The 55,521-nt window shown below is 75.3% G+C and carries 52 protein-coding genes (1 of these 52 only partly in view); 30 read left to right on the top strand and 22 right to left on the bottom strand.

Features of this window, described 5'->3' with window-relative positions; all coding sequences use genetic code 11:
- From CLV72_RS17465 to amiA, 3 genes are all read right to left on the bottom strand, one after another.
- A protein-coding gene (locus CLV72_RS17465; protein WP_245930313.1) for a CocE/NonD family hydrolase crosses the window boundary here: on the bottom strand, positions 1–1,280 show its 5' portion. Its footprint begins 883 nt before the window's first position; only the first 1,280 of its 2,163 coding nucleotides appear in the window; it begins with the start codon at positions 1,278–1,280; the stop codon falls past the left edge of the window.
- A complete protein-coding gene (locus CLV72_RS17460) occupies positions 1,277–2,170 on the bottom strand; it encodes a hypothetical protein (protein WP_211302924.1) in 894 nt (297 codons plus the stop codon). The genes CLV72_RS17465 and CLV72_RS17460 overlap by 4 nt, the downstream gene beginning before the upstream one ends.
- Before the next feature lie 722 nt (positions 2,171–2,892).
- Positions 2,893–3,009 (bottom strand): streptamidine family RiPP, encoded by a 117-nt coding sequence (gene amiA / locus CLV72_RS33335; protein WP_245930278.1) that lies wholly within the window; start codon positions 3,007–3,009, stop codon positions 2,893–2,895.
- 163 nt (positions 3,010–3,172) lie between these two features.
- Here amiA and CLV72_RS17455 point away from each other — a divergent pair, with 163 nt between their 5' ends.
- Entirely contained in the window at positions 3,173–4,471 is a 1,299-nt protein-coding gene (locus CLV72_RS17455) for an MFS transporter (RefSeq protein ID WP_106247380.1), read from the top strand.
- Between the two features lie 70 nt (positions 4,472–4,541).
- On the opposite strand, the gene CLV72_RS17450 is transcribed toward CLV72_RS17455, so the two are convergent.
- Positions 4,542–5,327, bottom strand: a complete 786-nt coding sequence (locus CLV72_RS17450) for a sugar phosphate isomerase/epimerase family protein (RefSeq protein ID WP_106248378.1) — start codon at positions 5,325–5,327, stop codon at positions 4,542–4,544.
- A gap of 167 nt (positions 5,328–5,494) precedes the next feature.
- Between CLV72_RS17450 and CLV72_RS17445 the strand changes: the two genes are divergently transcribed.
- Positions 5,495–6,325, top strand: coding sequence for a class I SAM-dependent methyltransferase (locus CLV72_RS17445; protein WP_106247378.1), 831 nt, complete (start codon positions 5,495–5,497; stop codon positions 6,323–6,325).
- Positions 6,326–6,403: 78 nt separating this feature from the next.
- On the opposite strand, the gene CLV72_RS17440 is transcribed toward CLV72_RS17445, so the two are convergent.
- Positions 6,404–7,501 (bottom strand): oxygenase MpaB family protein, encoded by a 1,098-nt coding sequence (locus tag CLV72_RS17440; protein WP_170141012.1) that lies wholly within the window; start codon positions 7,499–7,501, stop codon positions 6,404–6,406.
- Between the two features lie 344 nt (positions 7,502–7,845).
- On the opposite strand from CLV72_RS17440, the gene CLV72_RS17435 reads away from it, so the two are divergent.
- The 3 genes from CLV72_RS17435 (at position 7,846) to CLV72_RS17425 (ending at position 11,174) form a co-directional block, all read left to right on the top strand.
- A complete protein-coding gene (locus CLV72_RS17435) occupies positions 7,846–8,460 on the top strand; it encodes a TetR/AcrR family transcriptional regulator (RefSeq protein WP_106247373.1) in 615 nt (204 codons plus the stop codon).
- Between the two features lie 78 nt (positions 8,461–8,538).
- Entirely contained in the window at positions 8,539–9,489 is a 951-nt protein-coding gene (locus tag CLV72_RS17430; protein ID WP_211302923.1) for a cyclase family protein, read from the top strand.
- Positions 9,490–9,554: 65 nt separating this feature from the next.
- Positions 9,555–11,174, top strand: a complete 1,620-nt coding sequence (locus CLV72_RS17425; protein ID WP_106247371.1) for an FAD-dependent monooxygenase — start codon at positions 9,555–9,557, stop codon at positions 11,172–11,174.
- Between the two features lie 10 nt (positions 11,175–11,184).
- Here CLV72_RS17425 and CLV72_RS17420 read toward each other — a convergent pair whose 3' ends face one another.
- Entirely contained in the window at positions 11,185–11,703 is a 519-nt protein-coding gene (locus tag CLV72_RS17420) for a MarR family winged helix-turn-helix transcriptional regulator (protein ID WP_245930277.1), read from the bottom strand.
- Positions 11,704–11,776: 73 nt separating this feature from the next.
- Between CLV72_RS17420 and CLV72_RS17415 the strand changes: the two genes are divergently transcribed.
- Entirely contained in the window at positions 11,777–12,073 is a 297-nt protein-coding gene (locus tag CLV72_RS17415; protein ID WP_106247368.1) for an antibiotic biosynthesis monooxygenase, read from the top strand.
- A 10-nt stretch (positions 12,074–12,083) separates the two neighbouring features.
- On the opposite strand, the gene CLV72_RS17410 is transcribed toward CLV72_RS17415, so the two are convergent.
- Complete coding sequence (locus CLV72_RS17410) at positions 12,084–13,175, bottom strand: TetR/AcrR family transcriptional regulator (RefSeq protein ID WP_106247366.1); 1,092 nt, start codon at positions 13,173–13,175, stop codon at positions 12,084–12,086.
- Between the two features lie 102 nt (positions 13,176–13,277).
- Between CLV72_RS17410 and CLV72_RS17405 the strand changes: the two genes are divergently transcribed.
- Complete coding sequence (locus tag CLV72_RS17405) at positions 13,278–14,498, top strand: cytochrome P450 family protein (protein ID WP_106247364.1); 1,221 nt, start codon at positions 13,278–13,280, stop codon at positions 14,496–14,498.
- Here the strand turns inward: CLV72_RS17405 and CLV72_RS17400 are convergent.
- Positions 14,495–15,784, bottom strand: coding sequence for a pyroglutamyl-peptidase I (locus CLV72_RS17400; protein ID WP_211302922.1), 1,290 nt, complete (start codon positions 15,782–15,784; stop codon positions 14,495–14,497). The genes CLV72_RS17405 and CLV72_RS17400 overlap by 4 nt on opposite strands.
- A 787-nt stretch (positions 15,785–16,571) precedes the next feature.
- On the opposite strand from CLV72_RS17400, the gene CLV72_RS17395 reads away from it, so the two are divergent.
- From CLV72_RS17395 to CLV72_RS17375, 5 genes are all read left to right on the top strand, one after another.
- On the top strand, positions 16,572–17,270 hold the full coding sequence (locus CLV72_RS17395) for a DUF5710 domain-containing protein (protein WP_106247362.1): 699 nt from the start codon (positions 16,572–16,574) through the stop codon (positions 17,268–17,270).
- Between the two features lie 189 nt (positions 17,271–17,459).
- Positions 17,460–18,131 carry a ClpP family protease gene (locus tag CLV72_RS17390; RefSeq protein ID WP_106247360.1) on the top strand — a complete coding sequence of 224 codons (672 nt, stop codon included), beginning with the start codon at positions 17,460–17,462 and terminating at the stop codon, positions 18,129–18,131.
- On the top strand, positions 18,128–18,736 hold the full coding sequence (locus tag CLV72_RS17385; protein ID WP_106247357.1) for an ATP-dependent Clp protease proteolytic subunit: 609 nt from the start codon (positions 18,128–18,130) through the stop codon (positions 18,734–18,736). The genes CLV72_RS17390 and CLV72_RS17385 overlap by 4 nt, the downstream gene beginning before the upstream one ends.
- Before the next feature lie 191 nt (positions 18,737–18,927).
- A complete protein-coding gene (locus CLV72_RS17380) occupies positions 18,928–19,332 on the top strand; it encodes a VOC family protein (RefSeq protein WP_211302921.1) in 405 nt (134 codons plus the stop codon).
- 13 nt (positions 19,333–19,345) lie between these two features.
- Positions 19,346–19,918: a PadR family transcriptional regulator gene (locus CLV72_RS17375; protein WP_106247355.1), complete on the top strand. Its 573-nt coding sequence runs from the start codon at positions 19,346–19,348 to the stop codon at positions 19,916–19,918.
- 115 nt (positions 19,919–20,033) lie between these two features.
- On the opposite strand, the gene CLV72_RS17370 is transcribed toward CLV72_RS17375, so the two are convergent.
- Complete coding sequence (locus CLV72_RS17370; protein WP_106247352.1) at positions 20,034–20,378, bottom strand: helix-turn-helix domain-containing protein; 345 nt, start codon at positions 20,376–20,378, stop codon at positions 20,034–20,036.
- A 667-nt stretch (positions 20,379–21,045) separates the two neighbouring features.
- Here CLV72_RS17370 and CLV72_RS17365 point away from each other — a divergent pair.
- Entirely contained in the window at positions 21,046–22,227 is a 1,182-nt protein-coding gene (locus tag CLV72_RS17365) for a hypothetical protein (protein WP_106247349.1), read from the top strand.
- Here the strand turns inward: CLV72_RS17365 and CLV72_RS17360 are convergent.
- Positions 22,224–24,395, bottom strand: coding sequence for a prolyl oligopeptidase family serine peptidase (locus tag CLV72_RS17360; protein ID WP_106247346.1), 2,172 nt, complete (start codon positions 24,393–24,395; stop codon positions 22,224–22,226). The genes CLV72_RS17365 and CLV72_RS17360 overlap by 4 nt on opposite strands.
- Before the next feature lie 656 nt (positions 24,396–25,051).
- Here CLV72_RS17360 and CLV72_RS17355 point away from each other — a divergent pair.
- Both CLV72_RS17355 and CLV72_RS17350 read left to right on the top strand, forming a co-directional pair.
- Entirely contained in the window at positions 25,052–25,474 is a 423-nt protein-coding gene (locus CLV72_RS17355; protein WP_106247343.1) for a YciI family protein, read from the top strand.
- An 8-nt stretch (positions 25,475–25,482) separates the two neighbouring features.
- A complete protein-coding gene (locus CLV72_RS17350) occupies positions 25,483–26,739 on the top strand; it encodes an RNA polymerase sigma factor (protein ID WP_106247340.1) in 1,257 nt (418 codons plus the stop codon).
- Here the strand turns inward: CLV72_RS17350 and CLV72_RS17345 are convergent.
- Entirely contained in the window at positions 26,736–28,307 is a 1,572-nt protein-coding gene (locus CLV72_RS17345) for a sensor histidine kinase (RefSeq protein ID WP_245930276.1), read from the bottom strand. The genes CLV72_RS17350 and CLV72_RS17345 overlap by 4 nt on opposite strands.
- Positions 28,308–28,312: 5 nt before the next feature.
- On the bottom strand, positions 28,313–29,029 hold the full coding sequence (locus tag CLV72_RS17340) for a response regulator transcription factor (RefSeq protein WP_106247337.1): 717 nt from the start codon (positions 29,027–29,029) through the stop codon (positions 28,313–28,315).
- Between the two features lie 165 nt (positions 29,030–29,194).
- Between CLV72_RS17340 and CLV72_RS17335 the strand changes: the two genes are divergently transcribed.
- The 3 genes from CLV72_RS17335 to CLV72_RS17325 all read left to right on the top strand — a co-directional run bounded on the left by CLV72_RS17335 (position 29,195) and on the right by CLV72_RS17325 (position 32,939).
- Positions 29,195–30,496, top strand: coding sequence for a bifunctional glycosyltransferase family 2/GtrA family protein (locus tag CLV72_RS17335; RefSeq protein WP_106247335.1), 1,302 nt, complete (start codon positions 29,195–29,197; stop codon positions 30,494–30,496).
- Positions 30,493–32,598, top strand: coding sequence for a glycosyltransferase family 39 protein (locus CLV72_RS17330; RefSeq protein ID WP_106247332.1), 2,106 nt, complete (start codon positions 30,493–30,495; stop codon positions 32,596–32,598). The genes CLV72_RS17335 and CLV72_RS17330 overlap by 4 nt, the downstream gene beginning before the upstream one ends.
- A gap of 92 nt (positions 32,599–32,690) precedes the next feature.
- Positions 32,691–32,939: a hypothetical protein gene (locus tag CLV72_RS17325; RefSeq protein WP_106247330.1), complete on the top strand. Its 249-nt coding sequence runs from the start codon at positions 32,691–32,693 to the stop codon at positions 32,937–32,939.
- Between the two features lie 6 nt (positions 32,940–32,945).
- Here CLV72_RS17325 and CLV72_RS17320 read toward each other — a convergent pair whose 3' ends face one another.
- Entirely contained in the window at positions 32,946–33,395 is a 450-nt protein-coding gene (locus CLV72_RS17320; RefSeq protein WP_106247328.1) for an SRPBCC family protein, read from the bottom strand.
- A 160-nt stretch (positions 33,396–33,555) separates the two neighbouring features.
- On the opposite strand from CLV72_RS17320, the gene CLV72_RS17315 reads away from it, so the two are divergent.
- The 5 genes from CLV72_RS17315 (at position 33,556) to CLV72_RS17295 (ending at position 38,727) form a co-directional block, all read left to right on the top strand.
- On the top strand, positions 33,556–34,155 hold the full coding sequence (locus CLV72_RS17315; RefSeq protein ID WP_106247325.1) for a TetR/AcrR family transcriptional regulator: 600 nt from the start codon (positions 33,556–33,558) through the stop codon (positions 34,153–34,155).
- An 85-nt stretch (positions 34,156–34,240) separates the two neighbouring features.
- Positions 34,241–35,881 (top strand): FAD-dependent monooxygenase, encoded by a 1,641-nt coding sequence (locus tag CLV72_RS17310; RefSeq protein ID WP_106247322.1) that lies wholly within the window; start codon positions 34,241–34,243, stop codon positions 35,879–35,881.
- Between the two features lie 136 nt (positions 35,882–36,017).
- Positions 36,018–36,956: an ABC transporter ATP-binding protein gene (locus CLV72_RS17305; protein ID WP_106247320.1), complete on the top strand. Its 939-nt coding sequence runs from the start codon at positions 36,018–36,020 to the stop codon at positions 36,954–36,956.
- Between the two features lie 323 nt (positions 36,957–37,279).
- Positions 37,280–38,098 (top strand): hypothetical protein, encoded by an 819-nt coding sequence (locus tag CLV72_RS17300; protein ID WP_106247317.1) that lies wholly within the window; start codon positions 37,280–37,282, stop codon positions 38,096–38,098.
- 2 nt (positions 38,099–38,100) lie between these two features.
- A complete protein-coding gene (locus CLV72_RS17295) occupies positions 38,101–38,727 on the top strand; it encodes a TetR/AcrR family transcriptional regulator (protein ID WP_106247314.1) in 627 nt (208 codons plus the stop codon).
- Between the two features lie 58 nt (positions 38,728–38,785).
- On the opposite strand, the gene CLV72_RS17290 is transcribed toward CLV72_RS17295, so the two are convergent.
- The gene (locus CLV72_RS17290; protein WP_170141011.1) at positions 38,786–39,094 is read right to left on the bottom strand and encodes an ANTAR domain-containing protein; all 309 of its coding nucleotides are present in this window, start codon (positions 39,092–39,094) and stop codon (positions 38,786–38,788) included.
- A gap of 471 nt (positions 39,095–39,565) precedes the next feature.
- Here CLV72_RS17290 and CLV72_RS17285 point away from each other — a divergent pair, with 471 nt between their 5' ends.
- Together CLV72_RS17285 and CLV72_RS17280 are read left to right on the top strand one after the other, a co-directional pair.
- A complete protein-coding gene (locus CLV72_RS17285) occupies positions 39,566–40,213 on the top strand; it encodes a class I SAM-dependent methyltransferase (protein WP_106247308.1) in 648 nt (215 codons plus the stop codon).
- A 468-nt stretch (positions 40,214–40,681) separates the two neighbouring features.
- The gene (locus tag CLV72_RS17280; protein ID WP_106247305.1) at positions 40,682–41,413 is read left to right on the top strand and encodes a hypothetical protein; all 732 of its coding nucleotides are present in this window, start codon (positions 40,682–40,684) and stop codon (positions 41,411–41,413) included.
- A gap of 144 nt (positions 41,414–41,557) precedes the next feature.
- On the opposite strand, the gene CLV72_RS17275 is transcribed toward CLV72_RS17280, so the two are convergent.
- Positions 41,558–42,421 (bottom strand): oxidoreductase, encoded by an 864-nt coding sequence (locus CLV72_RS17275; RefSeq protein WP_106247303.1) that lies wholly within the window; start codon positions 42,419–42,421, stop codon positions 41,558–41,560.
- Between the two features lie 138 nt (positions 42,422–42,559).
- Between CLV72_RS17275 and CLV72_RS17270 the strand changes: the two genes are divergently transcribed.
- Entirely contained in the window at positions 42,560–43,423 is an 864-nt protein-coding gene (locus CLV72_RS17270; protein ID WP_245930274.1) for a helix-turn-helix transcriptional regulator, read from the top strand.
- A gap of 75 nt (positions 43,424–43,498) precedes the next feature.
- On the opposite strand, the gene CLV72_RS17265 is transcribed toward CLV72_RS17270, so the two are convergent.
- Genes CLV72_RS17265 through CLV72_RS17255 form a run of 3 tightly spaced genes read right to left on the bottom strand, consistent with a single transcriptional unit; the run spans position 43,499 to position 47,178 of the window.
- On the bottom strand, positions 43,499–44,587 hold the full coding sequence (locus CLV72_RS17265; protein ID WP_106247300.1) for a hypothetical protein: 1,089 nt from the start codon (positions 44,585–44,587) through the stop codon (positions 43,499–43,501).
- Positions 44,588–44,647: 60 nt separating this feature from the next.
- On the bottom strand, positions 44,648–45,421 hold the full coding sequence (locus CLV72_RS17260; RefSeq protein ID WP_106247297.1) for a VOC family protein: 774 nt from the start codon (positions 45,419–45,421) through the stop codon (positions 44,648–44,650).
- A 2-nt stretch (positions 45,422–45,423) separates the two neighbouring features.
- Positions 45,424–47,178 carry a right-handed parallel beta-helix repeat-containing protein gene (locus tag CLV72_RS17255; RefSeq protein WP_106247295.1) on the bottom strand — a complete coding sequence of 585 codons (1,755 nt, stop codon included), beginning with the start codon at positions 47,176–47,178 and terminating at the stop codon, positions 45,424–45,426.
- 70 nt (positions 47,179–47,248) lie between these two features.
- Here CLV72_RS17255 and CLV72_RS17250 point away from each other — a divergent pair, with 70 nt between their 5' ends.
- Positions 47,249–48,070 carry a TetR/AcrR family transcriptional regulator gene (locus CLV72_RS17250; protein ID WP_106247292.1) on the top strand — a complete coding sequence of 274 codons (822 nt, stop codon included), beginning with the start codon at positions 47,249–47,251 and terminating at the stop codon, positions 48,068–48,070.
- Positions 48,071–48,173: 103 nt separating this feature from the next.
- Here CLV72_RS17250 and CLV72_RS17245 read toward each other — a convergent pair whose 3' ends face one another.
- From CLV72_RS17245 to CLV72_RS17235, 3 genes are all read right to left on the bottom strand, one after another.
- Positions 48,174–49,514, bottom strand: coding sequence for an enolase C-terminal domain-like protein (locus CLV72_RS17245; RefSeq protein ID WP_211302919.1), 1,341 nt, complete (start codon positions 49,512–49,514; stop codon positions 48,174–48,176).
- A 50-nt stretch (positions 49,515–49,564) separates the two neighbouring features.
- Complete coding sequence (kdgD, locus tag CLV72_RS17240; protein ID WP_245930312.1) at positions 49,565–50,470, bottom strand: 5-dehydro-4-deoxyglucarate dehydratase; 906 nt, start codon at positions 50,468–50,470, stop codon at positions 49,565–49,567.
- 136 nt (positions 50,471–50,606) lie between these two features.
- The gene (locus CLV72_RS17235) at positions 50,607–51,500 is read right to left on the bottom strand and encodes a LysR family transcriptional regulator (protein WP_106247288.1); all 894 of its coding nucleotides are present in this window, start codon (positions 51,498–51,500) and stop codon (positions 50,607–50,609) included.
- Positions 51,501–51,636: 136 nt separating this feature from the next.
- Between CLV72_RS17235 and CLV72_RS17230 the strand changes: the two genes are divergently transcribed.
- From CLV72_RS17230 to CLV72_RS17220, 3 genes are read left to right on the top strand one after another with little or no spacing between them, the layout of a single operon-like run.
- A complete protein-coding gene (locus CLV72_RS17230) occupies positions 51,637–52,647 on the top strand; it encodes a tripartite tricarboxylate transporter substrate binding protein (protein ID WP_106247285.1) in 1,011 nt (336 codons plus the stop codon).
- Entirely contained in the window at positions 52,644–53,159 is a 516-nt protein-coding gene (locus tag CLV72_RS17225; protein ID WP_106247282.1) for a tripartite tricarboxylate transporter TctB family protein, read from the top strand. Before CLV72_RS17230 ends, CLV72_RS17225 begins: the two co-directional genes overlap by 4 nt.
- A gap of 8 nt (positions 53,160–53,167) precedes the next feature.
- Positions 53,168–54,685, top strand: coding sequence for a tripartite tricarboxylate transporter permease (locus CLV72_RS17220; protein ID WP_245930273.1), 1,518 nt, complete (start codon positions 53,168–53,170; stop codon positions 54,683–54,685).
- Between the two features lie 142 nt (positions 54,686–54,827).
- Here CLV72_RS17220 and CLV72_RS17210 read toward each other — a convergent pair whose 3' ends face one another.
- Entirely contained in the window at positions 54,828–55,451 is a 624-nt protein-coding gene (locus tag CLV72_RS17210) for a TetR/AcrR family transcriptional regulator (RefSeq protein WP_146159467.1), read from the bottom strand.
- Positions 55,452–55,521: the final 70 nt, after the last annotated feature.

Raw genomic sequence — 55,521 nt, 5'->3', positions numbered from 1 at the left:
GTGGCGTCGGCTGAGCGAGTGGTCGGCTCGCTGATGTGCGTTGGGTCCGCGGATCCCGGTGGGTCCGGGTGCTTGCTCGATCGGTGCTCCAGGGCTTCGCCGACCGGGGTCGGGCGCGTCTGGAGGCCGTGGGCGCGCATGTCCGCCGGTGTCCGGCGGGCGTGATCGGCCGCCCTCGTGACCACGGCGCCGGCCTGCGAACGGTCCGTGGGCTCCGGTGAGGCCAGATGCTCCCACGGTTCGCGCGCCGGGGCCGCGTTGATCGTCCGGCCGTCGGTGCGGTGCGCGTCGCCGGAAGGGGCGTCCGTCTGCGCGGTCTCGGCTGGGAGCGGGGTGAGCGGTACGGACCGCGCCGGGACCGGGTGCGTGAACGTGCGCCAGGCGCCGTTCGGGGCGGTGGCGATCGCGGCGCGGTCGCCGCTGACGCCCTCGCCGCAGACCGCGCGGGCCCACGCCGCGTAGAGGGAGCCCAGGCGGCGGCCGCCGAGGGCGGCGCCGGGGCGGCGGGTGTCGAGCTCGTGGCCCCACGGTCCCAGCACCAGTCGGCGGGGGCCGCCCCAGCGGCGGGCCAGTTCGAGGGTGTCGGCGGCGAAGGGGTCATCGGTGCCGCCGATGGCCAGCAGCGGAACGCCGATGCCGGCCAGGCCGGCCCACAGCGCGCCTCGGCGCGGCGCCGACCACAGCTCGCGCCAGCCGGGGGGCGCCGCGCCGAGAACCCGTTCCGGCAGCTCGACCACTGGCAGCTCGGCCAGCAGCTCCTCGTCGGCCGCCACACCGATGCGCGGACGGCGGGTGCCGCCGTGCTCGGTCCACCAACCCACCCGGCAGGCCAGCCGGGCGGCTCCGCCCGGTTCCCTGGCGGTCTCGCCCGGGCCGAGCGCGGGCACGGCGGCGAGCACCCCGCGCACGCCGGCGGGTGCGGTCAGCGCCGCCGCGACCGCGCAGTAGGCGGCGTAGGAGGCGCCGGCCAGCACCACCCGGCCGTCGTGGCAGTTCTGGCCGGCGAGCCAGTCCAGCACGGCCGCACCGTCGGCCGGCTCGTTGGCGTACGGCAGGAAGGCGCCGCCGGAGTCGAACCGGCCCCGCACGTCCCCGACGACGCAGGTGAAGCCGTGCCGCGCCCAGCCGTGCGCCTCCGCCAGGTGCGAACGGCGCCCGTACGGGGTGCGGATCACCACGGCCGGCCCCGTTCGACCGGCCGTGGGCCGCACCACCGTGGCGGCCAGCCGCACCCCGTCATGTGCGGTGACGAGGTGCTCGGTGACCGACGGCGGCGTCATGGTGCGCACGGCGGCACCGGGAGGACCGGATGGTCGGCGATGGCGCCGCTGTCGAGGTCGAGCACGCGCAGCCGCCGCGTGGGCGGCAGTGCACCGGGGCTCAGTTCGGTGTCGCGCGGCGTCGCCGAGGTCGCCCACAGGCGCAGATCGAACGCGGCCAACTGGGCGACCAGCACCGCCTCGAAGGCGCTCAGCCGCTCGTCGCCGCGCGCCATGGCGCCCGTGTGCGCGTCCGAACTGCGCTCCCAGTAAGCCGTGAGGTGGACGTGGCCCGAGCCGGCCGCGGCGAGCCGGCGGCGCCGCACGTCGGTGTGCGAGACATCGTCGGGGCGCGACGCCACCGGTTCCAGCAGCACATGCCGCCCCTCGCGACTCACCCGCTGCCAGGCGACGCCGGCGGCCGGCAGTGCGTCCAGCGCAGACCAGCCCGGCGGTGCGGGGCCGTCCGCGATGGCGCAGACCGCGGTCCAGCCGCCCTCGGCCAGCTCACGGGGGGTGGTGGCGTCGTCGACGGGGGAGGGGCGCGCGCCTGCCCGTTCCAGCGCCTCGGCGAGCGCGTCGTGCAGCGAAGCGCTCGTGGTGAGCACCGCGACGGAGGCGCGTCCGCTCGGCCAGACCGGACGGTTCCCGAGGTGCCCGGCGGAGGCGAACGCGGCCAGCGGCTCCCGCAGGACCCGCACGTCGCCGTCGGCCCCGGCGAGCGCGTCGAGGGTGGCTCTGGCCGTCGCCTCGGGCAGTGCCAGGTCGAACATCTCCCCTGTCGCGCTGCGCAGCGCGGTACCGCGCCCGTCGACGGTGAACAGCGCGGCCCCGGGGCGCAGGGCGGGGCGGGCCGGCACCGGACCGACCGCGCCGTCGGTGTGGGGGTTCGCGGTGGGCGTCGGCTCCATGGGGTCGCTCCCGTTCTGAGGGCGTCGCGGGTGTGTCGGCGCCGGGACCGCCGGGCGCCGACGCGGCCGGCGGGCCGGATGCGGTGCGGGGCCGAGCGGGTGTGGAGGCGGACGGGCTTCGGCTCGGGCGTCAGGGCTGGGACGGGTGGGCGGACATGGGGCTCCTCGGTGGTCCGGGCGGCCGTGGCCGCGGGCTTCGCGCTCGTGGGCGCCTGCCTTGCGACCATGCCATGACCGGCCGCCGAAGTGCCTTGGGTCATCCACAGGGCGGCGGTGCCGCGGCGAGTTGTCCACAGATTCGCCACGGAGGCTGCGGTGCGCACGGCCGGGCGCAAGGCTGGTCGCAGGGGTCGTCCCCCCAGGGAGGGCGGGGGACTGCCTGGGGGCGGGTGGTGGGGGACTGGGGATGTGGGTGCTGGTCCGGTCTGGGGTGGTGTGGTCGGACGGTGGCCCGGCGGCGTGTGGATTGCGGGTGGACGGGGTGGACGGGGCGGACGGGAGTGGTCGCGCGGGTGGTGGCGGAAGGTGTCCGGGGTGGCCCCCGCCGCAGGGGCTGGTGGTGGAGGAGCACCGAGGGGGCCTGCGGCGGGGGCGGTGGTCCGGTTCGACGGGGGGCGTTCGGCGCTGCTCCGTGGGTCTCCCGTCCGGTGGAGTGGCGCTGTGGACGCTTGCGGCCTGCCGAACCGGCGGGCCGCCGCGGATGCACCGCGGCGGCCCGGGTGTCACTCGGTGTCGTCGTCGACGGCGTCGAACGGGCTTTCCACCAGGGCGTTGCTGTGGCTGGCGGAGTTGTGCGGCAGCTCTCGCTCGCTCTCGACGGGCACGAAGATCTTGTCCATGCGGTTCACCTCCCTCGCTGTGCGGGGTCGCCAGGCCCAAAGTAGGCAGCAATGAGAATCATTTTCAAGAGGGGAGGGCGGACTTCGTGGTCCGTCTGCCGGCGACACGGCCTTGACCTGCCAGGTCGACGTTCGAGAATGAAAACCATTACTATTTTGAGCCATGGTTAACGACACAGCGGCCGAGCCGGACGCACGGTCGCCCGAGCGGGCCGACCCCGACTTCCGCCGCTACCTGACCGCACGCGTGGTGGCGGTGGCGGGCGGCCTGGTGGCCACGGTCGCGCTCCCGGTGCTGGTCTACCAGCTGACGGGCTCACCCGCGTGGAGCGCCGCCGTGGCGGCTGCCGAAGCACTGCCCTACCTGCTGTTCGGCCTGGTGGCCGGTGCGCTGGCCGACCGCGTCGACCGCCGCCGGATCATGGTGGCCGCCGACCTCGCGGGCGCCGTGCTGCTGGCCACCCTGCCCGCCGCGTGGTTCCTCGGCGGCCTCACCGCGGGCCACGTGCTGGCGGTCGCCTTCTGCGTGCAGACGCTGTTCGTGCTCTTCGACGCGGCCAACTTCGGCGCGCTGCCGACCCTGGTCGGCCGGGCCCGGCTCACCAGCGCCTATGCCGGCGTCTACGGCGCCACCACCCTGGTCGAGCTGCTGGTGCCGCCGCTGGCGGGCCTGGCCGTGGCGATCGTGTCCCCGGCGCCGCTGATCGCGCTGAACGCGCTCACCGCCGTCGCGTCGGCGCTGCTGATCCGCGCCATCGTCCGTCCGCTCTCCGCGCCCCCGGAGGCGCGCCCGCCGGCCCGCCGGGCCGCCGCCGAACTGCGGGCCGACATCGCCGCCGGCCTGGGCTTCCTGTGGCGCGACCGCATCGTGCGCACGCTCACGCTGGTCGGCACGACCCACGCGGTGGCCAGCGGTGCCTGGGTGGCGATGCTGGTGCCGTGGGCCGACCGCGTGCTCGGCGTGTCCGCCTCGGGCGACCCCCGTATCGCGGTGCTGTTCGGCTGCTGGGGGGTCGGCGGGCTGCTCGCCTCGCGGATCGTCACCCCGCTCAGCCGGCGGCTCGGGCCCGCCAGGCTCGCGCTCGCCGCGCTGCCCGCCTCGCTGCTGTGCGGGCTCGCCGTGGTGGCCGGCTCCCACTGGCTGCTCGCCGCCGCCGGCGCGGTCGCCTGGGGCGCCGCCTACTCCACCGTGGTGATCAACGCCGTCACCTACCGCCAGCAGGTGAGCCCCGACCACCTCCAGTCGCGGGTGAACACCACCGCGCGCATGCTGTCGTGGGGGCTCGGCCAGCCGCTCGGCGCGGGCCTGGCCGGCGCCGTGGCCGTCACCTCCCTCGGCCCGCGCGGCGGTCTGGCCGCCGGGGTCGCGGTGCTCGCGGTCGGCGTGCTGCTGGCCTGGCTGTCACCGCTGCGCGCCGAGGCCCGCCGCCCGGTCCCGGCCCCGGAGACCGCCTCGGCCTGAGCAGTCCCCGAAACCGACGCACACCCGCCCGTCGGCCGCGCGAAAGCGCGCCGACGGGTGGCGCCGACGCTCAGCCGACTTCGGCGATCCAGTCGCGCAGCGCTGCCGCGTCGCGGACGAACGCCTCGGGCGAGTCGTCGGGCACGAACTCCAACAGCGCGTCCCGGGGCGCCCCGTCGGCGGCGAGCGCGGCGAGGACGGGGCGCCACAGGTCGGCGCGGGCCGCCAGCGGCAGGCGCTCGGTGTAGCCGTCGGCGCCCCACGAGAAGACGTGCACGGTGCGCAGCCGGGGCAGCAGCGCGCCGACCTCGGCCAGGCAGGCGGCCGTGTCGGGCAGCTCCCTGGGCTGCCAGTGCGCCACCAGGTTGGGTGCGCCGACCTCGCGGTAGAGCCGGGCCGCCGAGTCGAGGTCGTCGGTCAGCGACTCCACGTGGTACTCCACGGTGAGGTCGAGCCCGGCCTGCTCCGCGAGCGCGGCGCACCGCGCGAGGTCGCCCACGACCCGCCCCCGCTGGGCCGTGTCCGCCTCGGCCGAGCCGCGGGTGCCGGCCCAGACCCTGATCCGGGGCGCGCCGAGTTCGGCGGCGGCCGCCACCGCCGGTTCGAAGGCGTCGGGGTCGCTGTGGCCGGCCTTGTAGTAGGAGCCGTAGGTGCTCGGCTCGATGCCGGTGTCGGCGCACGCCTTTCGCACCGCGCGGGCGCGGTCGAGGTCGCCCGCCGGCACGTGCGTGTCGCCGGCCCACTCGATCACGCGCACGCCGGCCCGCTCGGCCAGCCGCACCACCTCGTCGGGTGGCAGGGTGCGGAAGGTCACCGACGCCAGTCCGGGCCGGACGCCGTCTGCCGTGGTCGCCATCGTGTCCACCTCTCCGCGGGCCGGGCGCTCCGGCCGCTGCTGTGGGATCGGCAGGTACTCTGCCTGCGCCGGTATGATAAGAATGAAAATCGTTCTCGGCTAGTCCGGGAGGCACGGGACAGACGGGCGGCCCGAAGGCCGCCGGTCCGGCACAGGCGGAGGCACGGATGACGGTGAACGCGGAGGATACCGGCGAGATCTTCTCCGCCGCGGCGGCCGAGTACCTCGCGGTCGCCCCGGTCGTGTGGGATCCCGGCGGCCGCGCCGCCGTCGAGCTGGCCGCCCCCGCTCCGGGCGACAGGGTGCTGGACGCCTGCTGCGGGATCGGCTCCTCGGCGCTGCCCGCCGCCCGCGCCGTCGGGCCGCACGGCGAGGTGGACGCGGTCGACCTCGCCCACGGGCTGCTCGAACTCGGCCGCCGCCGCGCGTCGGACGAGGGGCTGGCCAATGTGCGCTTCGTCCGCCACGACGTCACCCGCTGGACCGCCGGCTCCGGCGGCTACGACCTGGTCCAGTGCTGCTACGGCGTCTTCCTGCTGCCCGACATGGACGCCGGTACCGCCCACCTGGCCGGGCTGGTGCGGCCCGGCGGCCGCCTGGCGGTCGCGGTCTGGCGGCGCGGCGCGCTGCTCGACTTCGGCCGCGCCCTGTACGAGGTGGCCGGGCGGCACCGCCCCCGGCCGGACGGCGCCGAGCCGGGCCCGGCTCCGGCCGCCGCGGCGCCGATCGGGCGGATCGACACCCCCGAGCTGCTCGCCTCCTGGCTCGGCTCCTTCGGCCTGGCCGAGGTCACCGTGCGCACCGTCGAGCGCGCCGTCCCGCTCGACGGCGAGCTGGCCTGGAGCGTGGTGCTCGGCAGCGGCTTCCGCGGCGCCCTCGCCGGACTGGGCGAGGCCGCCGCCGAGGCGGTCCGCGCCGAGTTCCTCGCCCTGCTCGCCGAGCGCGGCATCCGCTCCCTGGACCTCAGCACCCTGGTCGGCGCCGGTATCCGCCGCTGAGCGCGGCCGCTGGAACGGCGGTCCCGGCGCCCCTCTGAGCCCGGACAAGTCACGAGAGGGGCGCCGGGGCCGCTCCGCTCAGCCGATCCGGTCGGACATGCGCGGTTCGGTCTCCTCGCCGTGCGCCGCCGCCTTCCTGGCGACGTCCTCGACGGCGTCGCCGAGGACCTTCAGCACCGCGTCCACGATCGCGTTCCCGCCCGCCGGGGTGCCGAGCACGGCCGAGACGCCCAGCGAGGCGACGCTCGCGCCGAGGTCGTAGGCCGACTGGGGCACCCGCACCATGTCGGCGTACTCGTCCCGCATCGCCTTGCGCAGGAAGGCGGAGACGGCGCCCTTCAGCTCGGGCGGCATGTAGCTCTCGTACAGCGCCACGCACTCGCGCGTCAGCAGCACCCCCTCGTCGCTGCGCCGCCACTCGTACTCGCGCGCCTCCATCCACAGCTCGGTCGCCTCCCGGCGGGTGCCCATCTCCGCGATGTACTTGTCCGGCACCCCCAGGAAGTGCGCGAGGACGGCCCAGGCGTAGACGAAGCCGTCGGCCTCGTTCCCGCCGACGCGCAGGCCGAGGTTGCGCATGCCGTCCAGCACTCCGACGGACAGGGCCAGCGCCGCCCCGGCCGTGTCCAGCTGCGACACCGGGGCGCCCATCCGCTCGTAGTCCCAGCGGCCCGAGCGGCGGTGCAGTTCGCGGATGGCGGCGTGCACCAGCCGCACCTTCTGGCAGATGGGCACCAGCGGGGAGCGCGGGCTGAAGGCGTCGGCCCGGCTCATGCCGGTGAACAGCCGGGTGGACTGCGAGAGCCTGCGGTGCGGCTGGTGCGAGAGCTGGTGGGTGGCGTGCAGCGTGTACGCGCTGACGGGCGACAGGTAGGTGCCGACGAGCCCGACGGTGCCCTGCAGCGCCGACGCGGCCGCGCGGTGGCGGTCGAAGAAGGCGGTGGTGTCGCGGAGCCGGGCCTCCTCCATCCAGTCGGGAAAGGCGCGGGTCGACTCCAGGAAATCGCGCAGCCGCGCCGGGGTCTGCGACGGAATGTCGGAATTCGCCGAACTGATCTGCCGGAACAGCTGATTGACGCTGTTCACCCGGCCCTCGTCCAGCAGCTCCCTGACGACCTCGTCGGCCGGAGGGTCGCCCAGGTCCTTGAGTTCCCTGGCGAACTGTATATAGCTCATGACCATGAGGGGCCTCCTCGCACCGGCAGCGGGCGGGACGTTCCCCGAGAACGAACCGGCCATTTCCGGACCACGCCGTGGATTCCGGCCGGCGACCGCGCCGCCAGACTGGACTAACCGTTTCTCCCCAGGCTACGCCCGCACTGAACATGTGATTAACGGACGCGGCCGAATGGGGATCCGAAGTCGCCAATGCTCCATTTAAATGGATCGTCGCGAATGTGCGAGGATCGGTCATCGGCGCGGCCGGAGCCTCCGCGCCGCGCCCGCTAGAGCTCAGGAGACACAGTGCCTCTTATTCAGCCGTCCCGTGTCCCCCTGGGTGCCGTTCCGAGGAGAGGCCGATGAGCACCGCGGAGTCCGGCACCGGCGACGGGGCGCCGCGCGGCGCCACCCGCCGCCGCGGCGAGGAGCTGGAGCGCGAGATCTTGGACGCCGTCCTGGACGAGCTGGCCGAGGTCGGCTACGCCCGCCTCACCATCGAGGGTGTCGCCGCGCGGGCGCGGACGGGGCGCGGCGTGCTCTACCGGCGCTGGCCCAACCGCGCCGAGCTGGTCGTGGCGGCGCTCGGGCGCCGGCGCTCCGGCGTGCCGGTCCCTGACACCGGCGCCCTCCGCCACGACCTGGTCGAACTGCTGCGCGCGATGGCCGGCCGCTTCGAGGGGATGCGCGACGACGTGGTGCGCGGCGTCATGGCCGAGGCGGTGCGCGAGCCCGGGCTGTCGGAGCTGGTGCAGGCGCGGGTCGCCCAGGTCGAGCTGGAGGACGCCGTGGAGCTGCTGCTGGCGCGGGCCGACGCTCGCGGCGAGGTGAACAGGGCCCGGATCACCCCGAGGATGCGCAGCCTCCCGCTCGACCTGCTCCGCAACGAGTTCGTGCTGCGCGGCGGGCCGGTGGGCGAGGAGGTCATCGCCGAGATCGTCGACGAGATCGTGCTGCCGCTGCTCCGGACCCGCTGAGGTTCGCATCCGTGCGCACTTGCGGCCCACCCGCGCCCTGAATAAGGTGCACTGTGTATCTAATTTCAGGAGGGTCTTGTGAGCGCAGCCGACGACGGACCGTGCGAGGTCCTGACCGAGGACCGGGTCGAGGCGTGGATGGCGTCGCTGAGCAACTGGGGCCGCTGGGGCGACGACGACCAGGCCGGCACCCTGAACCTGATCACCGACGCCAAGCGCGCCGAGGCGGCCGCCCTGGTGAGGGCCGGAGTCGCGGTGTCGTGCGCCTGGCCCATCACCACGCACGACCTCGGCGACGGCGGGCGGCCGCCGCAGCGCTTCGTCACCTCCACCGGCGGCGGCCTGCCCGGCTCGCGGGTGCGGGCGGCCACCGACCACCTGGCCATGCCGGTCCACGGCCTGTCCGTCACCCACCTGGACGCGCTCGGCCACATCATGTGGGACGGCCGCATGTACAACGGCGCGCCGGCGGAGTCGGTGACCGCCCACGCGGGCGCGGCGGTGAACGCCGTGACGGCGGCGGCCGGCGGCGTGCTCACCCGCGGCGTGCTGCTGGACCTGCCCGCCGCGCTCGGCGTGCCGTGGCTGGCCGGTGGCACCGGTGCCGCCCCGGCCGACCTCGACGCGGCCGAGGACCGCCAAGGGGTGCGGGTCGGACCGGGCGACGCCGTCCTGGTGCGCACCGGGTACGGCAGGTGGCGGCGCGAATCAGGCGGGAACACCCCGCTGCCCGGCGGCCGCCCGGGCCTTGGCGCGGCCTGCGCCGCGTGGCTGCGCGAGCGCGACGCCGCGCTCGCCGGCTGCGACACCGGCACCGAGGTGCTGCCGCCCGCGCTCGACGCGGTCCCCGCCCCCTTCCACGCGCTCGCCGTCGTCGCGATGGGGCTGTGGCTGCTCGACTGCTGCCAGCTGGAGGACCTGGCCGACACCTGCCGCCGCCTGGAGCGCTGGGAGTTCCAGCTCACGCTCGCGCCCCTGCCCTTCGAGGGCGCCACCGGCAGCCCGGTCAACCCCGTCGCCTGCTTCTGAGCGGCGACCGCGGCACGCGTCGCGAGAACGACGAACGCAATCGGCACCGAGAGCGAGGAACCGGCATGTCCGACACCAACAGATCAGGCGGGAACGGCGGGTTGGAGGAAGCCGAGGTGGTGGTCGTCGGCGCCGGCCCGGTCGGGCTGCTGCTCGGCTGCGAACTGGCGCGGCGCGGGGTGGACGTGCGCCTCTTCGACGCCAAGGCGGCCGGCACGCCGACCGGCGCACGGGGCCGCGGGCTCACCCCGCGCTCGCTGGAGGTCTTGGACGACCTCGGCGTGGCGGACGCCGTCTATGCCCGCGGCCGCCGGAACCCGGCGACGCTCCTGTACGACGGAGCGCGCGTCGTGCGGGAGGTCGATCCCGGCACCGACCCGGCCAATGAGCCCACGCCCGACTCCCCGCACCGGTGCAGCTATGTCGAGCTGCCGCAGCAGGCGACGGAGGCGATCCTCACCGAGCGGCTGGCCGAGGCGGGGGCCCGGGTGGAGTCCGGCTGGACCCTCACCGGGCTCGACGCGCGCCCCGGCCACGCGACCGCCGTGGTCGAGGCGGACGGAGCCGTGCGCCGGGTGCGCGCCGGGTACGTGGTGGGCTGCGACGGCGGGCACAGCACCGTGCGCGGGCTGGCCGGGATCGGCTTCCGCGGCGAGACCTGGGAGAGCGAGCACTACATCACCGGCTGCGTCGAACTGGACGGGCTCGACCCCGACCGGCTGCACGTGTGGCCGGACCCCGGCGCGGGCATCGTCGCGCTGAGCCGGCAGCGCGAGCTGGGCCTGTGGGTCTTCTTCGCGGCGGTCGCGCCGGACGCCGGCGGCGAGCTCCCGCCGCCGACGGCGGCGACGCTGCGGCGGATCTTCGACCAGCGCTGCGGGCTGCCCGGCGTCGCCTTCGGCGCCACCTCGGCGACCTCCACCTGGCGGCCCAACATCCGGATGGCCGAGCGCTTCCGCGCCGGGCGGGTGCTGCTGGCCGGCGACGCCGCCCATGTGCACTCGCCGTCGGGCGGCCAGGGCATGAACACCGGCATCCAGGACGCCTACAACCTCGGCTGGAAGCTGGCGCACGTGCTGCGCGGCGCCCCCGAGGCGCTCCTGGACTCCTACCAGGCCGAGCGGCTGCCGGTCGCCGCCGGGCTGCTGGCCAGCACCACCCGGCGGCACCGCGCCTTCCACCGCGAGGGCGGCAGCGGCGAGCGCACGGCCGCCGTCGGGAACACCATCGCCGCGACGGACACCTACGGCGACACCACCCAGCTCAGCATCGGCTACCGGGGCGGGCCGCTCGCCCGCGAGCTCGGCGGCCCGGCGGATCCGGCGGCGGGCGACCGCGCGCCCGACGCGCCGTGTGAGCGGCCCGGCGGCGGGCCGGTCCGGCTGTTCGACCTGTTCAGGGGCGTGCACCTGACCCTGCTGCTGTTCGGCGGCGCGGCCGCCCCGGCGTCCGTCCCGCCCGGCGGGCTGCTGCGCGTGGTGCCGGTGCTCGGCCCGGGGGAGGCGCCGCGGCTGGACGCCGTGGTCGACACCGGCGGCCACGCCCACCGCGCCTACGGCGCCACCGGGCCCGCCGCCGTCCTGGTCCGCCCGGACGGGCACATCGGCCTCACCGCGCCGGACGGCCGCCATCCCGGACTGGCCGACTACCTCGCGCTCACCGTCCCGCGGGCGGTCCGCGCCTAGGCGGCGCCGGTCAGCGCCAGGACGGCCCGGCCGCCGGGCCGTCCGCGGCGCGCTGCCGCCGGGCGGCCTCGCGCAGGGCGCGCTTGAAGTCGCGGTAGCCGTCGGGGCCGAGGGCGTCGGCGTGGCGCCGCTCGATCGAGGCCATGATGGCGTCGGCCTTGGCCATCTGGTCCAGGCCGCGCGCCGTGGGGACCACCAGCTTGGCGCGCCGGTCGGCGGGGTGGGGGCGGCGTTCGACGTAGCCGAGGGCTTCGAGCTCGTCCAGCAGCCTGCCGACGACCTGCTTGGTCCGACCCGAGCGGCGGGCCAGGTCGGTGGCGCGGCCGCCCTCGGGGTCGAGGTGGGCCAGCACGGCGCCGTGCCGGGGCCGCAGGCCGGGATGGCCCTGGCGGGCGAGGGTGCCGAACAGTTCGTCCTGGACGGCGAAGAGGAGGCGGGCGGAGAGGACGCCGAGGTCGGGATCGCGTTCTCCCCGCTCGCTGCGGCGCATGGCGTCCTCCACCCGTTCCTCGGCCTCGATGGTAACCATCTTTGACTATCTCAACCGGCGACCATATCGTTGCCGCCGTCAGGACCCGCACGAGCCGCACAAGGAGGCAGCGATGGCCACCACCGTCGAGCTGACCCGTTTCAGCGTGGCGCCGCACCAGACCGACGCGATGCTGGCCGCGCGCCCGGCGATGCTGGCCGACTTCCGCGCCGACCGCGCGGGCTTCCTCGGCGCCCGGCTGGTCGCGCTGCCCGACGGCGAGTGGCTGGACATCGTGGAGTGGCGCTCGGCCGACGACTTCGCGGCCTCGCGCGCCAAGGGCGCCAACCGGCCCGGTATCGCCGCCTTCTTCGCCGCCATCGACCACCTGGTGACCGCCGAGGAGGGCGTGCTCGCCGAGCCGGAGTAGCGGCCGCGCGCTAGCCGGCGCGGTCGGTGGGCTCGGCCGCGCCCGCCGCGGCGGCGTGGCCGGCGCCGTAGCCCTCGGCGCGGGCGGTGACGCGGCCGCCGCGTAGCCGCACCGCCGTCTCGGTGGCGTCGCTGACGGCGGGCACCCCGGCCGCCGCAGCGAGCGTGCCCGAGGCGTCGCAGACGATCCGCACCCGCGGCCAGGCCGAGGCCGGTACGGCCTGGCGCAGGCAGCCGCGCAGTTCGGCGAGGGCGAGCCGCACCAGCGGGGCCAGTTCGGCCGGCTCGCCGGTGACCGCCGCGACCGTCACCTCGGCGCCGGGCGGCGCGGCGCGCACCGCGTCCTCCAGGGCGGACAGGCGGTGCAGCCCGAGGACCGCGACCACGCCCTCGCCTCCCGGCCGCGCGGTCTCGCCGGTCAGCAGGTCCAGCACCGGCGGCGGCGACCAGGGGTCGTCGGCCGGCCGGGCGGGCGGCACGATCGGTGGGCCGGTCCAGCGGTCGCCCAGGTCCATCTCGGCCATCCGCTCGCAGGCGGCGACGACATTGAAGGGCTCCACGAAGCCGGGCGCCGCCCAGGCCAGCCGGCCGGCGCCGTGCAGCACGGTGAGGGCCGACTCGGCGACGCGCACCAGCCGGGCGCCGGGCGCCGTTGAGGGGTCGAGCCGCTCCAGGGCCAGCCCGAGCAGCACCGCGCTCACCTTCGTCAGCTGCGCGTACGGACGGGCGACGCGGTCGTCCACCAGCACCTCGGGCACCAGGTCGGCGCTGAGCCGGGCGGCGGCGCCGCGGTCGCCGGTGGCGAGGGGGAGCCGGGCGAGCCAGGCGCGGGCCAGCGCGCCCAGCGCCGCGTGCGGAGTGGCGCCCGGTTCGGCCGGCGCGGCCGCTTCGGCCCGCTCGGCGTCCTCGGCCAGCACGGTGAAGTACAGCGCGCGCTTGCCGGTGAAGTTGGAGTAGACGGCGCCGCGGGTGAGCCCGGCGCGCTCGGCGATGGCGTCGACCTTGGCCTGCGCGAAGCCGCGCTCGGCGAACTCCTCGCGGGCCGCGGCCAGCACCCTGGCGCGGTTGCGCTCCTGCGACTGGGCCCTGCTGAGCCGGACCATCGTCCTCCCCGTCCCGGCATTGCCGTCCGATGCGCGATCACGATACCGTCGGCATTCAGATGACGTCATCATCTGTTATTGGCATCCGAGAGAGGAGCGGACATGGCCGGGACCGGAACCGCGGCGGACGTGCCCGAGATCGACCTGACCGGCGCCGAGGTGCTGCGCGACCCCGTCGCCGCCTACGGCGCCGCCAGGGAGCGCGGCCCGGTCGTCCGGATCACCGCGCCCGGCATGCCGCCGATGTGGGCGCTGACGCGGCACGCCGACGCCAAAGCCATGCTGGGCGACCACCGCTTCGCGATCGGCGCCGACAGCTTCATGCGGCCGGACGTCTCCGCCGACCTGCTGCCCTACCTGCGCACCATGTCGGAGATGCCGGCCGCCGAGCACACCCGGCTGCGCAAGCTGGTGGCGCCCGCGTTCACCGTCCGGCGCGCCGCCGACTTCCGGCCGCGCGTCGAGCCGATCGTCGACCGGCTGCTCGACGGCCTGGCCGAGCAGGCGGCCCGGGCGGCGGACGGCACCGTCGACCTGCTGCCGCACTTCGCCCGGCCGCTGCCGATGGACGTGATCTGCGAGCTGGTCGGCATCCCTGAGGCCGACCGGCCGCGCTGGCGCGAGTACGGCGCCGCCGTCGCCGCCGGGCACGGCCAGGGCTTCGCCGACGCCGTCCCCGGCATCATCGACGGGGCCCGGGCGGCGGTCGCCCGCCGGCGGGCCGAGCCCGCCGACGACCTGCTCGGCGGCCTGATCCGCGCCCAGGCCGACGACGGCGACCGGCTGAGCGACACCGAGATGGCCGCCATGGTCTGGCAGCTGGTGCTGTCCGGGCAGACCCCGACCAACCTGATCGCCAATGCCGTGGCGGCCCTGCTGACCCGCCCCGACCAGCTCGTCGCGCTGCGCGCCGACCCGGCCCTGCTGCCCGGCGCCGTGGAGGAGCTGGTCCGCTGGTGCGGCCCTGGGATGCTGACCATCCCGCGCCGCGCCCGCGAGGACGTCGAGCTGCACGGCGTGCGGGTGCCCGCCGGGGAGCCCGTGGTCGCGGTGATCGCCGCCGCCAACCGCGACCCGCGCGCCTTCGCCGAGCCCGACCGGCTCGACGTGCGCCGCCGCCCGGGGCAGGCGGCGCACCTCGGCTTCGCCCACGGCCCGCACTTCTGCCTGGGCGCCGCCCTGGCCCGCATGCAGACCGAGGTCGCGCTCGGCGCGCTGCTGCGCCGCTTCCCCGGCCTCGCGCTGGCCGTGCCGCCCGAGCGGGTCCGGCCCGCGCCCGACCCCGGCACCCTGCGGACGGCCGAGGTCCCGGTCCGGCTCTAGCCGGCGGCGGCCGCGGCGGCCGCGATGGCGCGGACCTGGGCGGTGATCTCCTCGCGGTTGCGCTCGAACTCGGGGTCGGTGACCTCGGTGGTGTTGCCCGCGCCGAAGAACAGGATCGGCGTGTGCACGTGTCCGGCGGCCACATCGCCCCGGTCGAGCGCGTCGCGCAGCAGGGTGTTGCGGTAGGCGATCTCGTTGGACAGGTAGTTCCCACCGCCGCCGGAGCGCGCCGTGGAGCCGGGGGTGGGGCCGTCGGGGCGCATGACCGGCGCGGTCTGCCCGGCCGGGATCTCGGTGACCTGGGTGTTGTCGTAGACGGGGAACGGGCCGGTGCCCGCCGCCAGGATCTCCTGGTACGGCAGCGTGGTCTCGGTCCACTGCGGCTGCGGCTCGACCGTCGGCACGCCGCCGGGGATCGGTACGGTCTCGGCCGTTCCGGCGTTCTCGTTGTCCGGGGAGCCCCCGCGCCAGGCGCCGTTGTACCGCTCGATGTCGAAGCGGCCGTCCCGGCCCTGGCTCACCGTCACGACCAGGTCGGCGCCGCGGCGGCCGTAGTGCGGCAGCAGCGCCCGCTCGACCATGCCGTCGGCGAAGTCGCGCCAGCGCACCGGGAAGAGCGCCGTCTGGACGACCACGGGGCCCGAGGGCGTGTCCAGCCGCACGCCGTCCAGGGCCAGCGCAGCGGCGCCCGACGGGTTGGACCGGCGGATGTCGCCGTCCAGCTGGAAGGGGTCGAAGCCGGTGACGATCATCCGGGTCACGTCCGCGCCGGCCGGCGTCCGCATGGACTCCTGGCCACGCGAGTGGCGCTCCAGTCCGGCGATCAGTTCGGCGCGGGCGCCGTCGCTCAGCGCGAACTCCGGCCGCCACTGCCGCAGCGCGGCCGTCATCTCCAGCCGGGCCCAGTACAGCGGCCGGTCGTCACCGCGGCTCAGGTCGCCGCCCGCCGGTCCGCGGCCGCGCACCCGGTCGACGGCGGCCTCCCACAGCCGCTCGCCGTGCCGCTCGACCAGCCGCTGCGCCTGTGCGGGCGAGTCGGCGCCGCACAGCGCCGACGCGAATGCCGCGGCCCGCTCGGCGAAGCCGGAGCGGGCCAGGATCTCCTGCGGGACGGGGCCGGTGCGCCGCGCCTCCTCCACCGTGACGGCGGCGCCCGGTTCGGTGCACGCCGCGCCGCCGCCCGCCGGGTGCGCCGCGGCGGTGCCCGGCGCCGTGAGCAGCAGCGCGCCGACCAGTCCGCCGGCGCCGACCGCGCGCCGCAACCCGCCACCAGCGAGAATCGCCATATCCGACCCTTCCGGCCCTTGCGCCTGTTCTCGTGCGATCCGGACAGGCGGTATCTCACCACGGGTCAGGGGGTGACCACCAGGCGTCAGGGCGCTCGGGCGGCGCGGCGGCGCTGTGATCCTGGCCGCGCCGCAGGGCGGGCGAAGACCGGCGCAACGAGCCGAACCGTCTGGTTCGGGCCTTTGTCGGGGGAACGGCGGGAGCCGTTCGAAATCGGATTTCCGGCATTCCGTCCCCGTTTCGATTTCGGTCGGCAGCAGGGTCGAATTCGGTCGAGAGTTCGATTCGGGAAGCGTTTGACCTGCGGGTTCACCGGGAATCCCGGTCTCGGTCGATCTTCGTCAAATGATCGGCCGAACGGGGATGGCACTGATTCACAGGAGGTGTGAACGCCCGGATTCGAAATGCGCCGGGACGCCGGCGGCCAGGACGGGGCCGTCTGCGCCGGCACGACCTGGTAGCACCACCGCGCCGTCCGCCCGGCACCGAGCCGTGCGCGCCACCGCCCAGGGCGCGCAGGCCGCCGCCGGAGCGGCACCCGCGGCCGACGGGGATGCGGCCGCGGCGCACGGCCGGCGGCCGGGTTCCAGGTGCGGACCGTCGTCGCTCGCGCACCTGGAACCCTCGCCGCCGGGAGGGGACCCGCGTCCCGGCGGGTCCCCTCCCGGCGCCCGCACGGCCGGATCCGCCGACGGGCGCGGTCTGCGTTCAGTACGGTCGGGGGGACCGCCGTGCACCGCCGGCCCGTGCCGGTCCGGTGCCGTCCGCCGCCCGAACGGAGTCCGCGTGCCCGCCGACCGGATCTGGCTGGACGTCCCCTTCCAGGAGAAGGACGAGGCCAAGGCGCTCGGTGCGCGCTGGGATCCGAAGGCCAGGCGCTGGTACGCCCCGCGTGCGAAGGCCGAGGGGCTGGACCGCTGGGCGGCGCTGCCGGAGGTGCCCGAGACGCTGCCGGGCGAGGACCGCGCCTTCGGCCAGGGGCTCTTCGTGGACCTGGTGCCCGCGTCGTGCTGGTTCACCAATGTGCGCTCGTGCGTGGACGCACGCGACTGGGAGCGGCTGCGCCGGATGATCCTGCGCCGCGCCGGGCACGCCTGCGAGGCGTGCGGACGCGGGGAGGACCGCGCCGCCCGGCGCCGGCTGGAGGCACACGAGCGCTGGTCCTACGACTCCGCCACGCACGTCCAGGCCCTCCGGCGGATCGTCTGCCTGTGCACCGACTGCCACACCGCGACCCACATGGGCCTGGCGCAGCTGCGCGGCGAGGCGGCGCGGGCCACCGCGCACCTGCGCGCCGTCACCGGGATGACCGCCGGCGAGGCTCGGGCCCACATCGAGGCGGCCTTCGAGCTGTGGCGGGTCCGCTCCGCGGTCGACTGGAGCCTTGACCTGCGCATCCTCACCGACGCGGGCATCACCCTCGCCCCGCCCCCCGAGGCGGCGGAGCGGACCCGGGTGGCGGGGCGGCGCCTCGGGGAGCTGTGACGGCCGGGGACGCCCTCCGCGCGGCTCGACGCCGGTCCTTGCCGGGCGCTCCGCCGCCGCGGCTCTGCCCGCGGCAGATCTCCGCAGGGCAGAAACGCTGGCCACCGCTGTGCGCGGCCGCGCAGGCTGAAGGTGCCGGCCGGGGCGGGTGACGGATCCGTCCCTCAGCGGCCGGCACGAGGAGGAGATGTGTTCTCGACCCTTCCACGGCTGTCGGCGGCGGAGGCCGCCCTGGCGCCGTTCGACGACCAGATCACCAACCGGCTGCTGCTCGGCCGGATCGTGGTGCTGGGAGCGCAGGTGGACGACGCGATCGCGAACCGGATCTGCGCGCAGCTGCTGCTTCTGTCGCAGGAGGACTCCAAGCGCGACATCACCCTGTTCATCAACAGCCCGGGCGGGTCCGTCTCGGCGGGGATGGCGATCTACGACACCATGCGCTTCATCCCCAACGACGTCGCCACCCTCGCCATCGGCTTCGCCGCGAGCATGGGGCAGTTCCTGCTCTGCGCGGGCACGGCCGGCAAGCGCTACAGCCTGCCGCACGCCCGGATCATGATGCACCAGCCCTCCGGCGGGCTGGGCGGCACCGCCGCCGACATCGCGGTGCAGACCGAGAACCTGGTCTACACCAAGCAGACGATGCAGCGGCTCATCGCCGAGCACACCGGCCAGCCGCTGGAGCGGATCGTCGAGGACCAGCGGCGCGACCGCTTCTTCACCGCCGCCGAGGCCGAGGAGTACGGCTTCGTGGACCGGGTGGTGGCGGGCGTCGGCGAGCTGGGCGGCGACACCGCCCGCCGGTTCGGGTTCAACATCGACGGTGCGGCGGGCCGCACGCACGAGGAGGCGCGGGCATGAGCCAGTACACGGTCCCGGTGGTGGTCGAGCGCACCCCGCAGGGCGAGCGCTCCTACGACGTGTTCAGCCGGCTGCTGTCGGAGCGGATCATCTTCCTCGGCACCTCGATCGACGACGGGGTCGCCAATGTGGTGATGGCGCAGTTGCTGCACCTCGACCACGAGAGCACCGATCTCGACATCAACCTCTACATCAACTCCCCGGGCGGCTCCACCACGGCCCTGACCGCCATCTACGACACCATGCAGTTCGTCCGCGCCGACGTCTCGACCGTCTGCCTCGGCCAGGCCGGCTCGGGCGCGGCCGTGCTGCTCGCGGCGGGCGCGCCCGGCAAGCGGATGGCCCTCCAGCACTCCCGGGTGCTGCTGCACCAGCCGTCCACCCAGGGGCAGGGCGAGGCGGCCGACCTGGAGATCCAGGCCGCCGAGATCCTGCGGGTGCGCTCGGAGATCGAGGAGATCCTGGCCCACCACACCGGCCAGACGGTCGAGCGCCTCCGCGAGGACACCGACCGCGACAAGATCTTCACCGCCCAGCAGGCCAAGGAGTACGGGCTGGTCGACGGCCTGATCACCACCCGGCAGCTCGGGTCCCGCGCGGCCTGAGGCCCTGCGCGCGAGGCCGCTCGGTCTCCGCGCGGCCCGCGGCCGTCCGCGGGGGCGCCGGCCGCGGGCCGGCGGGGCCACGGGGCGGCATGCCGGTTCGTTCGAACCGAGCTAGTCAAATTTGGTTACTGCGGCAGTCGGGTGTTACGGTTCCCATCAGTAGCCAAATTCGGCTAGTGAGGAGAAGGCTGATGTCGGTGACGCCCTACGTGATGGTCGACAGCGCCCAGGAGTTCCGCCGGTTCATCGAGAGCGCCTTCGGCGCCGAGGTGTCCAATGTGCTGCCGCTGCCCTCGGACCCCGAGCGCGTGATGCACGCCGAGGCGCGGATCGGCACCGGAACCCTGTTCTTCGCCGACTCCGGCGCCCACGGGGAGCGCTGCCTCAGCTCGCCGTCCGAACCGGTGCACGTCCAGCTGTGGAGCACCGTGCCGGACGCCGACGCGGTGTACGAGCGGGCGGTGGCCGCCGGGGCCAGGCCGGCCCAGGAGGTGACCGCCCAGCAGGACGGCGGGCGCATGGGCGGCTTCGTCGACCCCTTCGGCACACTGTGGTGGGTCAGTACCACCCCACCGGTCGAGACGACCGCGGGCTGAGCGGAGGAACGGCATGTCGGCGGTTCGCCTGCTGGTGCTCGGCGCGGTGCGCCGCCGGGGGCGCGCGCACGGCTACCAGGTGCGCGCCGACCTGGAGTCCTGGGGTGCGCACGAGTGGTCCAGCGCCACCTCGGGCTCGGTCTACCACGCGCTCAAGGCGATGGCCGGCCAGGGCCTGCTGCTGGTGCACGAGACCACGCCGAGCACGGCGGGCGGGCCGCCGCGCATGGAGTACGAGCTGACCGAGGCGGGCGTGCGGACCTACCTCACCCTGCTCCGCGACGCGCTCACCGAGCGCGAGCCCAAGCTCGACCTGCTGGCGGCGGCGGTGGGGCTCGTCGACGACCTCCCGCGCGCCGAGGCGATCGAACTGCTGCGGCGGCGTGCCGAGGCGCTGGAGGAGTGGCGGGCGGGCATCGCCGGGCAGCTGCCCCCGGACACCGATCTGGAGACCTGGGGACCGGTCGGCGAGGTGGTGGGCCTGTGGCTGCACACCGCGGAGAGCCGCGCGGAATGGACCCGCCGGCTGATCCGGCGGCTGGAGGGAGGCGCCTTCCGGATGGCGGACGAGGCGGAGGAGAGCTGAAGCCGGCGCACCCGTCCGTGCGGCCCGGCGCGGACAGCGGTGCCCGCGCTCGGGTGGCCGCCGCGGCTCCTCCGGCGGCCGAGGCGCCGCGCGGCCGGCAGGCGGTACGGATTCCTCAGGCGGCCAGCAGCGTCGCCTGCGGGGCGCGGTGGGGGGCGGGCGCGGCCGGGCGAATCGCGTGCCGGGGGCTGAGCTCGGTGTGGAGCTCGCCGACCAGGTCGATGAGCTGGAGGCCGAGCGCGCGGTACACCGCGGCCAGCACCTCCGACGACGGCTCCTTGCGGCCGCGCTCGATCTCCGACAGGTAGGGCAGCGAGACCTGCGCCGCCTCGGCGACATCGCGCAGGGTGCGGCCCTGCGCGACCCGGGCCCGGCGGAGGGCCGCGCCGATCAGATCGCGCATCAGCGGCTCGTCCTTCTCCTCCGCCGCCGGAACGGCGCGCAGCACGCGGTCGCTCATGGTTCCTCCGGTCGCCTGTCGGATGGTGGCAGCCGCCACGAGCCTATGCCGCCGCCCGAACGCCGATCCATGCCCGGCGACGGACAAGGCGGCCGTTCCGCGCCCGGCGTAATCGCCCGCTGACCGCCGCTGCGGCGCGGGCGCGGATGTGCGTGTCCGGCGCCGGTGGCGGATGGTGGGCCCGGTCGGGCGCTCATGGCCGAGCGGTCCGTCTCGTGGAGCGGCGGGCGAAGACCCCGGCCAGGGCGGGGGGCCGTGGCGTCCGGCCGGTGCGACCGGGGCCGGCGGTCGTTCAGTGTGGCCGCGGGGTGTTCCGCCCGGGTGGGAGCGCTACGGGCTTGGCGGTGGACGGAGGGCGGGGTCTCCATGATCGCCGCCGGTGCAGCGGTGCCCGTCGGGGCTGCTTTAGTCCATGCCCGGATCCCTCGTTTCGGCCGAGCCTCTTCCCGGTGGGCCAAGCGGGGCGAACGCGGAGCAAGGCGGGCGGGTCCGCGTGCGGCGCGCTGGGCAGGGTTTAACCCGCACTGACCTGCGGATACGTTCCGCTGCGTCCAGTGGACGACAGGGCGCTGCCCATGCGGGGGCGCGACCGTGCCGCCGTCTCCTGCCCGGTTCTGCCGTGCGGCGCGGCGGCCGTCCGCCCGATCCGCAGCACGAGAGAGCCGCCATGAGCGAGCAGCAGCATCCCCCGGTCGAAGCCTTCGGCCTCCTGTTCCCCACCCGTCCCCGGCCCGAGCCGGCGCCCTGGCCCGACGACGAGTGGCGGCTGCCGGGCGGCACCGCTTGGGTCTACTACGGAGCGGGAAACCGGCGGCTGACCCGCCCGGTGGTCCTGGCCGACGACTTCGGGACCGGGCCGAGCGGGCTCGACCGGCTGTGGGAGGTCCTGGAGCGCGGCGGCCACCCGTTCGCCGGCGGGCTGCGCGACCGCGGCCGCGATGTGGTGCTGGTCGGCTACGACGAGCCTGGAGCCCGGATCCAGGACAACGCGGAGGCCGTCGTCGCCGCGGTCCTCGAAGCGATCGAGCGGCGCCTGGGAGATACGCCCCTGGCCGTCGGCGGCCTGGGCATGGGCGGCCTGGTCACCCGCTTCGCGCTCGCCAAGCTGGAGTACGAGCGCATCGACCACCAGACCGCCGTCCACCTGTCCTACGACAGCCCGCACCGCGGCGCGTGGGTGCCGATCGGCCTCCAGGCCATGGCGCACCTCCTCGCCAGCGCCCCCGAGATGTCGCGGCAGGTCAACTGCCCGGCCGCCCGCCAGCTGCTGTGGCGGCACATCGCCGCGGTCGACGCCGTCCCGGCCGAGGACCCGCTGCGCACGGAGTTGCTGACCGAACTCCGCCACTACGGCGGCTGGCCGGCCCGGCCGCGCAGGATCGGCGTCGCCAACGGCAACGGCGGCGGCATCGGCAACGGCGTGCCGCCGGGGGCGACGGCGGTGGAGGTGACCGGCGGCCGGCTCGACGGCACCGCACTGTGCACCCAGGGCGGGGCGGAGAAGCAGGCCGTCGCCCGCCTCAAGGGCGCTCTGGACGACATCACGGTGTACACCAGCGAGCTGCCCGCGCTCGACGGCGCGCCCGGCGGCACCCTGGAGAGCTTCGGCGCCGCCGGGGACCGGCTGAAGGCGGCCGGGAAGACCGGGGTCTTCCACCGCTCGGTCTGCTTCGTGCCCTCCGTCAGCGCCGTGTCCATCGCCGATCTCGACCAGCCGTACACCGATATCGACGCCCTGCCGCCCGAGCACGCCGAGCTGGACGACTACCTCCTGTCCTCGACCAACGAGGAGCACGCCCGGATGAGCGCCGACCTGTGCGGCTGGATCCTGGACCGCCTGCCCGGCTAGGCCGGCCCGCCGGGATCCGGGGCGGCCGCGGCGAGCGCCCCGGACGCCGTCGCGCCGACGGCCCCGCCGTCGAAGGCGGCCAGCCCGGTGTGCGCGGCGCAGAAGGCCAGGATGTCGGCCTGGAGCGCGAGCCAGCGGGCCGCCGAGCGGGCGCCGTGCCCCACGCCCGACTCGCAGCGCAGCAGGACCGGGCGGTCCGAGGAGGTGGCGTGCTGCAGCGCCGCCGCCAGCTTCCTGGTGTGCAGCGCGTTCACCCTCGGGTCCACCCGGGCGCAGGTCAGCAGGACGGCCGGGTACCGGGTGCCCGGGGTGACCCGGTGGTAGGGCGAGTAGCCGAGCAGGGTGTCGAGTTCGTCGGGGTCGTCGGCGGTGCCGAACTCCTCCGTCCACATCCGCCCCAGCCCGAACAGCGGATACCTGACCATGTCGGTGACCGGGTCCGAGCAGACCGCGGCGGCGTAGCGCTCCGGGTCGCGGGTGATCGCCGCGGCGACCAGCAGCCCGCTGTGCGAGGCGCCCCGCACGGCCAGCCGGTCCGGAGTGGTCCAGCCCCGCTCCACCAGCCGCTCGGCCGCCGCGGCGAGGTCGGCGACGGCGTTCGGCTTGGCGCTTCCGCGCCCCGCCGCGTGCCAGCCGGTGCCCTCCTCGCCGCCGCCGCGCACGTGCGCGACCGCGTAGCGGCCACCGGCCCGCACCCAGGCCAGCACCGCGGGGGAGTAGGCGGGCGCGATCGAGGCGCCGAAGCCGCCGTAGGCGGTGAGCAGGGTCGGCAGCGGACCGTCGGCGCCGGGCGGGCCGATCAGCCGCATCAGCACCGGAGTGCCGTCCTCGGAGCGGTAGTCGACCGTGCGCACCTCGGGCCGCTGGGGCGCCCGCGTGCCGGCGGCGGGCGGCGGCGCGGCGGCGTCCGGCGCACAGGCGCGGTCGCGCAGGTCGAAGCGGTACACGGCCGGCGGTGTGGCGAAGTCGGTGGCGATGAACCAGGCGCGCGGCCCGGCCGATGGCGGGGCGGTGAGGCGGGAGACGGCCCCGGCGACCGGGAGCGGCACCTCGGCGAGCAGGGCGCCGTCGCCGCCGTGCAGCGTGAGTTCGCCGACGCCGTGCCGGGTGCGGAGGACGAGGAGCCGGACCGCGCCGCCGGCCGGCTCCGACAGCAGCGCGCAGTCGGCGAGGACGGCCGGAGGCCGCTCGGGCACGATCGTGCGCCACGCGGCCGAGCGCGGGTCGGCCGGGTCGACGGCGCACAGCCGGCCGAAGGGCGCGTCTTCGTCGGTGATCGCGAAGACGGTGCCGCCGGGGCCGAACTTCAGCACGGCCCGGGTGCCGGCGGCGGTGCCGTCGTGGACGGGCCGCCACGCCGGGACGCCGTCGGCGGTGCCGGCCGTGTCCGCGATCCACAGCGCGTTGCCCGAGGTGGCGCCCGGGGCGGTGCTGAGCATCAGCACGGTGCCGTCCGGGCTCGCCTTGACCGACAGCTGCGGGTGTTCCGTCTCGAACAGCACCGCGTCGTCGGCCTGCCGGGTGCCGAGTCGGTGCAGCAGCAGCCGCCGCCCGGGCCGGTCCGGGGACGGGGCGCCTTCGACGTAGTGGAAGCCGGAGCCGTCGGGCAGCCACACCACGGGGGTGGGGCGCCCGGGGATGAGCGGGCTATCGACGTCGCGGCCGCTCGCGACGTCGAGCACCCGCAGCAGCGGCCGCTCGTCGCCGGTCCGCGACAGCTGGTAGGCGAGCAGCGCGCCGTCGGGGGAGGGGCGCCAGGAGTCCAGGGTGGTGGTGCCGGAGGGGTCGCGGTCGAGCGGGTCGAGCAGCGTGCGCGGCGGTGCGCCGGGGTCGGTGACGACCAGCACGGGCAGCTGCCGGCCGTCGGCGCGGCGCAGTTCGAAGCGGCGGTCGCCGCGCCAGACGGGCGGAGTCGCGACGGGTACCGCGCGGCCGCCGCCCTCGCCCAGCAGTTCGGCGCAGAGCGCGGTGAAGGCGGTGCGGTGCGGCCACCGCCGGGCGTGCTCGGCGTACAGTGCGGCCTGTCCGGCCAGCCAGACCTCGCACGCCGCGCTCTCGCCGTCCTCCAGCCACCGGTAGGGGTCGGGCACGACGCGGCCGTGCAGTACGTCGGCGACCGGGTCGCGGCGGGCCGGCGGGAAGCGGTGCGCGGTGTGGGACGCTGGCATGGCTCCGTTCTCTCCCCGATTTTTTCTGTTTCGCGCTGCTGGTGCTTTCGCCCGATTCACCGTTTATCGGGTCGGTCGTGAATGCGGTCCGTTTCGCGTTCTTCGGGCGACTGTGCGGTTCGTCGCGGCCCGTCGCGTCCATTCGGATCGTGGGCGGCGGGCCGATCGCGGGGCTCTCCCGAGACACCGGAGAGCCCCGCGATCTCGGACGTCAGTCCTGGTCGCCCTCGCTCAGCTCCAGGCGCCAGCCCTCCAGGTCCACGATCTCGTCGCCGGGCAGCAGATTTCCGAGAAGTCCGGGAATCTCACTCATGATGTATTTCCAATCGCCGTTTGTAACAGGACAGTCACAGAGTTTCGTGGTGGCGGAGTTGCCTGTCAACCTGGCGGACCCCGATCGCGTCCATGCGGGCGGTGGGTATGCGTGGATTTGCGCTTCGAATTCCGGGAAAAAGCGCACAGAAATAGTGTGGCGGCGGGCCGGTCCCGCTCCGTGCCGGGAGCGCTCCGGCCGTCCACAGCTTGTTGACAGCCGTCGCCGCGCCGCCCGACATTGATCCGCGTCGGATCCGGCGGCCGTGTCCGGTCCGGGTGCGTCGCTCCGACGTCTCGGGTGAGAGGCACCGGAAGGGGTGCCGGCAGAGGGGAGAACGACGGTGCGGTACATCATCATGATGTTCGGTTCGCAGCGCGATCACGACATGCTCAGCGGCGAGTCCACCGGCGGCACGGCCTGGACACCGGAGGACGCGGCGAAGCTGCACGCCTTCATGGCGCAGTGGAACAACGACCTGGTCGAGTCCGGCGAGTTCGTCGAGGGCCGCGGCCTGGACGCCCCCGTCCACACCAGGAGGATCCAGGTGGCCGACGGCGTGCCCGTGGTCACCGACGGGCCCTACGCCGAGACCGAGGAGGTGCTGGCCGGCTACACGATCGTGGAGTGCGCGAGCTTCGACCGGGCGACGGAGATCGCCGCGCGGCTCGCGGACACCCCCGCCCCCGAGGGCACCGACCTGGGGCGCGACTGGTACGTGGACGTGCGGCCGGTCGTCGGCGGCTCCGACATGCCGGCGGCCTGAGCGGCGCCGTGGCGGACGAGACGGAGACCGAGGACCTGCTGCGCAGCCTGGCGCCGCAGGTCCTCGGCGCGCTGGTGCGGCGGTACGGCAACTTCGACATCGCCGAGGACGCCGTGCAGGAGGCGCTGCTCGCCGCCTCCGTCCGGTGGCCGCGCGACGGCGTGCCCGAGCGGCCGCGCGGCTGGCTGGTCACGGTGGCCTCGCGCCGCCTCACCGACCTGCTCCGCGCCGAGCAGGCCAGGCGGCGGCGCGAGGACGCCGTCGCCCGCTGGGAGCTGCCCGGATCCGGTACCGCGCCCGCCGCCGACCGGCCGCCGCCCGACGCCGACGACACCCTGCTGCTGCTCTTCATGTGCTGTCACCCGTCGCTGTCGACCGCCTCCCAGATCGCGCTCAGCCTGCGCGCCGTCGGCGGCCTGTCCACGGCCGAGATCGCGCGGGCCTTCCTGGTGCCGGAGGCGACCATGACCCGGCGCATCAGCCGGGCCAAGCGCGGCGTCAAGGAGAGCGGCATCCCCTTCGCCCCGCCGCCGCCCGGGGAGCGCGCCCAGCGCCTCGGCGCGGTGCTGCACGTGCTCTACCTGATCTTCAACGAGGGCTACGCCGCCACCGCCGGACCCGGGCTGCACCGCGCCGACCTGGCGGCGGAGGCGATCCGGCTGGCCCGCACCGTGCACCGGCTGCTGCCCGACGACGCCGAGGCGGCCGGACTGCTCGCCCTGATGCTGCTCACCGACGCCCGCCGCGACGCCCGCACCGGCCCCGGCGGCGAACCCGTCCCCATGGCCGAGCAGGACCGCTCCCGCTGGAACGCCGCCTACATCGCCGAGGGCGTCGCCCTGGTCTCCGCCGCCCTGTCGCGCGGCACACCCGGCCCCTACCAGCTCCAGGCGGCCATCAGCGCCCTCCACGACGAGGCGCCCACCGCCGAGCAGACGGACTGGCCGCAGATCGCCGCACTCTACGAACTGCTGCTGCGCATCTCCGACAACCCGGTCGCCGCCCTCAACCACGCCGTCGCCCTCGCCATGGCGCACGGCGCCGAGGCCGCCCTGCCCCGCGTCGACGCCCTCGCCGCCGACCCCCGCCTCGCCGGCGACCACCGCCTGCACACCGTCCGCGCCCACCTGTTGGAGATGTCCGGCGACACCGCGGCCGCCGCCACCGCCTACCGCACCGCCGCCGACCGCGCCCACAGCCTCCCCAGACGCCGCTACCTCAACGCCCGGGCGGCTCGGTTGGCGGGGGAGGGCGGCGGCGCCTAGGGCGGCGGGCCGTCCGCCGGCGGCAGCGACACCGTGAAGACGCTCCCGCCGCTCTCGGCGGGGGTCAGGTCGACCGTGCCGCCGTGGGCGGTGACGAGGGCGGCGACGATGGACAGGCCGAGGCCGGCGCCGCCGCGGGCGCGGGCGGGGTCGGGGCGGTAGAAGCGCTCGAAGACGCGGTCGGCGAGTTCGGGCGAGATGCCGGGGCCCTGGTCGGCGACGGCGACGACGGCGCGGCCGGGGCCGTCGGGCGGTGCGAGCAGGCCGACGCGGACCTCCACCGGGGTGCCGGGCGGGGTGTGGGTGAGGGCGTTGCCGACCAGGTTGTCCAGTACCTGGCGCAGGCCGGTCTCGTCGCCGGAGACCGTCACCGGTGCGACGGTGTCGGCCGGGCCGTCCAGCCGGACCAGTTCGATCGGGCGGTCGGGGTCGCGGGCGCGGGCGTCCAGGACGGCGTCCGCGGCCAGCGCGAACAGGTCGACGGGGGCGCGCTCCAGCGGCCGGTGCCGGTCGAGCCGGGCCAGCAGCAGCAGGTCGTCCACGAGGGTGCCCATCCGCCGGGCCTCGGCCTCGATCCGGCCGAACAGCGCGGGCACGTCCGGCACGGACGCCGCCCCGGCGGTGCCGGGCCGGGCGCCCGCCCGCGCCCCGGGACCGGGGGCGGGGTCCGTGCGCCCGGCCGGGCCGGACCCGGTGCCCGCCTGGCGGTAGAGCTGGGCGTAGCCGCTGATCGAGGTGAGCGGGGTGCGCAGTTCGTGGCTGGCGTCGGCGACGAAGCGGCGCATGCGGTCCTCCGAGGCGCGGGCCTGGCGCTCGGAGTCCTCGCGGGCGCGGAAGGCCCGCTCGATCTGGCCGAGCATGCCGTTGAGCGACCGGCTCAGCCGCCCCATCTCGGTGGACGCCGGCCAGGACGGCACCCGGCGGGACAGGTCGCCGGCCGCGATCGCCTCCGCCGTCGCCCCGATCCGGCCGAGCGGCCGCAGGGTGACGCGCACCAGCGCGAAGCCGGCCGCCGACAGCGCCGCCAGCACGGCGGCGCCGATGGCCAGATTGATGGCGGTCAGCTGGTCCACCGTCGACTCCACGTCGGCCAGGCTGTAGGCCACCACCTGCCGGAGGCCGCTGGGCGCCTGGGAGGCGGCGGCCCGCCACGGGTAATCGCCGGGCACGGCCGCCGGGAGGGTGGCGATCTGCCCGGGCGCGAGGGTCCTAGCCGCCTCGACCAGCGCGGACTCGCCGGGCGGCGACTGCCCGGCGGGCGGAGCGCCGCCGGTGTCGACCACGCCGCCGCCGTCCACCCAGACGACGATCGCGCCGGGGCGCAGTGTCAGGATCGACCGCGGCTGCGGCCCGTCCAGGTCGGGGGGCAGCGGCGGGGGCTCGTTCCGGGTCGTGCCGAGCAGTTCCTGGTCCACCCGCTGCTCCAGGTGCCCGCGCAGCAGCTGCACCCCGAAGAAGCCGGTCAGCGCGAGCGCCCCCGCGACCAGGGCCAGCGTCACCACGATCAGCCGCGCCCACAGCGGGACGCGCCGCCACCAGCCCAGCGGCCCCGCCCGTCCGCCCTCCACCGCGCTCACCTGCGCGGGGCCCGCAGGGTGTAGCCGATGCCGCGCAGGGTGTGGATCAGCCGCGGCTCGCCGGTGTCGAGCCGCCGGCGCAGCATCGACACGTAGCTCTCGACGATGGACGGGTCGCCGTCGAAGTCGTAGGGCCAGACGTGGTCGAGGATCTGCCGCTTGGACAGCACCTGGCCGCTGTGCGCCATCAGGAAGCGCAGCAGCTCGAAGGCGGTCGGCGGCAGGTGCACGGCGACGCCCGCCCGCCGCACCTCGCGGGTGTCCTCGTCCAGCTCCAGATCGGCCACGGCCATCCGGCTGGGCGGCGCCGCCGCGCCGGTGCGGCGCAGCACGGCCCTGATCCGGGCGATGACCTCCTCCAGGCTGAATGGCTTGGTCACGTAGTCGTCGCCGCCCAGGGTCAGCCCGGCGACCTTGTCCTCGGTCGTGTCGCGTGCGGTCAGGAAGACGATCGGGGTGGGCCGGGCGCCGGCGCGCAGCCGCCTGGCCACGTCGAAGCCGTCCATCCGGGGCAGCATCACGTCCAGGACGACCAGGTCGGGGCGTTCGCGGTCGGCGGCCGCCACGGCCTCGGGCCCGTCGGCGGCCACCCGCACCGCGAAACCGGCGTAGCGCAGGCTCGCCGACAGCAGTTCCCTGATGTTGGGGTCGTCGTCCACGACCAGCAGCGCCGCCTCGGGAGTGCGGCCGGCGCCCGCCTTCGCGTCACTCATCGTGCGAGTGTGCCGCGCGAGCCTGGACGGCCGCTGCGGACACGCTGAACGAAGGCTGAACGCCGCCTCGGTGCCCCAGCGTGGCGCCGCGGCGCGGGCCGGCGTCCAGCTTTCGCGCAGCTTCGCTACAGGAGGTGACCAGCTTCGTCGGTGAGTGTCCGTGCCATGGAATCAGCTCCCACGGAACCTCGGGTCCGGCCGCCCGCCGACGCGGGCCCGCTCGGCCGCCCGCCGCTGATCGAAGTGGTCGTCCCCGTCCACAACGAGCAGCGCGCGCTGCGCGCGAGCGTGGAACGGCTGCACGCCTTCCTGGCCGCCGAGCTCCCCTATCCGTTCACGATCACGATCGCCGACAACGCGAGCACCGACGCCACCTGGGCGGAGGCCGGCGCGCTGGCCGCCGAACTCCCCGAGGTCGAAGCCGTCCGGCTCGAACTCAAGGGGCGGGGCCGCGCGCTGCGGTACTGCTGGTCGCGCAGCCGGGCGAACGTCGTCAGCTACATGGACGTCGACCTCTCCACCGACCTGCGCGCCTTCCTGCCGCTGGTGGCGCCGCTGCTGTCGGGCCACAGCGACCTGGCGATCGGCACCCGGCTCGGCCGCGGCTCGGCGGTGGTGCGCGGCCCCAAGCGCGAGTTCATCTCCCGTGGCTACAACCTGCTGCTGCGCACGCTGATGGGCGCCCGCTTCACCGACGCCCAGTGCGGCTTCAAGGCCGTGCGCGCCCCGGTGGCGCGGGCGCTGCTGCCCGAGGTGCAGGACGAGGCGTGGTTCTTCGACACCGAACTGCTGCTGCTGGCGCAGGAGGCCGGGCTGCGGGTGCACGAGGTGCCGGTCGACTGGGTGGACGACCCCGACAGCCGGGTCGACATCGCCGGCACGATCCTGGCCGACCTGCGCGGACTGGCACGGGTCGCGCTGCGGCTGGCGCGCGGACCCGCCGGGGCGGCGGTGCCGGGCGCCCGCACCGCCGCGCCGGGGGCGGCGCTGCCGGCCGGCATGGGTCGCCAGCTGCCGGTCTTCGCGGTGATCGGCGCCGTCAGCACGCTGGCGCACCTGGCGCTGTTCACGCTGCTGCTCCAGGTCTGGCCCGCCGTCGCGGCCAACGCGGTGGCGCTGGCGGTCTGCTCGGTCGCCAACACCGCGGCCAATAGGCGCTTCACCTTCGGCGTCGTCGGGCGGGAGGGCGCGGTGCGGCACCAGGTCGAGGGCGCGCTGGTGTTCCTGCTCGGGCTCGGCCTGAGCACGGGCGCCCTCGCCCTGCTGCACCTGGCGGTGGCCGAGCCGGCCGCCTGGGTGGAGGTGGTGTCGGTGCTGGCCGCGAACGTGCTGGCCACGCTGGCGCGCTTCCTGCTGCTGCGCGGCTGGGTGTTCCACCCGGGCCGGGTCCGCGGGCGCGGCGCGTCCGGCGGCACGGCGCCCGGCGCGGCCGTGCCCGGCGCGGCGGGGCGGGAGGGCGTGCGATGACCGCGGTGACGACGGCCCGCGCACCCGGCCGGGACCCGGGCGGGCCGGCCGGCCCGGCCGCGCCGCCCGCGCGGCCGTGGTACCTGCGCGCGCTGCTGGGCGGCCCCGCCGATCCGGTCTGGGCAAGGCCCGCGCTGCTCGCGATCCTGCTCGGTGCCGCGCTGCTGTACCTGTGGGACCTGCCGGGCAACGAGGACAGCAACCGCTACTACGCGGCCGCCGTCCTCGGCATGGCGACGGACTGGACGGCGTTCTTCTTCGGCTCCTTCGACGCCGCGTCCTTCATCACCGTCGACAAGCCGCCGCTGGCGCTGTGGGTGCAGGCGCTGTCGGTGCGGATCTTCGGCTACTCCAGCTGGAGCATCCTGGTACCACAGGCGCTCGCCGGGCTGGCCGCGATCGCGGTGGTGCACCGCGTGGTGCGGCGCGACTTCGGCTTCGCCGCGGCGACCCTGGCCGCGGCGGCGCTCGCCGTCACCCCCATCGCGGTGGCCATGGCGCAGCACAACAACCCCGACGGGCTGCTGACCCTGCTGCTGGTGCTGTCCGGCTGGGCGGCCCTGGCGGCGACGCGGACCGGCCGGCTCGGCCCGGTGCTGTGGTGCGCGGTGGCCGTCGGGCTGGCCTTCAACGTCAAGATGCTGCAGGCCTTCCTGGTGGTCCCGGTGTTCGCGCTGGTCTACCTGGTGGCGGCGCCCCGGCCGCTGCGGGTGCGGATCGGGCACCTGCTCGGCGCCGGGGCGGTGCTCTCGGCGGTGAGCTTCGCCTGGATCACCGTGGTCGACCTGATCCCGGCGTCGGCGCGGCCCTATGTCGGCGGCAGTCCGGCCAACTCCGCCTGGGAGCTGGTGCTCGGCTACAACGGGCTCGGCCGCGTCTTCGGCCGCGAGGACGGGGCGCAGGGCCCGCAGGGCGGCGTCGTGTACACCTACGGGCCTCCCGGGGCCGGCGCGGGCGCGTCCGGCGGCGGGCCCGAGCTGGAGACCATGGGCTTCGGCGGCGACCCCGGCTGGGACCGCCTGTTCAACGCCCAGGTCGGCGGCCAGATCGCCTGGCTACTGCCCTTCGCCGCGCTCGCCGTCGCCGTGGCGGTGGCGCTGGCCGGACGCCGTCCGCGCACCGACGGGCGGCGGGCGCAGGCGCTGATGTGGGGCGGCTGGCTGCTCGTGCACTACGCCGTGTTCAGCTTCGCGCAGGGCATCTGGCACACCTACTACACGGTGGCACTGGCCCCGGCGGTGGCGGCCCTGGCCGGGATCGGCGCGGTCGGCCTGGCGCGGCTGTACCGCACGTCCCGGTGGTGGGGCTGGCTGCCCGCGGCCGCGGTGGCCGGGAGCGGGGCGCTGGCGGTCGTGCTGCTGCGGCGCACCCCGGAGTTCGTGCCGTGGCTGGCGCCCGCCGTCGGCGCCGCGGCCGGCGCCGGGGCGCTGGTGCTGCTGCTGGGCTGGGCGCTGCGCCGGAGCGGTCCGTACTGGTCCCGGGCGGCGGCGGTCGCGGCGGGCGTGTCGGCGCTGGCGCTGCTGGCCGGGCCCGCCGCCTATGCCGCGCACACGCTGAGCACTCCGATCACCGGCACCGATCCGACGGCGGGACCGGCGGCGCAGGGCGCCGGCCCGACGAACACGGCGCAGCCGCCGCCCGGCGCGTCCGGCACGGCCCCGCCGCCGGGCGGCGGCCTGCGGACCGCGGGGGGCGGCGGCATGGACGTCGACCCCGAGCTGCTGGACTACCTGCTCGCCCAGCACGACGGCGAGACCTGGCTGGCCGCGACAGTGGGGTCCGACGAGGCGGCGTCGATCATCCTGGAGACGGGGATGCCGGCCATGGCCATGGGCGGCTTCAGCGGCGGCGGGAACGCCCCCACCGCCGAGCGCCTGGCCGAGTACGTGGCCGGCGGCGAACTCCGCTTCGTGCTCGCCTCCCCGGAGGGCGGGCGCCCCGGCGGCGCCGACGTGCTGGAGTGGGTCGGCGCCAACTGCGCGCCCGTGGACCCCTCGGCCTACGGCGGCGAGCCGGTGCCCGAGGCGGGCGGGCAGGGCCAGGGCGGCGGGCCGCGCCTCATGGGCCCGGGTCCGTCCACCCTGTACGACTGCGCGGCCTGAGCGGCGGCCGCTCCCCCTGCGGGGGCCGGGGGAGCGGCCGCGCGTCGGATAGGTTCCACGAACCGGAGTCGGCGGGAAGGCGGGGACTCGGTATGGACGACGTCACCCTCAGCTTGACGGCGGACCAGGCGCTGGTGCTGTCGGACTGGCTGGACCGCGCCATGCACACGGCGGCCTTCGAGGCGGCGGTCGACGACCGGGCGGTGTGGTCGCCGCTGCTGTCGATCAGCGCCGCCCTGGACAAGCGGCTGGTGATGGTCTTCGATCCGGCCTACCGGACGCGGCTGGAGCAGGCCCGCGAGCGGCTGATCGAGGAACTGGGCGACTTCAGGGCCGGCTGAGGGCGGTCAGCCGGCGGCCCGCTCCTCGCTGCGCCGTTTCAGGCCCGCGGCTTCCATCCGCAGGTAGCGGCGGGTGAGGCCGGCCGTCAGCAGCGCGACGAGGCGTCCGACGGGCCCGTGCTGGACCAGCCGGACGGTGGCGACGCAGCCGCCGCCGGGCGCCGGCCGCAGCAGGTGCTCGCCGGCGGTGCGCACGCCCGGTGCCGTGGCCTCCCAGGTGAACGAGGCGCCCTCGGTCAGTTCGGTGACGGTGTAGACGGCCCGTGGCAGCCCGGGCTGCTCGACCGCGACCCGGGCGCCGGCCCGGAGCGCCCCCTCGGGCCCGGCGCCGTCCAGCAGCCGCACCGACTCCACCGACGCCGTCCACTCCGGCCACCGCTCGACATCGGCGAACACCGCCCACACCGCGCCGGGCGGCGCGTCGATCTCGGCGTGGTCCTCGAAGGCGACGGGCATGGGGACCTCCTGACACCGTGCGGCCCGCCGGATCCGGCGGACGTCTCCGATCCTGCCAGTGGGCGCGGCGGCGGCCGCGCCCGGCCGCCGCGTCGCGGGGACGGGAAGGCGTCGGTCGCTCCGGAGCCGGGTGAAGGAACGCTCGTTCTATATTGGCGCCATGAGCCGCAAGCCGAAGGAACACCTCGACGCGCGCCGCCGGCAGATCCTGGACGCCGCCCGGCGCTGCTTCGTCCGCAACGGCTTCCACGCCACCTCGATGCAGGACGTGCTGGCCGAGGCGGGCCTGTCGGTGGGCGCCGTGTACCGCTACTTCAGCGGCAAGGACGCGCTCATCGCGGCGATCGTCTCCGACGCGCTGGCCGAGCTGGCGGCCGCCTTCGGCGACGACGCCGGGGAGCCGCCGGAGCTGGACGACATCGTCGACGCCGTGCTGCGGGTCGACCGGCCGCCGCTGTCGGGTTCGCGGGAGTCGGCCCGGCTGCTGGTCCAGGTCTGGGCGGAGGCGCTGCGCTCGCCCGAGCTGGCCGGGCGCCTGGACGAGGTGATGGCGGCGGCGCGGGCGGTGCTGGGCGGCGTGGTGGTCCGGCACCAGCGGCGCGGGCTGCTGCCCGCCGACGTCCCCGCCGAGCACATCGCCGGGGCGCTGATCGCCCTGGTCGACGGCTACCTGCTCCAGCACGCGGTGTTCGGCCGCGCCGACCCGGCGGCCTTCCGCGCGGGGCTGCGCGCGCTCATGTCGGCGCGCGGCGGCGACTGAGAGAACGAGCGTTCGCTCTTGACGTGGTGGCGGACGCGTGCTGCCATTAAAGAGAACGAACATTCGTTTTCTAAGAAGGTGGCACATGAGGACGGACACCGACGTGCTGATCGCGGGAGCCGGGCCGACCGGACTGGTGCTCGCCATCGAGCTGGCGCGGCGCGGGGTGCTGCCCCGGGTGGTCGACGCGGGCCCCTCGGACCTGCGCGAAAGCCGGGCCGTCGCGGTCGCGGCGCGCTCACTGGAACTGCTCGACGACCTCGGGCTGGCCGAGGCCGCGATCGGGCACGGCCTGCCGCTGCACGCGCTCAACTTCTACCAGGGCACCGCCCTGCTGGCCGTCCTGGACGTGACGGTGGTGGACTCGCCCTTCCCGATGGACCTGTGCGTCCCGCAGTGGCGGACCACGGAGCTGCTGCGGAAACGGGCCGAGGAGCTGGGCGTCACGATCGAGTGGCGGACCAGGCTGAGCGGCCTGCGCGCCGACGGGGACGGAGTCGACGCCGAGATCGTCCGCCCCGACGGCGGTACCGAACGGGTCCGGGCCGGGTGGCTGGCCGGCTGCGACGGCGCGCACAGCACCGTGCGCCGGGCGGCGGGCATCCGCTGGCGGACCGCCGACCTGCGGCGCGGCTTCATCCTCGGCGACGTCGCGGCCGACTGGGACCTGGTGCGCGACCGCTTCCACGTCTACTTCGACCGCGGCGGCGTGCTCGCCGTCTTCCCGATGCCCGGCGGCCACTGGCGCGTGCTGGCCAGTACGCCGGGCGGGAGGCCGCCCGAGCGGCCGGGCCTCGCCGACTTCGCGCAGGCCGTCGCCGAGCGCACGCCGCTGGACGCGCGCCCGCGCGAACTGCGGTGGAGTTCGGCCTTCGCCGCCCGCGAGGGCCTGGCGGAGACCTTCCGCCGGGGCCGGGTGCTGCTCGCGGGCGACGCCGCCCACAGCCACAGCCCCATCGGCGGGCAGGGCATGAACACCGGGATGCAGGACGCGTACAACCTGGGCTGGAAGCTCGCGCTCGCCGCGACGGGCGGCGCCGACATCCTGGACGGCTACGGGGCGGAGCGGCGACCGGTCGCCGAGGCCGTCATCGGCACCACCTCCGCCGCCACCCGGGTCGCCACCGGCCGCGCGCTCGTCGTCCGGCGGGCCCGCCGGCACGCGCTCAGGCTGCTCAGCCGCCTCACCGCCGTGCAGCGGCGCTTCGCCGACGCCCTCGGCGAGCACCTGGTCGGCTACCGCGGCAGCGAGCTGGTCTCCCAGGACTGGCGCGGCGGGCCCGTCCGGGCGTGGAACGACGGTGCCGGGCCCGGCCCCGAGGCCGGCGAGCTCGCCCGCGACGCCTACCTGGAGACGCGCTCCGGGCCGGTCGCGCTGCGGCGCGTCCTCGGCGGCACCGGCCACCACCTGCTGCTGTTCGCCGCCGAGGAGGCCGACCCGGCCGCGCTCGCCGACTGGACGGCCCGGGCGCGGCAGGCGGTCGACGGGGACGCCGCGGTCCACCTGGTCACCCGGGGGCACCTGCCGCCCGGGCCTGCCGAGGGCGTCTTCGCCGACCTGCGCGGCGAGGCCCACCGGCGCTACGGCGTCCGCCGCCCGAGCCTGTACCTGGTCCGGCCGGACAAGTACATCGCCCACCGCAACGACAGCCTCGACCTCGCGCCGGTGCGCGGCTACCTGCGGGGACTGCGGGGCGCTCCGGCGGCGGGCGGGCGGGTGGCGTGAACGGGCGGTGCCGTCCTGATCGCTCGGGGCGTCCGTCCCGCGCGGTGGGTGCGCGGGCCGTGCAGGAGCGCCCCTCCGAAGGAGCCGTTTGACGCATACTTACCAGACGGTTAGATTACTGACCACGTGGTCAGTGATGCGCTTCGGCGCAGGTGGGAGCCGTCCGGTGGAGAGCACGATCAGCGTCGAAGGACTCGGCAAGCGCTACGGCGCCACCGTCGCGGTGCGCGATCTGAGCTTCACCGTGGAACCGGGGAAAGTGACCGGATTCCTCGGTCCGAACGGCGCGGGGAAGTCCACCACTATGCGCGTGATCCTCGGGCTGGACCGGCCGACCACCGGCCGCGCGCTGATCGCCGGAGTGCCCTACGCGAGCATCCCGGCGCCCACCCGGGTCGTCGGCTCGCTGCTGGACGCCGGGGCGGTGCACCCCGGCCGGACCGCGCGGGCCCACCTCGGCTGGATCGCCCGCGCCTCCGGCGTCGACCTCCGCCGGGTCGGCGCCGCGCTCGACCGCGTCGGCATCGCGCACGCGGCCGACCGCCCGGCGGCCGCGCTCTCGCTCGGCATGCGCCAGCGGCTCGGGCTCGCCGCCGCCCTGCTGGGCGACCCCTCCGTGCTGATCCTGGACGAACCCCTCAACGGCCTCGACCCGCAGGGCATCGTCTGGCTGCGCGGCCTGCTCAAGGAGTTCGCCGACGCCGGCGGCACCGTGCTCGTCTCCAGCCACCTGATGAACGAGATGCAGGCGACGGCCGACCACGTCATCGTCATCGCCCGGGGCGAACTGCTCGCCAGCGTCGGTGTCGCCGAGCTGGCCGCCCGCACCGCCGGCAGCGTCCGCGTCGACGGCCCGGGCGCCCGCGCGCTGGTGCCCGAACTCCGACAGCGCGGTGCCCGCGTCGAGCACGCCCCCGCCACCCCGGACGCCTTCGACGTCACGGGCCTCGACCCGCTGGAGATCGGCCGCCTCGCCCTCGGCGCCGGAGTCGCCCTCCGCGAACTCGCCCCGCGCCGCACCGGTCTCGAAGCGGCCTTCATGGACCTCACCACGTCGGAGAGGACGAGCGGATGACGGCCGCCGGACGGGCTGGCGGGGGCGCGGGTGCCGCCGCGCTCGCGGGTGTCCGTTTCCTCGGGTCCGCCGTCGTCTGTCGGGCCTCTGTTCCGCTGGATCGCCGAGCGGCGGTTCGGGCCGGACTCGGGGCACGTCCGTCCGCGACCCGCCGGGCACTCCGGTCCGAACGCGCTCGGCCGTGGTCCGGCCTGCCGTCTCGCCGGGCCGGTCCCATCGCAAGGGCGGCCGCGAGCGACCGGCGCGTCCACGGCCGATCCGAACACCCCGGCGCCGCGCCGAGCGCGAACCGCACGGCCCATCCGCACCGAAAGGCTCAGCACATGACCGTTCCGACCGTCCCCCGTTCCAGCGCCACCCAGGCGCGGCGGGTGCCGTTCCGCGCGCTGCTCCACTCCGAACTGGGCAAGCTCGGCTCGCAGCGCTCGCTGCGACTGCTCGCCGTCCTGGCCGTCTCGGCCGCGCCGGTGACGGCGCTGGTGTTCTGCCTCAGCCTGCCGGTCACCCAGGGCCGCGCGATCGACGAGGTGGCGCCGGCCGAACTGCTCAGCGCCTCGGCGCTGGGCATCGACGCGGCCGCCCTGGTCGTGGTCGTGCTGGCCGCCCTCGCCGTCGGATCCGAGTACGCGACCGGGCTCATCCAGCAGAGCCTCGCCGTCACCCCGCGCCGGGGGCGGCTGCTGGCCGCGAAGGTGCTCGCGCTCGCGCTGGCGGCCGCCGCCATCGGCGTGTCGGCCGCGCTGGCCGTGGGTGTCGTCGCCCTCGGCGTGGGCGCCTCGGCCGGGGCGCCGGCCGGCGCCGTCTTCGCGGACGGCGGTGTGCGGCTGCTGGCCGGCAGCGTGCTGATGCCCGTGTTCTACGGTGTGCTGGCCGTCGCGGCCGCGTTCGCGTTCCGCTCCACCGCGCTCGGTATCGTGGCTCCGCTGGCCGTCCTCGTCCTGTCGGCGATCGCCGGGTGGTTCGGCTCCGCAGTCGGAGCCGTGGTCACCCCGATCACCCCGCTCGCCGCCCTGCACAGCATCTCGGGCATCGCGGTGGGCGCCGAGGCGATCGGCGCGCCGGCCGGCTTCCTGTCCCTGGCGGTCTGGACGGGCGCCGTGCTCAGCATCGCCGACTCCCGGTTCCGACGGAAGGACGCCTGACGATGGCCCGTTCCCCCAGACGCGCGGCCGACACCAGCGGCGGACGGGCCCCCACCCTCACCGAGCAGGCCCGCCGGGAGCAGATCATCCGGCTCACCATCGGACTCATCGCCGAGCACGGCTACGCCGGCACCTCACTGGCCCGCATCGCGGCCGCCGCGTCCATCTCCAAGGCGGCGGTGCTCTACCACTTCGACACCAAGAACGCCGTCATCAGAGCCGCCTACGACACCGTCATGGCCGCCCTCACCGAGCAGGTCGCGGCGGCCATCCACGCCGCCGACTCACCCGCCGCGGCCGTCGAAGCCTACATATCGGCCCTGATCGGCCACATGGACCGGCACCCGGACCACACCCGCATGATCGTCGAAGCCCTCGACGACGCCAACGCCACCGGCATCGCCGACACCCCCGATTCACCCGGCCGCCGGCAACCGCTCGCCAAACTGATCGAAGCCGCCAAGTCCTCCGGCGAGTACCGCGACGACATCGACCCCCGCACCCACGCGATCATCCTGAGCGGCGCCATCGACGCCGTCGTAGCGGAGTCCCTGGCCGACCCCCGCTACTCCCTCACCGAAGCGGCCCAAGCCGTGATCGAACTCACCCGCCGCGCGGCCCGCAGCTGATTCACGGCTGCTGGTTTGCGGCTCGCAGTCGGCCCACGCCCTCCGGCGTGCGGCGCCCTCACCCGTCGAACCACTCCGGGCCGTGCGGAGGCCGCGCGTAGCGCGCCACGATGGACTCGGCGACCACGCGCACCTTCCGGTTGGTGCGCTGCGACGCCTGGGCGAGCATCGAGAAGGCGCTGTCGGCATCGCAGTCCGACTGCGCCATCAGCACCCCCACCGCCTGATTGATCACCGCGGCGGACACCAGCGCCGCCTTGAGATCGGCGATGGTGGCCTCGCACGCGCATTCCGGCGAGTCCTTGGCCGGCGGCACGGGTTCGTCGTGCCGCGTTAGTGTCTGCTGGGAAGCGATGGAGTGCGTCACGGACATCCCCCTTTCCGCCGGCGAACCGACGACGCCGTCAACGACCGGAGGCTCACGGCATGCCCGGTTGAACCGCTCCTACACCAAAGCCCTGCCACGCGGCCGCCCTGGCACCCTCCACACCGGACCATCCAGCCACTCGGCGAGCGCACCGGCCGTCGAGAGGCGGGACGGCCATGCTGCCTGGGACCCGTCCTTGTCCGGGGCCTGCTCACACGCATGGACCACCGCTCAGCACCCGTGCTCGTGCGTTCGTGCCCATCCCGACCACGACCACACCGTTCCGGCCACCGAGGCACGGGACGGCCGCCGGTGCCCGGCCGGAGCCGCGACGCGTTGAGTCCGCGCCTGAGCGTCGGCGACGCGACGGCACCACGGCCGCAGCGTGTGTCGGCCCGCCCCTCCAGGTTCGACGGGACGCCGCGACGCCGGCCGGACGCGCGGCGGGCGGTGCTGTGGCACAGTCGGACGGTGCCGTTCGACCACAATGACCACTACCACCGGCTGCTGCTGCGGTTCGTGCCGCGCGGGTGCCGGACGGCGCTGGACGTCGGGTGCGGGACGGGGCGGTTCGCGCGGCGGCTGGCCGGGCTGGGGGTGGCGGTCGACGCGGTCGATCCGGCGGCGGAGGTCATCGCCGTGGCCCGCGCGCTGTCGGCCGGGACGGACGGCGGACCGCGTTTCGAGCAGGGGGACATCACCCGGATGGAGCTGCCGGCGGGCCGGTACGACTACATCTCGTGCCTGGCGAGCATCCACCACGTGCCCTTCGGCACGGTCGCCGCGCTGCGGGAGGCGCTCGCGCCCGGCGGTGTGCTGGTGATCCTGGGCTGCTATCCGGAGCGGACGGCGGCCGATCTGGCGTGGAGCCTGCCGGCGGTGCCGGTCAACGCCGCCGCCCGGCTCGCCGTCGCGGCGGGGGATGCACTGCGCCGCGCTCCGGCCGCCCGGACCCGCGTGAAGGCGCCGGTACGACCGCCGCTGATGCCGCTGCGTCAGGTCCGCGCCGAGGCGGCGGCGCTGCTGCCGGGCTGTACGATCCGCAGGCTGCTCTTCTGGCGCTACCTGCTCGTCTTCCGCGACGGTGCCCGTCCTGCGGCCACGGACGCCCGCGCCTGAACCCCCTGGGCGGTGGGAACTCGGGGACGGTCCAGCGGACGGCCTCGGCCCTGGGGCCCATAGCGCGCATGCGCCAGGCCGCGCGCACCGGGTGCGCGCCGCCCCGCGGTGACGGCATCCGATCGGCGGCCCGCGACCGCTCTCGATCCCGCGCGTCACCGACGCGCCCGGACACGCTCCGTCGGGCACCGTCCCGAACCGGCCACGACGTCACCGGGACCCATGGCCGACCCGCCCGACCGGCGGTCCGGCGGCCGTGACGGGCCGGGCGTTGTCCGCGACGCTCGCGGCCACCCACGCGGTCTACCCGGTTCGGGAGCGTGGAGCGCGGTGTCCGGTCCATCGCCCCTCGGGAAACGATCCATGGTCATCAGGACCGACCCGATGCCTGCCATCCTCGTCAGAAGGCATCCGCATGCCCGTGGACGCGCGGCGTCGCACCCGGGTGCCCGTGATCGGAGGCGTCGTATGGACCAGCGGCCGGACGGCGGCGGGGTGTGGGATCCGTTCGGGACACTGCGCCGGGCGCTGTGGATCGGGGGCGGGCAGTGGGCCGGGAAGTCGACCGCGGCCAGGGCGCTGGCCGGACGGTACGGGGTGACCGTCTACCACTACGACTTCCACGATGCCCGGGCGCACGACGACCGGCGGGTCGCCCATCGGGTCAGGGCGGGCCGGTCGCCCGCCGGTCCCGATCCCGAGGACGTCTGGGTGCGCACCGCGCCGGAGGAGATGGCCGCCGAGACGCTGGCGGGGTTCCCGGTCCGCTTCGGCTGGGCGCTGGACGACCTGCGGGCGCTGGTGTCGGGACGGCCGGTCATCGCGGAGGGGTGGGGGCTGCGGCCCGAACTGGTGGCGCCGCTCCTGGACTCGCCGCGGCGGATGGTGGTGATGGTCCCCACCGAGGAGTTCCGCCGCGAGCAGGCGCGCCGGATGCCGCGGGCGTCGGGGCTCGGCCTCGGCCTCAGCGATCCCGAGCGGGCGCAGCGCAACCGGCTGGCCCGCGACCGCCTCGTCGCCGACGACGCCGTGCGCTCGGCCCGCCGCCTCGGCATCCGGGTGATCGAGGTGGACGGGACCCGCGACGCGGCCGCCGTCGCCGACCTGCTGGCCGAGCACTTCGGCCCCTACCTGCCGCCCGCGGAGCCTGAGGCAGGGCCGGGCAGGAGCCAGGTCCCGTCCGGCCGGCCATTCCGTTGAGCGAGTCGGCTGGGGCCCGGGGCTTCCGCATCGACGCATCGCACCTTGAAGGCTCCGGCCGACCGGGTCCGGCGTCCGGGCGCCCGGCCCTGCGGGCACGCCTGTGCCGCGCCCGGGCCCCCGGACGCGGCGCGGCGGTCCGGACTAGTCGATGGCCGTGCTGTGGCTCAGCTCCGCGGTGCGGTCGAGGTCGGCGGTCACGGCGGCCAGCTTGGCGCGGATGGCCTGGACGGCGTCCGCGCCCAGGGCGAGGCGCAGGGGCGCGTCGTGGCGGCCGAGAAGGGACACGACGGCGGCGGCCGCCTTGTCTGGGTCGCCGGGCTGGGTGCCGTCGGCGGCGGCGAGTCGGGCGCGGACGGCGCCGACGGTCTTGGCGTAGTCGTCGATCTCCGCGCTGGCGAGCAGCGCGGGTCCGGCGAACTCGGTGCGGAAGGCGCCGGGCTCCACGATCAGGACCTGGATGCCCAGCGGCTCCACTTCGGCGGCGAGCGCCTCACTGGCCTGCTCCAGGGCGCCCTTGGCCGCGCAGTACGCGCCGTTGCCGGGGAAGGTCATCAGCCCGCCCATGCTGCTGACCTGCACGATCGCGCCGCTGCCGCGCCTGCGCATGTGCGGGAGCAGCAGTCTGACCAGCCGCATGGCGCCGAAGAACATCACCTCGAAGCCGTCGCGCAGCTCCTCCTCCGTCGTCTCCTCAACGGCGCCGACCAGGCCGTAGCCCGCATTGTTCACCAGGACGTCGATCTGGCCGCCGTCGGCGAGCGCCTGGTGGACGGCCTGCCGGCACTGCTCGGGGTCGGCGACGTCGAGCCGGACCACCGAGACGCGGCCGGGGTGCTCCTCGACGAGCCGGGCGACGGTCTCGGGGCGGCGCACGGCGGCGATGACGGTGTCGCCGGCGCGGAGGGCGGCGCGGGTGAAGGAGGCGCCCAGCCCGCTGTTGGCGCCGGTGATGAACCAGCGCCGGGTGGTGCGGGCGGCGGTCTCTGCCTTCGGACGGTCGTTCATACGGGTGTGCTCTCCTGGAGATCGCGATACCTCGTGCGACTCACGATCATGCCGACCCGCCCCGCCGAGCGGTACGGCCCAAAGGTGGAAGACGCGTCTGGGCGGCGCGGATGCCGGCGCGAGCGGATAATGGGCGTCATGGCCGCAGAGCACACGAGGTCCGCGGTGTCGCGGGTCGCCGCCCCGCGCAAGTCCTACATGGTGATCGACCGGTCGCCGCGCCGCGCACGGCCGCTCCCGGCGGGCGAAGCGCTCGCGCTGGAGGACTACCGCCGGCTCGTCGGCATCCTCGAAGCGGTCGACCGCGCCCCTGACCTGGCCGTCTTCTGCGAGAGGCTGCTGCACGCGCTGCAGAGCTGGTTCGGCTACACCACCCTCGCCGTGCTGCACGGCGCCACCCTCGCCGAGGCCATGCGCGACGGCGGCGGCATAAAGAGCGGGTACTCGCCGGACTTCCTGGACGAGTACACCGCGCGGTGGGCGGCCGACGACCCCTTCCTCACCGCCGACGCCATGCGGCTGCTCACCGAGCGGGGCGTGCTGACCCTGGCCGACCTGACCCTCGCCGACGCCCACCGCCGCTACGTCGAGCACTTCCTGCGCCCCAACGGCATCCCCGACAAGATGAGCATGGTCGTCGACGGCGGCCCCTGGGGCGCCCTGTACGTGGGCGTGGCCGTGCGCGACCCCAGCGGCGCGGCGCCGCGCGACCTGGCGGTCATGCGCTCGCTGCGGCGGCACCTCGCCCCGATCGCCGCCGAGCACCTGCTGCGCGCCCGCGATTCGGCGACGGACCGCCCGTGGCGCCTCACCCCGAGGGAGCGCGAGGTCGCCGCGCTGGTCGTCGACGGCCTCACCAACCAGCAGGTGGCCCAGCGCCTGTTCATCAGCACCGAGACCGTCAAGAAGCACCTCACCCGCATCCTGGCCGAGACCGGCTGCACCAGCCGCACCCAGCTGGCCGTGCGCTGGCGCGACGAGCGCACGGGCGGGGTGCCGTAAGGCGTTGATGCGCGTGGGCGGCGGTGGCCGGAGCCGACAGCGGGGCGTAGGCGGGGACGTGCCGGACCGGTCCGCTCAGCCCACGGTCTGCCGCTCCGCGACGCGGGACAGGGCGGCCGTCAGCCGTTCGGGGCGGCGGGACGCGATGGCCAGGACGTCGTCGCGCGTCGTGGGGATGAACACGGTCGTCCAGCCCATCGGGGCGCCCGACCACTGGGGGCGGCCGCCGAGCCGGAGGAGCCGGCCGGGTTGCCGCGCGGCGGCCCGGAAGGGTGCGGGCGGCGGGGCGCCCGGCGCTGCCGACGCCGTCCGGCCGGGCAGCAGTTCGGCCACGGCGACGCGGTGCCGCCCCACCCTCAGCACCTCCGGTGTGAGCGTGATCCGGTTGTAGCGGAACTTCATGGCGGGCTCGATCAGCAGCGGGGCCACCGGGAACAGCAGCAGCACCCCCGAGATCAGCAGCCACGCGGTGAGGTCCTGGTGGTCGGGGGCGTCCAGGTCGACCCACATCCAGGTGATTCCGGCGGCGTATCCGCTCAGGCACAGCAGGGTCCAGGCCAGCGGCATCCGCTCCCGGTGCAGCACCTCGTCGCCGAAGCGGACGGCGGGCGCCCGTCCGGTGTAGTCGCGCAGCTTCGCGCGCCAGGCCAGGTCCTGGCGGCGGGCCCCGGCCGCCCGCGCCCGCTGGGCGGCGGCCTCGCCGTCCTCGGGCAGCCGGTCGCGGCGCAGCGCGGCGTAGACCGCCACCGGGGGCGTCAGCACGGACGCCGCCAGGACGCCGACGCCGACACCCGTTCCGGCGCTGCCGTCCACCAGCCCGGCGAGCGCGGCCGCCACGATGACCAGCACGTACAGCAGGACCAGGGCGCCGGTGACCCGGTGCCGGCCGAAGCGGCGGGCGAGCAGCCGCCCGGCCAGGCACAGCGGTTTGACCAACACGTACAGCAGCACGGGCCCCGCGACGGCCAGCACCCCGGTGACCGCGATCAGCCCGTCGACCCCGCCCGGCCCGTCCCCGCCGAGCGCCAGCACGCCCAGCAGCACCGCCGAGCAGAGCCACCAGGTGACCAGGGTGACGCCGCTACGCAGCACGACCAGCAGCTCAAGGCAGCCGCCCGGCTGGGGCGCGGCCGCCCGCGCCGGCTCCGCTCCGTCCCGCACCACGCCGGACGCCCCCTTCCCGTCGCGGCGACCGTGGACAGAGAGCATACGAGTCCGCGCGCCTCACCCGCTGTCGTGGCGGGCCGCACCGGGGTCCGGCGCCGGTTCGGCGATCGTCCCGATGGCGCTCTCCAGCTCGGCCGCCGCGGCCAAGGTGTCGGTGAGTCGGGCGCGTTCGGTGGCGTCCAAGGGGGTGGCTCGGACGCGGTCGAGGAGGGTGCGTGCCGTGCCGGGGTCGTCCAGTCTGATGGCCAGTTCGGCTCGGTAGGCGAAGGCGGTCACCAGGGCGGCCGCTGGGGCGGTGGTGCCGTGCCGGGCGAGGGCGCCGTCCAGGATCTTGGCGGCCTGCCGGGTGTCGCCCTTGGAATCGCCGAGTACGACGGCGTTCTCCAGGCTCCGGGCGAGCGGTCCGGTCGGAACTTCTTCGGCCGGGGCGGGTGTGCTGCCGGGCCTGGTGAAGAAGCGGATCCAGTTGCCGCCGGGGTCGACCACGGTGAAGCCGGGCGCGGGGCCGGAGTTGCGTCGGCGGCGGGGGCGGGTGATGCGCGGGATGCCGGCCAGCGGCAGCTTGCCGTGTGCGGCGCGGAGGCCGGCCGCGAACTCCTCGAACACGGTGGCGGTGTCGTCGACGGCGATGATGCACGAGCCGTAGGAGGACTCCGGGTCGAAGCCGTCGATGGCGGCGAACTGCAGTTCGATGCCGTCGCGTGCGACGCTGGCGCTGGGGTTCGGCCGGGTCTGCCGGTAGCCGCGCTCGAAGCCGAGCAGGCGGTAGAAGTCGATGATCTCGTCGATGTCCGCGCAGGGCAGGATGGGGACGGTGGTCCAGTCCGGCATGGTCACTCCCCTCCCGCGCGGGCCGCTGCGTGCTCGTCGCCCGCCGCGTGCTCGCGGGGCGGACGGGGTCCGGCGGCCGCCGCGATGTCGGCGGCGACCGGGTCGGTGTCGAAGGCGTCGGCCGGGAGCACCCTGTTGTCGGCGAGCAGGGTGCCGGCGGGCGCCGGGCCGGGGTCGGCGTCCCACAGGTTGCCGACGAAGGCGACGTGCCGCTGCGGCGGCGACACCTCCAGCGCGGCCGCCTTGTCGGCCCGCTGCACGATATTGCCCTGGACGGTGACCCACGCGGCGCCGTAGTCGGGGTACAGGGCGAAGTTCCACGGGGTCACGGTGTCGCGGACGACGTTGCCGCGGACCAGCGCGCCGCTGGCGTAGGAGCCGCCCTGCGGTCCCGACAGGTAGATACCGCCTCCGTCGGCGAGCACCCGCATGGTGTCGTGGACGAGGTTGTTCAGCACCTGGGTGCCGCGCCCCTCGTAGACGACGATGCCCGCGTGCGGCAGCTCGCGGATCTCGTTGTGCGCGATGACGGTGCCGTCGGAGCCGGTGACCAGTACGGCCGGCGATCCGTGGTAGTCCAGGCCGATCCGGTGGACGCGGGTGTCCGCCACGCGGTGCTCGCGCGCCCCGGCGCCGATCACCAGGCCGCCGCCCGCGATCTCGGATATCTCGCCGCCGAGCACGGCGTTCCCGGTGCCCGCGCCGCGGAACTCCAGCGCGACACCGCCGAGCCGGGTGAAGCGGCAGCCCGCCAGGGTGACCCGGGAGCAGTCCTCGAAGAGGACGTTGCCGGGGATGCTCGCCTCGCCGGTCGGCACGGTCACCTGGCCCTGCCCCTCGGCGAAGGTGATGACCTGGAGATCTCCGGTGCCGTCGTCGTAGCCGTTGCCGTGGTAGTGCAGGAAGCCCATGGGCGAGGACGGGTGCCGCCAGGTCGCCTCGGCGAAGGTGATGCCGCGGAAGGCGATGTCGTGCGCGCCGCGTGCGTGCACCAGGGTCTCCAGCACCGGCGCCACCACGTCGTCGAGTTCGTCGGCGCGGTGCGGGCGCAGGTGCACGACCGTGCCTTCGGTGGCGAAGGTGCCGTCGGTGAGGAAGGCGGGGCTGTTCTCGGCGGAGGTGGGGGAGTCGACGGCGTAGGCGTCCTCGCCGCCGGTGTCGGTGGCGTCGGGGCTCTGCCAGGAGATGACCCAGTGGTAGAGGCGCGCGGCGCGTTCGAAGGCGGGGCGGGCCATCTCGATGGTGGTCGAGCGCGCGTCGCCGGAGACGGACGCCACCGGGCAGCGCGCCTCCGACCACGGATAGGCGCCCCGGTAGACGATCTCCACGTCGCCGCGCCAGGACTGAGGCCCGGTGCCGTCGACGGTGTAGCCGTCCGCGGTGCGGACCAGGCCCTGGTCCGCCAGCGGGACGGAGGAGCGTTCGGCGCGGCGCCCGCGCACGTACAGCTGGCGGGGCGCCGGGCCGGGCAGTTCGGCGCGGTGGGTGCCGTCGGCGCCGGCGGTCCAGCCGGTGACCCGGCGTCCGCCGCTGAGCACCACCTCCTCCTGCGTGCCGGTGCCGAAGCCGTACGCCTGGTAGCTGACGCCGGAGTGCTCGGCCGACAGCCGGAAGGTGTCGGCGAGGCGGTAGGTGCCGGCTCTGAGCTGGACCACGTCTCCCGGCGCGGCCGCGTCGCGGGCCCGCTCCAGGGTCGCGAACGGCCGCTCGGCGGTGCCGGGTCCCGCATCGTCGCCAGACGGGTCGACGAAGATCATCGGACTCCTCCTTCGTATGTCTACAACGTACACTTCTGGTAGACAGCATATACATGACAAGGGGGAGTGGATGGCCGATCCCGAGCGCAGTACGGAGCTGCTGTGGGGCACCGGGGCCCGCCGCGGCCTCAGCCTGGAGCGGATCGTGCGCGCCGCGGTGGAGCTGGCCGACGCCGAGGGGCTGGCCGCCGTCTCGATGCGGCGGCTGGCCGAACGGCTCGGCTTCACCACGATGGCGCTCTACCGGCATGTGCCGGGCAAGACGGAGCTGCTCGACCTCATGCGCGACGCGGTCCACGACGAGCACGAGCCGTCCGGCGCCAAAGGCGCCGCCGAGTGGCGCGCGGAGTTGGAGACCTGGGCCAGGCGGGAGCGGGAGGCGTACCGGCGCCACCCGTGGCTGGTGGAGACGGTCGACGTCCGGCACGTGCCGGGGCCGCGCGCCGTGGCCGCCTTCGAGCGCGGACTGGAGATCGTGGCGCGCACCGGCCTGCCGCCCGCCGAGGTGGTCGCGTCGGTGGAGCTGCTGGCCGGACTGGCGGGCAGCGCGGCCCGCCAGTCGGCGGTGGCGGTGCGCGCCGAGCGCAGCACCGGGGTGAGCGACCAGGAGTGGTGGAACCGGCGCGACTCCCTGTTCGCGCACTTCGACCGCTATCCCACCCTGAGCCGCCTGTACGAGCAGGGCGCCTACGACACTCCGCTCGACCCCTTCGAGTTCGGCCTGCAGCGGGTGCTCGACGGGATCGAGGCCCGCGTCCGTGACGAAAGCCGTGACGAAAGCAAGTGCGAGGTGTGCGGCAGGCCCGTCGAGCGCCCCGCCGCGGGCCGGCCGCGCAGCTACTGCTCGCCCGCCTGCCGCCAGCGGGCCTACCGCGCCCGCCGGAGCGGCTGACCGCCGACCGGGGCGGCCGCGGCGCGCGGCTCCGACACGGGCACTGCGGCCACGATGAGCGCGGGCACGGCGCCGTAGGCCGGGCCGGGGACGGGATCCGGCCTCAGCGCACCAGCGCCGGGCGCTTGGGGTCGAAGGTCCAGCCGGGGACGAGGTGGCGCATCGCCGCGGCGTCGTCGCGGGCGCCCAAGCCGTGCTCCAGGTACAGCTCGTGCGCCGTGGCCAGCGCCTCCCGGTCGAGTTCCACACCGAGTCCCGGCGCGGCCGGCACCTCGATCGCGCCCTCGGCGATGCGCGGCGGCTCGCGGGTCAGCGCCTGGCCGTCCTGCCAGATCCAGTGTGTGTCCAGCGCGGTGATCGCGCCGGGGGCGGCGGCGCCGACGTGGGTGAACATGGCCAGAGAGATGTCGAAGTGGTTGTTGGAGTGCGAGCCCCAGGTGAGCCCGAAGTCGTCGCAGAGCTGGGCCACCCGGATCGAGCCGCGCATGGTCCAGAAGTGCGGGTCGGCCAGCGGGATGTCCACCGCGTGCGAGCGGACGCTGTGCGCCAGCTGCCGCCAGTCGGTGGCGACCATGTTGGTGGCCGTCGGCAGGCCGGTGGCCCGGCGGAACTCCGCCATCACCTCCCGGGACGAGTAGCCGCCCTCCGCGCCGCACGGGTCCTCGGCGTAGGCGAGCACCCCGCGCAACTGCGAGCAGAGCCGGACGGCCTCGGCCAGCGACCAGGCGCCGTTGGGGTCGATGGTGATCCGGGCGTCGGGGAAGCGGGCGGCCAGGGCGCGCACCACCGCCACCTCCTCCTCGCCGGCCAGCACGCCGCCCTTGAGCTTGAAGTCGCGGAAGCCGTAGCGCTCCCGCGCCGCCTCCGCCAGCGCCACCACGGCATCGGCGTCCAGCGCGGGTTCGCGCCGCAGCCGCTCCCACGCGTCCGCGGGCTCCGCCTCGGCCAGGTACGGCAGCGGGGCGGCCCGGCGGTCGCCGATGAAGAACAGGTAGCCGAGGACCGGCACCCGGTCCCGGAGCCGCCCCTCGCCCAGCAGCTCGCAGACGGGCACCTCCAGGTGCTGCCCGAGCAGGTCGAGCAGGGCCGACTCCAGCGCCGTGACGGCGTGGACGGTGGAGCGCAGGTCGAAGGTCTGCTCGCCGCGCCCGGCGGCGTCGCGTCCGGCGAAGGCGTCGCCGACCTCGCGCAGCAGCCGGTTCAGCCGGGCGACCGGGCGGCCCACCAGCATGCCGGCCGCCTCGGCGATGATGCTCCTGATCGCCTCGCCGCCCGGCACCTCCCCGAGGCCGGTCCTGCCCTCGCTGTCGGTCACCACCGCGATATTGCGGGTGAAGAAGGGGCCGTGCGCGCCGCTGAGGTTCAGCAGCATGCTGTCGTGCCCAGCCACCGGCACCACCTCGACGCTCGCCACCGTGGGCGTCCGCCGGCCATGAACGGGCACCTGGGTTCCTCCTGCGCTGGGTCGGACGGGTCGGGTCTGCGGGGCGGGGCTCAGGAGACCCGCTTGATCAGGGCGGACAGCTCCTCGGCCTCGGCCGCGGTGAGGTCCTTCAGCGGCGGCCTGACCCGGCCGCCGTCGCGGCCGACCGCGGTCAGCCCGGCCTTGACGATGGACACCGCGTAGCCGCGAGAGCGGTCCCGGATGTCGATGTAGGGGATCACGAAGTCGTTCAGTCTGCGGTAGACCGCCTCCCGGTCCTGGGCGCGGACCGCCGCGAAGAAGTCCAGCGCGAACTCGGGCAGGAAGTTGTACAGGGCCGAGGAGTAGGTGCTCACACCCAGCTGGAGCAGCGGCAGGGCGAAGGTCTCGGCGGTGGGCAGCCCGCCGATGTAGATCAGCCGCTCGCCGACCTTGGCGTACACGCGCGCCATCGTCTCGACATTGCCGACGCCGTCCTTGAGCCCGATCAGGTTGGCGTTGCGGGCGGCCAGGACCGCGACGGTCTCGTCGGTGTACACCGCGTTGGCGCGGCTGTAGGCGATCACGCCCAGGTCGGTGGCGGCGCAGACCGCGCTCACGTGCTCCACCAGCCCGGCCTGCGGCGCCTCGGTCAGGTAGGGCGGCAGCAGCAGCACGCCGTCGGCCCCGGCCTCCTGGGCCGCGCGGGCCTGGGCCACGGCGCTCGCCGTCCCGCCGGTCGCCGGGGCCAGCACCGGCACCGTGCCGCCGACCTCGTCGACCGCGGTGCGGACCACCCGGTCGATCTCGGCCGGGGTCAGCGAGAAGCCCTCGCCCGTGCCGCCCGCGGCGAACAGCCCGGCCACGCCGTGGCTCGCCTGCCAGGCGAGGTGCTCGCGGTAGCGGCCCTCGTCGAACGCGAGCTCCGCGTCGAAGTGGGTGACGGGGAAGGACAGGAGGCCGGACCTTAGCCGGTCGGCCAGCTCACCGGGGTGCATCAGACTCACGCGTCGTCCTTGGTTCGGCGGATCGGGGTGCTCCTGGACCGGGCCCCGGGCTGTGTCGCCATACCGTAGGGAGCGGTGATCGATGCTGTCCAAGACTCGTTGGGCATCAACTGATACCGGACGGACATCAGCTCGCGTCGGCCTGCTGCGCGAGCCACACGTCCAGGGCCCGCCACAGCGCCGGGTTCTGGGACTCCCGCGTCCACAGCAGGTGCAGCTCGACCCGGGTGTCGCCGAGGCCGGCGAGTTCGAGGTAGGCGACGCCCGCGACGCCGAGCCCGACCGCGGACTCGGGCACGAAGGCGATCCCGCGCCCGGCCGCCACCAGCCAGACCATGGTCAGGATCTGGCTGGCCGTGTGCACCACGTTCTGGTGCGCGATGGGCAGCAGCCCCACGATGAGGTCGTAGAAGTACCGGGCCCGGGTCGGGGAGTGCATGATCAGCGGCAGGCCGACCAGGTCGTCGCCGGTGACGGGTCCGCCCCGCAGCGCCAGCGGGTGCCCGTCGGGCACCGCGACCAGCAGCCGCTCGCGCAGCAGCACCCGGGAGCCGAAGGCCGTGTCGTCGAAGGGCGGCCGGGCCAGCCCCACGTCCACCTCGCCGCGCAGCAGCGCCGCGACCTGCTCCCGGGTGACCATCTCGAACAGCTCGATGTCGATCTCCGGCAGCACCTCCTCCAGGCCGTTCAGCAGCCGCCCGAGGGTGCCGTACGAGGAGGCGGCGGTGAAGCCGATCTTGAGCGTTCCGCTCGACCCGGCCGAGATGCGGCGGGCCAGGTCGGGCGCGCCGTCGGCCAGGGCGAGCAGCCGGCGCGCCTCGACCAGGAAGGCGGCGCCCGCGGCGGTCAGCTCCACCCGCCGCCGGTCCCGCTCGAACAGCTGCACGCCGATCGAGCGCTCCAGCTTCTGGATCTGGCGGCTCAGCGGCGGTTGCGTGATGGCCAGCCGCTCGGCGGCCCGGCCGAAATGCAGCTCCTCGGCGACGGCGACGAATCCGCGCAGCTGGTCGAAGGAGAACATGATGCAGAAAAGGTATCACTTCATACCTGATTTGCCTTGGACAGGCATGGAAGCCGCCTCCTAGGCTGCCGAGCGTCCTACGTGACAGCGCTCACAATGCGCATCGGGGGGCGGCCAGCGGACCGAAGGGAAGCACATGACTCAGGCACTGGCCCGGCGGCGTGCACGCCGGGGGACGGCGACCGCGCTTGCGATCGCCGCGCTCTCGCTCTCCGTCGCCGCGTGCGGCGGGAACCTCTCCGGCGGCGGCGGGGACTTCCCGAACGGGCCGGTCACCCTGGTGGTCGGCCAGGACCCCGGCGGCAGCACCGACCTGATCGGCCGCGCCCTCGCCGAGGTGGCCTCCGACGACCTCGGCGTGCCGATGCCGGTGGTGAACACCCCGGGCGCCAACGGCGCGCTGGCCGCCAACGAGCTGGCCGGCCGCGAGCCGAACGGCCAGCACATCATGGTCATCAACGCCTCCCTCATCGCGATCACCCCGCTCGCGGTCTCCGAGGAGGAGGCCGTCGACATCAACGACTACGAGGTCGTCACCGGGATCTCCCAGGACGACTACGTCCTGGTCTCCGCCTCCGACTCCGGCCTGAGCAGCCTCGACGACCTGACCGCGAGCACCGAGGAGATCCAGTACGGCACCACCGGCGTCGGCACCGGCAGCCAGCTGTCCCAGGAACTGCTGTTCGCGCAGGCCGGGATCGAGGGCACCGCCGTCCCCTTTAACGGCGGCTCGCCCGCGCTGACCGCGGTCCTCGGCGGCCAGGTGGACGTCGCCTCCATCCAGCTCGGCGAGGCGATCGCGCAGATCGAGGCGGGCGAGCTGACCCCGCTCGTCACCTTCGCGGCCGAGCGCAACCAGTACCTGCCCGACGTCCCCACGGCGGTGGAGGCCGGCCACGACGTCCAGGTCTCCCAGTTCCGCGCGATCGTCGCGCCGGGCGGCACCCCCGAGGCGACGGTGGACCGGCTGCGGCAGGCATTCGAGACCGCCTTCGCCTCCGAGCAGTACCAGACCTTCAACGAGGAGAACCTGCTCACCCCGCACGAGGTCGACGGCGCGCAGGTGGTCGAGGAGTGGACCGCCGCCCTGGAGAGCTACCGGGCCACCATCGATGAGTACGGCATCGACCTCGGCGAGGCGAGTTGACCGCCGCGGAACCCGGACGCGCGGACGGCCCCGCCGCCGGCGCCCCGCCCGAGGACGCCGAGCACCGCCCGCCGCCGGCGGGGCCGTTGGGCAACGCGGTGGCCGCGGCCGCGGTCGCCGCGCTGGGGATCGCCGGGATCGCCGGCTCCGTGCCGCTGGGGCTGGGCAGCGCGGCCGAGCCCTCGGCCGGCACCTGGCCGTTCCTGGTGAGCACCGCGATCACCTGCCTCGGCATCGCGCTGGCGGTGCGGGCCCGGCAGACCCGCGACGCCGAGGCCTTCTCCTCGGCGAGTTGGCGGGTGGTGTTCGGGCTGGCGAGCATGGTCGGCTTCGTCGCCGTGATCGGCGTGGTCGGCTTCGAGATCCCGGCCCTGCTGCTGTCGGTCTGCTGGCTGCGCTTCCTCGGCCGGGAGTCCTGGCGGCTGTCCCTGCTGACCTCCGCCGGGATCGTGGTCGCCTTCTACCTCGTCTTCGTCGGTGTCCTGGCGGTGCCGATCCCCCACCTCTTCTAGGAGCGGCCTTGGACTCCCTGGCCCCGATGCTCGACGGGTTCGGCGTCGTCCTCGAACCGACCAACCTGGTCTACTGCCTGATCGGCGTGGTGATCGGGATGCTGGTCGGCGTGCTGCCGGGCCTCGGCCCCGCGGCCACGATCGCGATCCTGCTGCCGCTCACCTTCGGCATCGAGCCGGTGACCGCGATCATCATGCTCGCGGGCATCTTCTACGGCGCCCAGTACGGCGGCACCATCACCTCGGTGCTGCTGCGGCTGCCCGGCGAGGCGTCCACGGTCGTGACCGTCTTCGACGGCAACGCGCTGGCCCGGCAGGGCCGGGCCGGGACCGCGCTCGGCGTGGCCGCGATCGGGTCCTTCATCGGCGGCACGGTCTCGATCGTCGCCCTGTCGGTGCTGGCCCCCGTGGTGGCCGGCTTCGCCCTGGACTTCGGGCCGCCGGAGTACACCGCCCTGGCCCTGCTCGGGATCCTGCTGGTGGCGACGGTGAGCAACGGCGGCAGGGTCAAGGCGCTGGTCGCCGCCTGCCTGGGCCTGCTGCTGGCGACCGTCGGCCGCGACACCTTCACCGGCGCCGAGCGCTTCACCTTCGACTCGCTGGCGCTGGCGGACGGGATCGACTTCGTGCCGATCGCGATGGGCGTCTTCGGGCTCGGCGAGATCCTGTACAACCTGGAGGAGCGGCGGCGGGCGGCCGCTCCGGCCAAGGTCGCCGACGTGTGGCCCTCCCGCAAGGACCTGCGGCAGTCGGCCGGGGCGATCGGGCGGGGGTCGGTGCTCGGCTTCTTCCTCGGCATCCTGCCCGGCGGCGGCGCCGTGCTGTCGTCGCTGGCCGCCTACGCGCTGGAGAAGCGCCGCTCCAAGACGCCCGAGCGCTTCGGCAAGGGCGCGATCGAGGGCGTCGCCGCGCCGGAGAGCGCCAACAACGCCGCCTCCACCTCGTCCTTCATCCCGCTGCTCACCCTGGGGATCCCGGCCAATGCCACCATGGCGATGATCTTCGGCGCGCTGCTGATCCAGGGCGTCACACCGGGGCCGCAGCTGGTCAGCGAGGACCCGGAGCTGTTCTGGGGCGTGGTGAACTCGATGTACATCGGGAACATCCTGCTGCTGATCATGAGCATCCCGCTGGTCGGGCTGTTCGTGAAGATCCTCCAGGTGCCCGCCTCGATCCTGGCCCCGATCACCGTGCTGATCACCCTGGTCGGCGTCTTCACCATCCGCAACAGCGCCTTCGACATCGCCCTCGTCATCGTGTTCGGCCTGGTCGGCTACCTGATGAAGAAGTACGGCTTCGACCCGGGGCCGCTGGTGCTCGCCTTCGTGCTCGGCTCGCTGCTGGAGACCTCGCTGCGCCAGTCGCTGCTGCTCTTCGGCGGCGACGTGACCGGCTTCGCCACCCGGCCGATCTCGGGCACCCTGCTCGCGCTGCTGGCCGCCGTCATCCTGGTGCCGGTGGTGCGCGGGCTGCTGCGCTCGCGGCGCCGCGAGCCCGAGCGGGTCGCGGAGCGGACGGACGCCTGAGCGCCGGCCGGCGCTAGGGGGCCAGGTAGCGGACGAGCAGTTCGCCGACCAGCTCCCGGTAGTGGGCGCGCCGGCCGGGCTCCAGCAGGTCGCGGGCGAAGATCGTGGCGAAGGTGTGCCGGTTGGCGGCGGCCCGGCGGCCTCAGGGCGCGAGCAGGATGCGGACCACCGCGCGGGCGTAGTCCTCGGGTGGCAGCGGCCCCTCGGACCCGCTGCCGCCGAGGACCTCGCCGGGTGCGAGCAGGTCGAGGTAGACGTACTGCTGGCAGGCGCCGATGAGGGTCGCCGCCAGCACCGGCCAGGGGTGCTCCCTGGGCAGGCGGCCGAGCGCGTGCTCGCGTTCGAGGTAGGAGGCGAGTTCGACCACCCCGGTGAGCGGGGTGAGGGAGCGCCCCGAGGGCTCGCGGACGCCGCCGTCCTTGGCCCAGTCGCGCAGTTCGGGGTCGCCCATGATCGAGCCGGCGATCGGCGCCACGTCGCGGAAGAACTCGATGACCGCGGCGCACAGGTCCTCCAGGTTCTCCGCCACGGTGTTCTCGCCGACGAGCGTGCCCAGCCGGGCCGCGTGCCCGCGGATCTCCTCGGTCGCCGCGGCCAGCGCGCTCACCACCAGCTCCGACCGGCCGGCGAAGTGGTTGTAGATGCTGCCCTCGGAGATGCCGGCCAGCCGGGCGATCGTCTTGGTGGTGGTGGCGCGCACGCCGCGCTCGCGCATGGACCGCAGCGCCGCGTCGATGATGCGCTCGCGCATCGGGGGAGCCGGCACCCGCTCACCCTAGCAAAAATGAGTGGGTGCCCACTCGTGCTAGCCTGAGTGGGTACTCACTCAAGAGGAG

This window comes from Allonocardiopsis opalescens, from assembly GCF_003002095.1.
GTDB lineage: Bacteria > Actinomycetota > Actinomycetes > Streptosporangiales > Streptosporangiaceae > Allonocardiopsis > Allonocardiopsis opalescens.
Note: the sequence above shows the minus strand (reverse complement) of the source record. Positions and strands in the feature narration are given on the sequence as shown.

Bases quoted from the DNA above. Each gene is read 5' to 3' on its own strand.
- CLV72_RS17460 (WP_211302924.1), bottom strand. From the start codon at position 2,170: ATGGAGCCGACGCCCACCGCGAACCCCCACACCGACGGCGCGGTCGGT.
- amiA (WP_245930278.1), bottom strand. From the start codon at position 3,009: ATGGACAAGATCTTCGTGCCCGTCGAGAGCGAGCGAGAGCTGCCGCAC.
- CLV72_RS17455 (WP_106247380.1), top strand. From the start codon at position 3,173: ATGGTTAACGACACAGCGGCCGAGCCGGACGCACGGTCGCCCGAGCGG.
- CLV72_RS17450 (WP_106248378.1), bottom strand. From the start codon at position 5,327: ATGGCGACCACGGCAGACGGCGTCCGGCCCGGACTGGCGTCGGTGACC.
- CLV72_RS17445 (WP_106247378.1), top strand. From the start codon at position 5,495: ATGACGGTGAACGCGGAGGATACCGGCGAGATCTTCTCCGCCGCGGCG.
- CLV72_RS17440 (WP_170141012.1), bottom strand. From the start codon at position 7,501: ATGAGCTATATACAGTTCGCCAGGGAACTCAAGGACCTGGGCGACCCT.
- CLV72_RS17435 (WP_106247373.1), top strand. From the start codon at position 7,846: ATGAGCACCGCGGAGTCCGGCACCGGCGACGGGGCGCCGCGCGGCGCC.
- CLV72_RS17425 (WP_106247371.1), top strand. From the start codon at position 9,555: ATGTCCGACACCAACAGATCAGGCGGGAACGGCGGGTTGGAGGAAGCC.
- CLV72_RS17420 (WP_245930277.1), bottom strand. From the start codon at position 11,703: ATGGTTACCATCGAGGCCGAGGAACGGGTGGAGGACGCCATGCGCCGC.
- CLV72_RS17415 (WP_106247368.1), top strand. From the start codon at position 11,777: ATGGCCACCACCGTCGAGCTGACCCGTTTCAGCGTGGCGCCGCACCAG.
- CLV72_RS17410 (WP_106247366.1), bottom strand. From the start codon at position 13,175: ATGGTCCGGCTCAGCAGGGCCCAGTCGCAGGAGCGCAACCGCGCCAGG.
- CLV72_RS17405 (WP_106247364.1), top strand. From the start codon at position 13,278: ATGGCCGGGACCGGAACCGCGGCGGACGTGCCCGAGATCGACCTGACC.
- CLV72_RS17400 (WP_211302922.1), bottom strand. From the start codon at position 15,784: ATGGCGATTCTCGCTGGTGGCGGGTTGCGGCGCGCGGTCGGCGCCGGC.
- CLV72_RS17385 (WP_106247357.1), top strand. From the start codon at position 18,128: ATGAGCCAGTACACGGTCCCGGTGGTGGTCGAGCGCACCCCGCAGGGC.
- CLV72_RS17380 (WP_211302921.1), top strand. From the start codon at position 18,928: ATGTCGGTGACGCCCTACGTGATGGTCGACAGCGCCCAGGAGTTCCGC.
- CLV72_RS17375 (WP_106247355.1), top strand. From the start codon at position 19,346: ATGTCGGCGGTTCGCCTGCTGGTGCTCGGCGCGGTGCGCCGCCGGGGG.
- CLV72_RS17370 (WP_106247352.1), bottom strand. From the start codon at position 20,378: ATGAGCGACCGCGTGCTGCGCGCCGTTCCGGCGGCGGAGGAGAAGGAC.
- CLV72_RS17365 (WP_106247349.1), top strand. From the start codon at position 21,046: ATGAGCGAGCAGCAGCATCCCCCGGTCGAAGCCTTCGGCCTCCTGTTC.
- CLV72_RS17360 (WP_106247346.1), bottom strand. From the start codon at position 24,395: ATGCCAGCGTCCCACACCGCGCACCGCTTCCCGCCGGCCCGCCGCGAC.
- CLV72_RS17340 (WP_106247337.1), bottom strand. From the start codon at position 29,029: ATGAGTGACGCGAAGGCGGGCGCCGGCCGCACTCCCGAGGCGGCGCTG.
- CLV72_RS17335 (WP_106247335.1), top strand. From the start codon at position 29,195: ATGGAATCAGCTCCCACGGAACCTCGGGTCCGGCCGCCCGCCGACGCG.
- CLV72_RS17330 (WP_106247332.1), top strand. From the start codon at position 30,493: ATGACCGCGGTGACGACGGCCCGCGCACCCGGCCGGGACCCGGGCGGG.
- CLV72_RS17325 (WP_106247330.1), top strand. From the start codon at position 32,691: ATGGACGACGTCACCCTCAGCTTGACGGCGGACCAGGCGCTGGTGCTG.
- CLV72_RS17320 (WP_106247328.1), bottom strand. From the start codon at position 33,395: ATGCCCGTCGCCTTCGAGGACCACGCCGAGATCGACGCGCCGCCCGGC.
- CLV72_RS17315 (WP_106247325.1), top strand. From the start codon at position 33,556: ATGAGCCGCAAGCCGAAGGAACACCTCGACGCGCGCCGCCGGCAGATC.
- CLV72_RS17310 (WP_106247322.1), top strand. From the start codon at position 34,241: ATGAGGACGGACACCGACGTGCTGATCGCGGGAGCCGGGCCGACCGGA.
- CLV72_RS17305 (WP_106247320.1), top strand. From the start codon at position 36,018: ATGCGCTTCGGCGCAGGTGGGAGCCGTCCGGTGGAGAGCACGATCAGC.
- CLV72_RS17300 (WP_106247317.1), top strand. From the start codon at position 37,280: ATGACCGTTCCGACCGTCCCCCGTTCCAGCGCCACCCAGGCGCGGCGG.
- CLV72_RS17295 (WP_106247314.1), top strand. From the start codon at position 38,101: ATGGCCCGTTCCCCCAGACGCGCGGCCGACACCAGCGGCGGACGGGCC.
- CLV72_RS17280 (WP_106247305.1), top strand. From the start codon at position 40,682: ATGGACCAGCGGCCGGACGGCGGCGGGGTGTGGGATCCGTTCGGGACA.
- CLV72_RS17275 (WP_106247303.1), bottom strand. From the start codon at position 42,421: ATGAACGACCGTCCGAAGGCAGAGACCGCCGCCCGCACCACCCGGCGC.
- CLV72_RS17270 (WP_245930274.1), top strand. From the start codon at position 42,560: ATGGCCGCAGAGCACACGAGGTCCGCGGTGTCGCGGGTCGCCGCCCCG.
- CLV72_RS17260 (WP_106247297.1), bottom strand. From the start codon at position 45,421: ATGCCGGACTGGACCACCGTCCCCATCCTGCCCTGCGCGGACATCGAC.
- CLV72_RS17255 (WP_106247295.1), bottom strand. From the start codon at position 47,178: ATGATCTTCGTCGACCCGTCTGGCGACGATGCGGGACCCGGCACCGCC.
- CLV72_RS17250 (WP_106247292.1), top strand. From the start codon at position 47,249: ATGGCCGATCCCGAGCGCAGTACGGAGCTGCTGTGGGGCACCGGGGCC.
- kdgD (WP_245930312.1), bottom strand. From the start codon at position 50,470: ATGCACCCCGGTGAGCTGGCCGACCGGCTAAGGTCCGGCCTCCTGTCC.
- CLV72_RS17235 (WP_106247288.1), bottom strand. From the start codon at position 51,500: ATGTTCTCCTTCGACCAGCTGCGCGGATTCGTCGCCGTCGCCGAGGAG.
- CLV72_RS17230 (WP_106247285.1), top strand. From the start codon at position 51,637: ATGACTCAGGCACTGGCCCGGCGGCGTGCACGCCGGGGGACGGCGACC.